Raw genomic sequence first — 55,367 nt, 5'->3', positions numbered from 1 at the left:
CCTGCCGATGCTCCGCTACTACCGCCAGCCGCCGTGGCTCGCCCCCCTGCTGCCGTTCACCGCGTTCCTCTACCTGCTGATGACCGTCGATTCGGCCGTGCAGCACTACCGGGGACGCGGTGCGGCCTGGAAGGGCCGCACCTACGCGCGCCCGGAGGCCGTGCCCGACGAGGGCTGACGGCCGTCGCGGGGGTCACTTCCTGCCGGGGGTCCAGTTCATGCCCCACCCGTAGGCGTAGTCGACGGTGCGCTGAGGGCTCACCCCGCGCTCGGGCACCAGGTACCGCGCCTCGCGCTGGACGACCAGGTCGTCACCCGTGTTGGTGATCAGCGCCAGGGCGCACACGAGGGAGGGGACCGTGCACTCGTCGAGGGAGAACTCGATCGGCGCCCCGTGCTGCGGCCGGAGGGTGACCGTCGCGTTGAGCTCGGCGAACGAGCGGGCGCCCTCGTAGATGGTGACGAAGACGAGGATGCGCCGGAAGACGCGCTTGTGGTCGAGGTTGACGGTGAGGTTCTCACCGGACGCCACGGCTCCGGTGCGGTCGTCGCCGTCGAGGTGGATGTACGGGGGCTGGTGCAGCGCCCCGAAGGCGTTGCCGAGTGCCTGTACGACGCCCTTGCTGCCGTCGGTGAGTTCGTACAGCGCGCACAGGTCGAGGTCGAGGTCGGAGTGCAGCGCGGTGGGGCGCCCGAACTTGCTGCTCCACCCCGAGAACTGCTTGCGGACCTCCCAGTTGAGGTTCACGTGCAGCGCGCCGGAGGTGCCGCCCTGCTTGGTCAGCGAGACGGAGGGGGCCGCCTTGGTGAGCGTCACCTTGGTGAGGCGGACGGGCGCCGCAGGGGGCGCGGCGGGCGCGGGCGGAGCCACCGGGGGCGTCACCGGCGGGCGGGTGTACGCCGCAGCGGCGGGAGGCGCCGGGGGCGCGGCGGGTGCCGGGGCCGCCTGCTGCGGTTCGTCGACCGTGATGCCGTAGTCCGTGGCCAGCCCTGTGAGGCCGCTGCTGTAGCCCTGCCCGACGGCGCGGAACTTCCAGGCGCCCTGGCGACGGTAGAACTCACCGAGCACGAAGGCGGTTTCGGTGGTGGCGCCGGGGTTCTCGAAGCGCGCGACCGGTGTGCCCCGGTCGTCCCGGACCTCGATGTACAGGTCCGGGACCTGCCCGAACGTGCCTCCGTCGGCGGAGGCGGCGAGGACGACCGTGTCGACGGCGGGCTCCACGCGCGCGAGATCGACCAGGAGCGTGTCGGTGATGCGGCCGCCGGCGTCGCGCTTGCCCTCGTGCCGGATCGCGCCGGAGGAGTGGGCGGGCTGGTTGTAGAAGACGAAGTCCGCGTCGGAGCGGACCTTTCCCGCGACGAGCAGCAAGGCGGAGGCGTCGGCGTCCGGCACGCCCGGTCCGCCGCGCCAGCCCACTTCCACGCGCAGTGCCGCCGCGGGCACCGCGGTGTTCGACCCTTTCAGCATGTGCATGTCCGCCCCCATCGCCTGGCACCGGGCCGGGACCGCCCCGGCCGTCCGTCCGGATCCGCCGCGTCACGTCGAGTCCGTCGGCACAACCTATTCCTCCCGGCCGCGAACGCCCATGCACCGGTCGCCGGAAGATCGATGGCCAACCGCCGGTAACCCGCCCGGAACTCGGCCTTTACACGATCAGGAACGGGTCCGGCGCCCCTTTTTGCCGAATTCGCTCGGATTGGGGATCCCAGGTCACTGCGGGAACGGAAAACAACCCTCTTATCGGTCTCCCCAACCAGCACATCGTGGGCTTAACTTATGTGCCATGACCTCCCCCCGCTCCACCTATGGCGGCGGCTACTACTCCGCCTCCTTCCCGGACACCCCGATCTACGACAAGCTCGTCGCCGAGCGGGGCACCCCGCAGATCGCCCCGATCCGGGTCCCCGCGCAGTACGACATGCCGGGCAGCCACCTGCCCGCCCTCCCGTCGGCGCTTCCCGCGCTGCCGGCGGCGCCCTCCCAGTCCACCTACGGCTATCCGCAGGCCCAGCAGCCGGCCCCGCTCCAGCAGGCGCCCGCGGCGTACATCCCACAGCAGGCCACCGCTCCGCGCGGCTACCCCGGCCCCCAGCCGCAGCAGCCCCGCCCGGCGGCACCCGCGGGTTACGAGGCGATGCGCCCCGCGGCTCCCCGGCCGGCCCCGGCTCCCTACCAGGACCCGTACAACAACCAGCAGTACCGCGGGTACTGAGCCGCACCCGCGGGCCGTCGGCGCCGGCTGGCACGATGGCCCCATGGGGAACGCACACCTGCACGCGATTCACGTCCATCCGGTCAAGGCGGTCCGGGGCCTCGCGCCCCGGGAGGCCGCCGTGGAGCCCTGGGGGCTGGCCGGAGACCGGCGCTGGCTGCTGGTCGACGACGCGGGAAAGGCCGTCACGCAGCGCCAGCAGCCGCGCCTCGCGCTGGCCGCCGCCGAACTCCTGCCGGACGGCGGCGTCCGGGTGTCCGCCCCCGGCAGGGAACCGCTGACGGTGCCCGTGCCCCGGCCGATCGGCACGGTGCCGGTGCAGATCTTCCGCGACAAGGTCGACGCGGTCCCGGCCGAGGACGAGGCGGCGCACGCCTGGTGGAGCGGCTACCTGGGCATCGGCGTGCGCCTGGCGTACCTCGACGCCCCGGCCACGCGCCGGCCGGTCGACCCGCGGTACGCCCGGCCCGGCGAGACGGTCTCCTTCGCCGACGGCTTCCCGCTGCTGCTCACCACGACGGCCTCGCTCGAAGCCCTCAACACCCTGATCGCGCAAGGGGACCACGCGGACGAGGGCCCGCTGCCGATGGACCGCTTCCGGCCCAACGTGGTCGTGGCGGGCACCGACGCCTGGGCCGAGGACCACTGGTCGCGCCTCGCCGTCGGAGAGGTGACCTTCCGCGTGGCCAAGCCGTGCGGCCGGTGCGTGGTGACCACCACCGACCAGGGCACGAGCGAGCGCGGCCGTGAGCCCCTGCACAGCCTGGGGCGGCACCGGCGACTGGAGGGGAAGCTGGTCTTCGGGCAGAACCTGGTCCCGCTGTCGCGGGGCACGATCCGGCTCGGGGACCCGGTCACGATCCTCGAATGACGCGGGCGCCGCCGTCGCGGGCCGGGTGGGAACCGGTCCGCCGGACCGGGCGTTTGCGTGAGGGGGGGACGTTCGCGCGAGGCCCCGGCGAGAGGTGATTTCGCTCTCTCTCCCCAGGTATCGCGCGTGGACGGCTCCGCCGGGGGGCTATCACAGAGCGGGAAGGGGGTGCGGGCGGTGCGAGCGATCAGCGGACTCTGGCGCTGGCGGCGCAACCCGCTGTGCCGCGCGACCGACCTGGCCGAGGCCTGGCTGGCGCTGGCCGCCCTGCTGCTCGTCCTGTCGGCCGCCCCGCTGGCCGGCGCCCTCGTCGGCGGCGCGGCGCAGGACGCCCTCCAGCGCTCCGTCCGCGAGCAGCACCAGGCGCGCCACCTGGTGACGGCCACCGTGGTCCGCAAGCTGGACCGCTCCCCGCTGGACGCCGACCCCGAGACGTCGACCGGCCGGGACCTGCGCGCGCGGGTCCTCGCCGACTGGACCGCCCCGGACGGCACCGCCCACCAGGGCCCGGTGCTGGCGGGCCTGAAGGACCCGCGGCAGGGCGACGAGTTCCGCATATGGACCGACCGGCACGGCCGGCTGGTGGCCCGCCCGCTGGACTCCGCCACGGCGTCGACGCACGCGGTCCTCGCCGGGTTCGGTGCGGCCCTGGTGACCGGCGGCCTCGTCGAGGGCGGCAGACGGCTGATCGTCTGGCGCATGGTCCGCCGCCGGTACGCCCGTTGGGACCAGGCATGGGACAAGGCGGGCCCGGACTGGGGCAGGACGGGCACCGGCAGCTGACGGCCTTCCGCCTCTGGTCAACCCAGCACCCGCGCGCACGCTACGGTGGTCCGGCCGAACCGTTCGGCACAACCCGCGTGCGAGCGAGCAGGAGGGGCGCGCCGGGTGTCGACGCCGCGCGCGACCGGCCCGCCGGGCCGGGCACCGCCGCGGTCCCGGCACCGCCCGGCCCGCCCCGAGGGCGAACGAGCCATCAGTACGACCGAGGTGGGGGCACAGCTACACCATGGCACAGGGCACGGTCCAGGTGACGCACACCGGCACGTCGCGGTGGCGGCGCCGCACGGGTGAGTACGCATCGCTCGCCGCCGCCCTGGAGGCCGCGGCCGACGGCGACGTCCTCACCGTCGCCCCCGGCACCTACCGGGAGAACCTCGTCGTGGAGCGGGCGGTGACCCTGCGCGGCCCGGAGAACGCGCCCGGCTCGGTGCGGATCGCCCCCGTGGACGGGGTGCCGCTGACCGTGCGCGCCTCGGCGGTGGTCCACGACCTGCACGTGGAGGGCCAGGACGCGGCCTCCCCGGCCGTGCTGGTGGAGGAGGGCACCCCGGAGCTGCGGGACGTGCGGGTGGTGACGCGGTCGGCGGCCGGGATCGAGGTGCGCGGCAGTAGTGCCCGGCCCACGGTCCGGCGCTGCGCGGTCGACAACCCGGCGGGCGTCGGCATCGCCGTACTGGACGGCGCGGGCGGGGTGTTCGAGGAGTGCGAGGTCGTCGCGGCCGGCCAGGCGGGCGTGGCGGTGCGCGGCGGCGCCCACCCCCGCCTGGAGCGCTGCAAGGTGCACCACGCGTCGGGTTCGGGCCTGTCGGCGACCGGGGAGAACTCGGCGCTGGAGGCGGTGGGCTGCGAGATCTACGAGGTGCGGGGCAGCGGCGTGCACATCACCGGCCGCGCCACCGCGCACCTCACCGACTGCGATGTGCACCGCACGACGGCCGACGGGGTCACGCTCGACACGGACGCGGTGCTCACGCTCGCCGACTGCCGTATCCACGACATCCCGGAGAACGCGATCGACCTGCGTTCCCGCTCGGTCCTCACGCTGACGCGCACGACGGTGCGGCAGTTCGGGCGCAACGGCCTGTCGGTGTGGGACCCGGGCACGCGCGTGGACGCCAACCAGTGCGAGATCTTCGACAGCACGGGCGACTACCCGGCGGTGTGGGTCAGCGACGGCGCCACCGCCGTCCTGGACTCCTGCCGGGTGCACGACGTGCCCGACGCCCTGTTCGTGCTCGACCGGGGCTCGCGGGCGGACGTCGTGGACAGTGATCTGTCGCAGGTGCGCAACACGGCCGTGTCGGTGAGCGACGGCGCCACCGCACAGCTCGACGACTGCCGGATCCGCGACGCGGCCACGGGCGCCTGGTTCCGCGACCACGGCAGCGGCGGCACGCTGAGCAACTGCACGCTGGACGGCACCCAGACGGGCGTGATCGTCACCAAGGGCGCCGACCCGACGGTGGAGCGCTGCACGGTCGACTCCCCGGCGGAGGCGGGCGTCTACGTCTCGGCCGGAGGCCGCGGCAGCTTCCTGAACTGCCGTGTGACGGGCAGCGGCGGCTACGGCTTCCACGTGATCGACGGCAGCCGCACGACGCTGCGCAAGTGCCGTACGGAGCGGTGCGCGCGCGGGGGCTACGAGTTCGCGGACGGCGGGGCGGACGCGGCGTCCGGGACGGGGCCCGTCGTCGAGGACTGCACCAGCGACGAGAGCGTGGGGCTGCGGGCGCCAGCGGCGGCGCCGGAGGCGGCCGTGCAGACGGTGAGCCACTCCGCCGGGCTGCTGGGCGCGATCCCGGGGCAGCGCACCGAGGCGGAGCCCTCCGCACCGGTCGCGGAGCCCGCGCCGCCGGCCCGAAGCTCCAAGGACGTCCTCGGCGAACTGGACGCGCTGGTGGGCCTGGAGAGCGTCAAGCGGGAGGTGCGCGCCCTCACCGACATGATCGAGGTGGGCCGGCGGCGGCAGCAGGCGGGCCTGAAGGCGGCGTCGGTCAAGCGGCACCTGGTCTTCACGGGCTCCCCCGGCACCGGCAAGACGACGGTCGCGCGGCTGTACGGCGAGATCCTCGCCTCCCTCGGGGTGCTGGAGAAGGGCCACCTGGTGGAGGTGTCCCGGGTCGACCTGGTGGGCGAGCACATCGGCTCGACCGCGATCCGCACGCAGGAGGCGTTCGAGAAGGCGCGCGGCGGTGTGCTGTTCATCGACGAGGCGTACGCGCTGTCCCCGGAGGACGCGGGCCGCGACTTCGGCAAGGAGGCCATCGACACGCTGGTGAAGCTGATGGAGGACCACCGGGACGCCGTCGTGGTGATCGTCGCCGGCTACACCGCGGAGATGGAGCGCTTCCTGTCGGTCAACCCCGGTGTGGCGTCCCGCTTCTCACGGACCATCACCTTCAGCGACTACGGCCCCGAGGACCTGCTGCGGATCGTGGAGCAGCAGGCCGAGGAGCACGAGTACCGGCTGGCGCCGGGCGCGGCGGAGGCGTTGCGGACGTACTTCACGCAGCTCCCGAAGGGCCCGGCGTTCGGCAACGGCCGCACCGCGCGGCAGACGTTCGAGGCGATGGTGGAGCGGCACGCGAGCCGGGTCGCCCAGCTCGCCGAGCCGAGCACGGACGACCTGACGCTGCTCTACGCCGAGGACCTCCCCGAGCTGCTCTGAGATCGGCTACGCGGCGGGCGGCTCGGGTGTGTCGCGGGGCGCGGGCACCCCGGGCCGCAGCCGGGCCAGCAGCAGGCGCCGTTCCTCGGCGAACACCGGGTCCGCCTGGTAGTCGGAGTGGCCGAGGATCGGCGCGGGCAGGGGGAGCAGGTCGGTGCGGCCGTAGGCGAGGGGGTCCCGCAGGGGCGGGTGGTCGACCTGGGGGCCGCGGTCGCCGGGCAGGCGCATCGGGCCGCCGATGGGGTCGGTGAGCCGGTACAGGTTGCGCCAGCAGTCGACCTCGCGGTGCAGGGCGCTGAGCGCGGCGGGTCCGAAGTGCGCCGGGAACCAGCGGCCGTAGAGGCGCTCCAGCGGGGAGCCGTAGGTGAGCAGGGCGACGCGCCTGCGGGCGGACGGCGCGAGCTGCCAGGCCGCGGCGGCGGCGAGGACGCTGCCCTGGGAGTGCCCGGAGATGACCAGCCGTCCGCCGGTGGCGCGGGTCCAGGTCGCCATCCGCCAGGTCAGGTCGGGCACGGCGCGCTCGGCGTAGCAGGGCGGGGCGAACGGGTGGGCGGCGCGGGGCCAGAAGGTGCCGACGTCCCACAGGATGCCGATGGTGCGGCGGGCGGCGGCGTCCTTGTAGGCGCGGCGGCCCCAGGTGACGAAGAGTATGAAGCCGAGGCCGATCAGCCAGGAGCCGAGGGCCTGGGCGGTCTCGGCGGCGCCGTGGACGAGGGGGGTGGCGCCCCGGGCGGCCTCCCCCGGTGTCCGGTCGGTGACGAGGGCGCCCACGAGGGCTCCGGCGCCGAGCAGCAGGGTGGCGCCGGAGGTGACGGCGACGACCCGGGGCCCCCGGTCGGTGAGGGAGGCCATGGCGCGGGTGGAGGCGATGCGGCGGGTGCGGGCCCGGTCCAGGGTCTCCTCCGGGTAGTCGCGGGCCACCGCGTCGCGCTCGGCGCGGGCGAGGGTCAAGGCCCGGTGGGCCAGCCAGCCGAAGAGCCCCAGCAGCACCACCAGCAGGGGCGGGATCACGGACGCCTGCCAGGTCAGCAGGACCGGAGGCCCGTCGAGCGACGCCCCCGTGCCGTCCAGCCAGTCGGAGACGCGCTGCGCGACGCCGCCGGACATCACCCCGCCGAGGGCGCAGGCCAGCATGGCGACGGCCGGTCCGCCCAGGCCCCGCAGCACCGCCCGCCGGTCGGGGTCGGTGCGGTGGAGGGTGTGGGCGACGACCGCCAGGACCACCACGAGCAGGCCCTGGACCAGGGTGATCCCCCCGAAGGCCGGGTCGCCCGGCAGCCGTCCGTCCGACTCCCAGCCGGGGCGGTCCCACCCCGCGTACAGCAGGGTGAGGGCGAGCAGGACGAGCGCGATGGCCGGCAGGCGCCGTACGTACCGCTCGTCGAGTTCCCGGTCGACGCGCTTCTCGCTGCGGCCCCTGCGGCACACCACCCATACGACGGCGACCGCGCAGGCCGCGAGGGCCGCCTCCAGGAGCAGACCGAGGGTGTCCAGGACGGCCGGGCCGCCGGGCATACGGTCCTGGCGGGCGGCGGCGCCGCCGACCGCCGCGGCGACGGTCAGCAGCCCGGCGGCGGTGTGCGCGGCACGCAGCCGGGCCACCAGCCGGCGCCCGTACCAGAACCCGGGGCGGCCGAGCGCGGTCGGCCCGGCGTCCTCGTCGGGTTCGGGGTCGCGGGCGATGGGCTGCTGTGACTCGTAGTCGCTCCAGGTGCGCCGGGAGAGGTACCACAGGAGGCCGGTCAGGGCGGTGGGGACGAGGGCGGCGAGGGCGAGCCTGCGGCCCGGGGCGCTCCACCAGCCGCCGTCCGAGACGGTGGGTGAGAGGAAACCGAGCCAGGAATGGCGGTCGGCGCACGCGTGCGTGCCCGCGCACTGCCAGGCGGTCAGGTCGAGGGCGACCTCGCACGCTGCGGCGACGAGCAGCACGGTCAGGGTGAGTCCGGTGAGCCGTACCAGCAGGCCGTACAGGCGCACGGTGCGGCGGCGGCCGTGGGCGCTGGGGCGCATCCAGTGGGCGAGGTTGACGACCATGAAGGGCAGCAGCAACAGCCACAGGGCCCGGGTGCCGTTGCCGGAGGTGAGGTTGCACCAGACGTAGGCCTCGGGCACCGGCCCGTCGCGGTGCGCGGCGCCGGGGCTGTGCTCCGCGTCGACGTCGTCGGCGCGTCGGAAGACGGCCGCGGTGTCGTCGCCGGTGATCCGTACCGTCCGCGGATCGCCCAGCATGTCCTGGGGCGTGGTGCCGCCCACGCCGTGGACCAGGAGTTCCAGGGCGGTCCCGGTCTCGCCCGCCCGTGCGGCGGGACCGTCGGATCCGCCGGTCGACACATGTTCCTGCGCACGTTCCACTGATTCGCACTTCCCCCGTGACACGCCGTCGGCTCCGCCCGTGCGGGCACAGGATCTCCACTTCCGGGGCGCCCCACACCTGCTGTCACGGAATCTCCCCGATCCGTGACGCGCCCGGGAGGAGCCATCGGTGGCATGTGCGCGACGAGCGGGCGGGTGGCCCCCTCCATGACGCGACATGCGAGGATGGGACGTCCGCGCACCGGTGCCCGGGGGAAATGTCCCGGTCGGGAAGGGTGCGCCGGGCGTGTCGGACGGCATTGAGGCGAAAGGACCGGAGCGTACGTGAGCGAGAATCAGAACCTCCTCGCGGAGCAGCGGCGATCCCTGATCCTCGACGAGGTCCGCCGCCGGGGCGGGGTCCGGGTCAACGAGCTGACGCGCAAGCTCGGCGTGTCGGACATGACGGTCCGCCGCGACCTCGACGCGCTCGCCCGCCAGGGCGTTCTGGAGAAGGTGCACGGCGGCGCGGTCCCGGTGGTCGAGGCGAGTACGCACGAGCCCGGCTTCGAGGCCAAGTCGGGGCTGGAGCTGACCGCCAAGGAGGACATCGCCCGGGCCGCGGCCAGACTGGTCGCACCGGGCGCGGCGATCGCCCTCTCCGGCGGCACGACGACCTACGCGCTGGCGCACCAGCTGCTGGACGTGCCCGACCTCACGGTGGTCACCAACTCGGTGCGGGTCGCCGACGTCTTCCACGCCGCCCAGCGCACCTCGGGCCCCCGGCAGGGCGCGGCCACGGTCGTGCTGACCGGGGGCGTGCGCACGCCGTCCGACTCGCTGGTGGGGCCGGTGGCCGACCAGGCGATCGCGGCGCTCCACTTCGATCTGCTGTTCCTCGGGGTGCACGGCATATCGGTGGAGGCCGGGCTGTCGACGCCGAACCTCGCGGAGGCCGAGACCAACCGGCGGCTGGTGCAGTCGGCGCGGCGGGTCGTGGTCGTCGCCGATCACACCAAGTGGGGCAAGGTGGGCCTGAGTTCGTTCGCCGCGCTGGAGCGGATCGACACGCTGGTGACCGACGCCGGTCTGCCGGACGAGGCGCGCGGGGTGGTCGCGGAGCATCTGCGGCGGCTGGTGGTGGCCGGGGAGCCGGAGCCCGACGAGGCCGCGGGCATCTGACAGGGCGCCAGCCGGGGTGGCGTCCTCATTCGCTCACCGCCGGTGCCGCGGGAGCCACCCCCGCGCGAGTTGCGGTCCCGCGGCGGCCGAAGCCCGCGGGCCGGGTCTCAGCAGGGCCAGGTGCCCGTCCGCAGGAACGTGTCGATCGCGGCCGTGTAGGGCGCGATGTCCAGGCCCTGACCGGCCAGCCAGGTGTCCGAGTAGTACTTGTCGAGATACCGGTCCCCTGGGTCGCACAGCAGGGTCACGACACTGCCCTGCCGCCCCTCGGACACCATCTCCGCGACGATCTTCAGCGCGCTCCACAGGCCCGTGCCCGTCGAGCCGCCCGCCTTGCGGCCGATGGCGCGCTCCAGGGCCCGGACGGCGGCGACGCTGGCCGCGTCGGGCACCTTCATCATGCGGTCGATCGCGCCGGGCACGAAGCTCGGTTCCATGCGGGGCCGCCCGATGCCCTCGATACGGGATCCGCAGTCGCACGTGACGTCCGGATCGCCGGTGGTCCAGCCGTCGAAGAAGCAGGAGTTCTCGGGGTCGGCCACGCAGACGCGGGTGTCGTACTGCATGTAGTGCACGTAGCGCGCGAGGGTCGCTGAGGTGCCGCCGGTGCCCGCCGTGGCGACGATCCAGGCCGGCTCGGGGAACCGCTCCATGCGCAGCTGGCGGAAGATGGACTCGGCGATGTTGTTGTTCCCGCGCCAGTCCGTGGCGCGTTCGGCGTAGGTGAACTGGTCCATGTAGTGGCCGCCGGTCTCGGCCGCGAGGCGGGCGGACTCCTCGTACATGGTGCGGGGATCGTCCACGAAGTGACAGCGGCCGGAGTGGAATTCGATGAGGCGGATCTTCTCGGCGCTCGTCGTGCGCGGCATGACGGCGATGAAGGGCACGCCGATCAGCTTCGCGAAGTACGCCTCGGAGACGGCCGTCGAGCCGCTGGAGGCCTCGATCACCGGTCTGTCCGGCCGGATCCAGCCATTGCACAGGCCGTACAGGAACAGGGAGCGGGCGAGCCGGTGCTTGAGGCTGCCGGTGGGGTGGGTCGACTCGTCCTTCAGATACAGGTCGATGCCCCAGCGCTCCGGCAGCGGGAACGGCAGCAGGTGCGTGTCGGCCGAGCGGTTGGCGTCGGCCTGGACCCTGCGGACGGCCTCTTTCAGCCACGCGCGGTAACCGGTGTCACTGTGGTCGACGTCGAGGGTCACGCCGGTCCGGGTCTGCTGGGGAGTGCTCACGAGGGGGCTCCTAACGCTGCGCGCCGACGACGGATCGCACGGCCGACACCCCGATCATAAGCACCCGGCGCACGCTTCTCACCTGCATAAACGCACCTTTGAGCCCCCCAAAGCGCCCCCTGGGGCAGAGCCGGTGCAAGGGGGCGCGCGTTGTCGGGGGCGCATCCGCGAGCGTGCTGCGGGCGCCCCCGGGCGAGGGGTCCGCATCCCCTGGTGCTCGACGCCGGGTGGGGGCAGACTGCACCGCGGGACCGAGGCCCGGTACGTGCCGGGCCGAGGCTCCCGGCAGGGCACGACGCAGCCGGTGCCGTCGTCGGAGGACAACAGCAGTCCTCGGACGGGGCACACTGGGTCAGGACACGAGCCCGTACCGGGCGCCGCGGGGAGCGCCGGTACACCGACACGCACAAGGGGGCGGGTGGCATGGCGGAGCCGGAGTTCAGGGCCACGGGCGTGCGGATCGGGAAGCGGCTGCGTTCACTCACCCGGGCCGGACAGGTCCGGATCAGCGGCGGCCGGCTCGAACTGCTGACCAGCTACGGCAGTGAGATCGACAGCGCCCCGGTGCAGGCCGTGCGGGCGTCCAGGCCCTGGTTCGGCACCGAGGACCGGGCGACGGCCGACCTGAACGGCAAGCGGTACCTGCTCACCCTGGGCGAGCGCGATCCAGCCCCGGGCGAGCCGGGGCCGCCGGCCGCGCGGCGCTTCATCGAGGCCGTGCGCCGGGCGGCGGGGCGTGACGACTGAGATGTCCGCGAGTTGCGCTCCCCCACCCCCTACGTCACTCTGGTCTCACGTCACTCTGGGTTTACCGGCGATAACGCTGCGAACCAGCCCGCCGGCCACGACAGCGGGCGGCAGCGTCACGAAGGCGCCCTGCTGGATCCGAACTCCGTGTTCTTCCGGACCTCACGTCGGGGAGTCGCAGCCGTGATCAGTTACCCAAGCAGGCACTGCACGGTGGAGCTCCAAGCCCTGCCGTCGCGGATCGGCCAGGTCCGCAGAATCGTATCTGCGCAATTGCGCTACTGGCATCTGGACGCCCTGATCGACCGGGCCTCGCTCGGCGTGACGGAGCTGTTGTCCAACGTCCACCGGCACGCCCAGCCCGACAAGACATGCACCGTGGAGATAGAGCTGCTGCTCGACCGGCTCACGGTCTCCGTGCGCGACGGCGATCCACGGATGCCCGTGGTCGACGACGCCGAGCCACTGGCGACCTGTGGTCGCGGGCTGGCGATGGTGGCCGCCATGAGCGAGAGCTGGGGCGTGCGGCCGGACGGCGAGTCGGGCAAGGTCGTGTGGTTCACCCTGCCGACGTCCGCTCCGGCGGTGGCGGCTGCGCCGACGCGCCGGCGGCGCGCGGCCCAGGAGAATCCCGCGCGCCGGTTCGCCGAGGTCGGGCACTCCGCCGAGGTGCTCCGGCCCGAACATGCTCCCGCCCGGTCCGCCGTTGCCGGTTGACCGGGCGGTGACCATCGTCCTCGCGGGGTCGCGCCACGCGGACCTTCACCCACCCACGCGCCGCCTGTGACGGCCCGTCGAGTCGTCGAGGTCGGCCGCGGGCGATGATCGCCGTGTCAGGCCCTGCCCCTGGTGTGGCCGAACTCCTCGTTCAGGACGGACAGGCGGCGCCAGTACTCCTCCTCGTCGATCTCGCCGGAGGCGAAGCGGTGGCCGAGCACCGCGATGGGTGAGTGCTCGGCCACCGCGAACCGGCGGCCGCGGCCCGCGGCGCGGCGCAGCAGTGTGACGCCGCCGCCGATCACCAGCGCCCAGATCACCGGGAAGAGCAGGATCCACGGGCCGGGCCCGCCGCCGCCGAAGTGCGCCAGGGTCTGCATGTCGTCCATCTCCTCGTTCGCGTGCCGGAATCCGTGTCGTCCCGAGCATCGCCCCGCCAGGGGCCCTCGGTCGTCGTACGGTCAGCGGCACTGCGCGTACCTCGCCCGGAGTACGTGCCCCCGTGCTGTAACTACTGGTATGTACACTGAGGGCATGAGCACCTCGGAACGGCTGATCGAGTCGACCCGCGAACTGCTGTGGGAGCGCGGCTACGTGGGCACGAGCCCCAAGGCGATCCTGGAGCGGTCGGGCGCCGGGCAGGGCAGCATGTACCACCACTTCAAGGGCAAGCCGGACCTCGCGCTCGCCGCGATCCGGCGGACCGCCGAGGAGATGCGCGCCACCGCCGCGAGCGTGCTCGACGGGCCGGGGACTCCGTACGAGCGCATCGAGGCGTATCTGCGGCGCGAGCGGGACGTACTGCGGGGCTGCCCGGTCGGCCGGCTGACCATGGACCCGGACGTGATCGCGAGCGCCGAGCTGCGCGCCCCGGTGGACGAGACGCTCGACTGGCTCCGCGGGCGGATCGCCGCGCTCGTCGAAGAGGGCCGGGGGCAGGGGCAGTTCGACCCCGCACTGGACGGCGGGGAGATCGCTGCCGCGATCGTCGCGACCGTCCAGGGCGGGTACGTGCTCGCCCGCGCCTCCGGCTCCCCCGCCGCGTTCGACGCGGGCGTGCGGGGGCTGCTCTCCCTGCTGGCGCCCCGCACCCCCTGAGGAGACCTCCGATGCACGCCCTGCAGTACGAGATCACCCTGCCCGCCGACTACGACATGGGCGTCATCCGCGACCGGGTGGCCCGCCGGGGGCATCTGCTCGACGACTGGGACGGGCTCGGCCTCAAGGCCTATCTCGTGCGCGAGCGCGGCCTGTGCGGCTCGCCGGTCAACGCCTACGCGCCGTTCTACCTGTGGAACACCGTGGAGGGCATGAACGCCTTCCTCTGGGGCGGCGGTTTCCAGGGTGTCGTCGACGACTTCGGGCGCCCGTCCGCACGGCAGTGGACGGGTCTGGCGTACGAGGAAGGAGCGGGCGGGCAGCCGAGGTTCGCAGTGAGGGGGAGGCAACAGCTCGCTTCCGAGGGGTTGTTGGCGGACGTCGCGCTGGACGCGTCCGGCCGGGCGCGGCGGTTGGCGACGGAGGACGGCGCACTGCTGGCCGCGGCCGCCGTCGACACGAGCCGCTGGGAGCTGGTGACGTTCTCCCTCTGGGAGCACGAGACGGCTGCTGCCGAGGGGGACCTCTTCGAGGTGCTGCACCTGTCGGCACCGGGCCGGGACCGGATACGCCGGGGGCGCCTGTGGTGAGCGCGGTCCGCACGGTGCCGGGGGCGTCCGCCCCCGGGGAGCTGGGCGTGCGCGACGCCCACGACCACCTGTTCTTCGGCAGTCCCCGGCTGCCCGGTCAGGAGCTGAACAGCGTGGCGGCCGGCCGGGCGGAGCTGACCGCGTTCCGCGGGCAGGGCGGCGGGGCCGTGGTGCAGTGGACGCCGTACGCGCTCGGGCGGCGGGCCGCGGATCTGCCGCCGCTGTCACGGGACCGGCGTGCAGGTGGTGGCGGCGACCGGGCCGCACCAGGCCGCGCACTACGACGAGGACACCCTCGCCCGGCTGCGCGGCCGGCTCGCCGGCCTCCTCGTCTCCGAACTCACCGACGGCATCGGCACGTCGGGGGTGCGGGCCGGGCTCGTGAAGGTCGCGGGCGGCTTCCACGTCCCTGGACGCGCCCGCCCGGTGGACGTCGGCGGCCGCAGCCGAGGCGCATCGCGCCACGGGGGCGCCGATCGCCGTGCACCTGGAGCTGGGCGCCGGTGCCCTCGACGTCCTGGACGTGCCGTGCGGGGAGTCGGGGGTGCCGTCGCACCGGGTGGTGCTCGGGCACCCGAACCGCTCCCCCGACCTCGTGACGCACCGGCAGGCCGCGGAGTCCGGCTGGCCTCTCGCGTTCGACGGCCCGTCCCTCGCGCGTCACGCCACGGACCGGCGGATGCCGGACGCCGTGCGGGCCCTGGCCGACGCCGGGTCCGGCGACCGGCTGCTGCTGGGCGCGGACACCGCCACGGCCGCCGCCCGCTCGGTGACGGCGGCCCCGGGATGCCCTGTCCGCCGCGCCGGGGTGCGGCCCCGCCTCGTCCGGGCCGTGGGCGAGGAGCCGGCGCGGCGGATCCTCACGGAGAACCCGGGCCGGGCCTTCGGGGCCGAGTGGCGGTGCTGAGCCGCCTCAGCCGGAGGCCTGGTCGTTGTCCTTCATCGCGCCCCAGCCGTGCCAGCGGTCGACCTCCACCCAGGCGCTGACCCGGGGCCGGGCCCGCTCCGGGTAGGGCTTGCCCGTGTAGTGGCGGGAGAGCAGGTCGATGTCGGTCAGGCCCTCGTCGTCGTACATCTCGGTGACGCGGCCGATGAGGGTGACGTGGGTGTACCAGTCGTCGCCGGCGAGGACGGTGAGGGTCACGCGCGGGTCGCGGCGCAGGTGCTTCAGGCGGACGCGGCCCGCGTCGAGGTTGATCAGCACCCGGCCGTCCTTCCACACGTACCAGGTGGCGGTCGAGACCGGGGCGCCGTCGGAGCGCAGGGTGGCCATGACGCACGGGTTGGGCCGGCTCAGCAGGGCCTCGGCCTCGGGCGGCAGCGGCGGCTTGGACATGGTGGAACCTCCTGGGTGTCGAGGGGTGTTCAGGCGGACGGGCCGTCGTCGAAGCTGGCGAAGTAGGCGGCGGCCATGTCCTCGTCTCCGTGGCCCCGGGCGGCGGCGCGCTCCATGCGGGCGGCGGCGGCCTCGGCCACGTCCAGGCGGACGCCGTGTTCGGCGCCGGCCCGGACGATCAGGTGGGCGTCCTTGGCGGCGGTGCTCACCGCGAACTGGGGCGGGGTGAGCCTGCCGGCGAGGACCAGGTCGGACTTGGCGCGCAGATAGCCCATGTCGAGCGGGCCGCCCGAGACGAGGTCGAAGAAGTCGCGCGGATCCACGTCGAGGGCCTTCGCCAGGGCGAGGGTCTCCCCCGCGGCGGCCGTGACGGCGAGGACCCAGCTGTTGGCGACCAGCTTCAGCCGGGTGGCGGCGCCCGTGGCGCCGTCCTCGCCGGTCCACACGGTGCGCACGCCGACGGCCTCGAAGACGGGCGTCACCCGGTCCCTGCCCTCGGCCGGCCCGGCGGCGAGCACGGTCAGCTTCCCGGCCTCGGCGGGCTGCCGGGTGCCCAGGACGGGGGCGTCGTAGAAGACCAGGTCGTGCTCGCGGGCGAAGGCGGCCAGCGCGGCGACGTCCTCGATGCCGGCGGTGCTGGACTGCACCCACGGGGTGCCGGGGCGCAGGGCGGGGGCGGCCTCGCGCACGGTGTCCAGGGCGGCGGGACCGTCGTGGAGCATGGTCAGGACGACGTCGGCGCCCCGGACCGCCTCGGCGGGCGTGCCGGCGATGTGGACGCCCTCGGCGGCCAGGGGTTCGGCCTTGGCGCGGGTGCGGTTCCAGGCCCGGACGGTGTGCCCGGCGCGGGCGAGGTTGCGGGCCATCGCGGCGCCCATGATGCCGGTGCCCAGAACGCTCACGGTGAGCTGGTCGGTCATTGCGTCCACTTCCTCGGTGGTGCGGTGCGGGCCTGCTGTCTGCCCACCAGCCTGCCCGCTCGGCGGCTCGCCTTCCCGGAAGCGACCGGGTCAAGCCTGATACCAGTGGGGTCAGGTTCCGGTTCGGCCGTGAGTGCCCGGCGGACGGGTGACTCCGGGTCAGTGGCGGTCCGTCAGGGCTCCCAGCGGATCGTCGAGGACCGGCTGCCAGGCCAGTTCGGCCGCGCCGACCAGGCTGTTGTGGTCGAGGGTGCACGCCAGGATGGGGACGCCGCCGCTCTGGCCCCACAGGCTGCGGTCGGCGACGACCGCGCGCAGGCGGCCCGGGTCCGCCTCCAGGAGCGTGCGGTGCAGGCCGCCGAGGATGATCCGGTCCGGGTTGAGGATGTTGACCAGGCCGGCCAGTCCGAGGCCGAGCCGGTCGATGAGGGCCTCGGTGGCGGTGCGCACGCCCGGGTCGTCGTAGTGGTGGCGCACGAGGTCGATGGACTGCTGGAGCAGGGACACCTCGGGGCCGGGCTCGCGTCCGGCCTCGGTGAGGAAGGCCAGCGGGTCGGTCTCCACGTCGAGGCAGCCGCGGCTGCCGCAGTGGCAGGGGCGGCCCTCGGGGTGCACGGTGAGGTGGCCGACTTCCAGGGCGAGGCCCGAACTGCCCCGGTGCAGGCGGCCGTCGAGGACGAGCGCGCCGCCGACACCCCGGTGGCCGGTGGCCACGCACAGCAGGTCGCGGGAACCGCGTCCGGCGCCGTGCCGGTGCTCGGCGAGCGCGGCGAGGTTGACGTCGTTGGCGGCGAAGGCGGGTCCCTCGATGCCGGCCGCGCGCACCTGCTCGGCGAAGATGTCCCGCACGGGTGCGCCCGCGGGCCAGGCCAGGTGCAGCGGGTTGAGGGCCAGGCCCTCGGGTTCGGCGACGGCGGACGGTACGGCCAGGCCCGCGCCGACGCATCTGCGCCCGGTCTCGCGCAGCAGCTCGGCACCGGCCGTGACGACGGAGGCGAGGACCTTCGCCGGGTCGGCGTCGACCGTCTCGCACCCGGGCGCGGTGGCGACGATCCGGCCGCCCAGCCCGACCAGCGCCGCCCGGAACCCGTCGGTGTGGACCTGCGCGGCGAGGGCGACGGGCCCGTCCTCGGCGACGGCGAGCCGGTGCGAGGGCCGGCCCTGCGAGCCGGCCGCCGCGCCGGGCCGGGCGTCGACCCGGATCAGCCCCAGCGCCTCCAGCTCGGCGGCGACCGCGCCGGCCGTCGCCCGGGTCACACCCAGCTCGGCGGTGAGCACGGCCCGGGTCGGGGCGCGTCCGGTGTGCACGAGCTCCAGCGCGGGTCCGAGGGCCGTGCGCCCCCGGTCCAGCCGTGTCCTCGACGTGCTCCCGTCCCCCGGCCGGGGGTCCGCCTTCCCGCTCATGAGGGCGAGTCTGTCATGATCCGCCGGAGCGGCGTCCTACCGGCCGCTGACCCGGAGCGTGATGTTGAGCCGTCCGGTCAGGCCGAGCCCGGGCGGTGCCGTGCCCGCGTGCACCCGGGGCACCCCGTGGTGGGCGAGCCGGGAGGGGCCGCCGAAGACGAACAGGTCGCCGCTGCGCAGCTCGACGTCGGTCCAGGGCCGGGTGCGGGTCTCGGTGTTGCCGAAGCGGAAGACGCAGGTGTCGCCGAGGCTCAGTGACACCACCGGCGCGTCCGACTGCTCGTCGCTGTCGCGGTGCATGCCCATGCGGGCGTCGGCGCCGTAGAAGTTGATCAGCGCGATGTCGTAGGCGGGCGCCGGGCCCCCGAGGGTGTCACGGACGGCCCGGCGGCCCAGGTCGCCCAGCCAGTGCGGGAAGGGCTTGACCGGGGCGCCGTCCCCGTCGGTGACCGTGCGGGCGTAGCCGTAGGGGTACCAGTGCCAGCCCAGGCACACCTGCCGGGCGGTCATGGTGCCGCCGCCGGGGGTGCGGACCGTGCGCAGTCCGGCGGGCGGCCGGGCCCACTCGCGACACGCGCCGAGCAGGGCCCGCTGCTCCTCGGCGCCCAGCCAGTCCGGCACGTGCACCGCGCCGGGCGCGACCTCGGCACGGGCCCTGGGGAACAGCTCGCCGTCCATGCCCTCCATCCTGCCCGACCGGGACTGAGCTGCGGCTCGGCTAGCCTGGACGCACGATGAACGACCGTATGACGACCCCGTGGGGCGCGCTCGCGCTGACCCGTTTCCCCGAGGACCCGCGCGAGACGCTGCGCGCCTGGGACGCCTCCGACGAGTACCTGCTGCGGCATCTGGCCGCGGAGGACGTCCCGCTGTCGGGCACGGTCGTGGTGGTCGGGGACCGCTGGGGCGCGCTGGTCACGGCGCTCGCGGAGCACCGGCCGGTGCAGATCACCGACTCGTACCTGACGCAGGAGGCGACGCGCGCGAACCTGGCGCGGGCCGGGGCCGAACCGGGCGGGGTACGGCTGCTCACCACCCAGGACCCGCCCCCGGAGCGGATCGACGTGCTGCTGGTGCGGGTGCCGAAGAGCCTGGCGCTGCTGGAGGACCAGTTGCTGCGGCTGGCGCCCGCGGTGCACGCCGGGACGGTGGTCGTGGGCACGGGGATGGTGAAGGAGATCCACACCTCGACGCTCCGGTTGTTCGAGCGGATCCTCGGCCCGACCCGCACCTCCCTGGCCGAGAAGAAGGCCCGGCTGATCCTCTGCACGCCGGATCCGGCACGGGAGCGGCCGGCCCGTCCGTGGCCGTACGTCTACACGCTGCCGGACGGGATCGGCAGCGTCTCCGGGCGCACGGTGGTCAATCACGCGGGGGTCTTCTGCGCGGACCGGCTCGACATCGGCACCCGGTTCTTCCTGCGGCACCTGCCACAGGGCCGGGGCGGCCGGGTGGTGGACCTCGGGTGCGGCAACGGGGTCGTGGGGACGGCGGTGGCGCTGGCCGACCCGGACGCCGACGTGCTGTTCGTCGACGAGTCGTTCCAGGCCGTGGCGTCGGCAGAGGCCACGTACCGGGTGAACGGCCTGTCCGGGCATGCCGAGTTCCGGGTGGGCGACGGGCTGGACGGGGTGCCGCCGGACAGTGTCGACCTGGTCCTCAACAACCCGCCCTTCCACTCCCACCAGGCGACGACGGACGCCACGGCCTGGCGGATGTTCAGCGGGGCGCGGCGCGCGCTGCGGCCCGGCGGGGAGCTGTGGGTGATCGGCAACCGGCACCTGGGCTACCACGTCAAGCTGCGGAAGCTGTTCGGCAACAGCCGGGTCGTAGCGAGCGACCCGAAGTTCGTGGTGCTGAAGGCCGTCAAGCGGTAGGCGCGCCGAGTGTCCCGAGGGTCCGGGCCACGGTCCGGGTCATCGCCTCCCGGGCGGCCGTGAGGTAGCCGCGCGGGTCGACCGCTTCCGGGCGGTCGGTGAGGAACTCCCGGACCGCGCCGGTCAGCGCGATGTTCAGGGCCGTGCCGATGTTGACCTTGGTGATGCCGCCCGCGACCGCGGCGGTGAGTTCGCCGTCCGGGACGCCGGAGGAGCCGTGCAGGACCAGCGGGACGTCCAGGGCGGCCGACAGGCGCTTGAGGAGTGCGTGGTCGAGGGCCGCCGTGCGGGTGGTCATGGCGTGGGCGCTGCCGACGGCGACGGCCAGGGCGTCCACGCCCGAGTCGGCGACGAAGGCGCGGGCCTCCTCGGGGTCGGTGCGGGCGCCCGGGGCGTGGGCGTCCAGCGGGGGTCTGCCGTTCTTGCCGCCGATCTGGCCCAACTCGGCCTCGATCCAGAGGCCTTGGGAGTGGGCCCAGTCGACCGCCGCCCGGGTCGCGGCGAGGTTCTCCTCGTAGGGCAGCCGGGCCGCGTCGTACATCACGGAGCTGAAGCCGGCGTCCACGGCCTGGTGCAGCAGGGCGTCGCTCTGCACGTGGTCGAGGTGGAGGGCGACGGGTACGGCGGCCTGTTCGGCGGCCGCGGCGGCGGCGCGGGCGAGCGGCAGCAACTGTCCGCCGCGGAACCGGACCGCGTTCTCGCTGACCTGGAGGACGACGGGGGCCCGCGCGGACTCGGCGCCCGCGACGACGGCCTCGACGTGCTCGAGGGTGATGATGTTGAACGAGGCGACGGCGCGGCGGGCGGCGGCGGCGCGGCCGACGAGTTCGCCGGTGGTGGCAAGGGGCACGGGGTCTCCAGGGTCAGGGCGCGAGGATCACCGAGCGGGTGAGGTGGCGCGGGCGGTCGGGGTCCAGTCCGCGGGACGCGGCGACGGCGACCGCGAGGCGCTGGGCCCGGACCAGTTCGGCGAGCGGGTCCAGGTCGCCTGCGATCCACAGCGCCCCGGTGGCGCCCACCTGTTCGGCGAGCCCGTCCGGCGCGTCGCCGAGCATCCAGGTGACGGTGCCGGTGGTGCTGACGCTGATCGGGCCGTGCCGGTACTCCATCGCCGGGTACGCCTCCGCCCAGGCCAGGGCGGCCTCGCGCATCTTCAGCGCGGCCTCGTTCGCCAGGCCGACGGTCCAGCCGCGTCCGAGGAAGGTGAACTGCCCGCGGCCCACCGTCCCTTCGGGCAGGGGCTCGGCCAGGGCGGTTCGCGCGTCGGTGACCGCGGCGTGGGGGTGGAGGCCGAGGTGGGCGCGCAGGAGGGTGAGGGCGGTGGTGGCGAACCGGGTCTGGACGACGGACCGTTCGTCCGCGTAGGCGAGGACGGCGAGGTCGTCGGCGGCCGTCCGGACGGGGGTGTCCGGGTCGGCGGTGATCGCGGTGGTGCGGATGCGGCCCTTCAGCCGGCCGAGCAGGTCGAGGACCTCGGTCGTGGTGCCCGAGCGGGTGAGGGCGACGACCCGGTCGTAGGGACGGCCGTCCGGGAACTCGGAGGCGGCGAACGCGTCGGTCTCGCCCTGGCCCGCGCCCTCGCGCAGGGCGGCGGCCGCCTGCGCCATGAAGTACGAGGTGCCGCAGCCGACGAGCGCCACCCGCTCGCCCGGGGCCGGCAGCGCCCCCGCGTGATCCGCCGCCTCCGAGGCGGCCCGGGTCCAGCACTCGGGCTGACTGGTCAGTTCGTCCTCGACATGCGTCATGCCGCACCCTCCGCGGTGATCTCAACCCGGTGCTGATCGTTGTTGCAAGATATCGCCAGCTTTCGAGCATCATCAAGCATGCGGGCGCATCGGCTGAGTTAAGGTCGCCCGGAGATCGAGAGGTGGAGGTGCGGATGTCGCGTGACGCCCGCTGGAAGGCGCTGCTGGAACTGCTCGTGGAGCGCGGCCGGCTGGACGTCGAGGACGCGGCCCGGGAGCTGGGGGTGTCGGCGGCGACGATCCGCCGTGACTTCGACGGGCTGGCCGAGCAGCAGATGCTGGTGCGCACGCGGGGCGGCGCGGTCGTGCACGGCGTGTCCTACGAGCTGCCGCTGCGCTACAAGACGGCCCGGCGCGCCTGCGAGAAGCAGCGGATCGCCAAGGCCGTCGCGGATCTGGTCGCGCCCGGGGAGGCGGTCGGGCTGACCGGCGGCACGACCACCACGGAGGTGGCCCGGGCCCTGGCCGTGCGCGGGGACCTGGCGTCCGGCTCGCCGGCGCTGACCGTGGTGACGAACGCGCTGAACATCGCCTGCGAGCTGGCCGTGCGTCCCCAGTTCAAGATCGTGCTGACCGGCGGTGTCGCGCGGGCGCAGTCGTACGAGCTGGTGGGGCCGCTCGCGGACGGGGTGCTCGGGCAGGTCACGGTCGACGTGGCGGTGCTCGGCGTCGTCGCCTTCGACGTCACGCACGGTGCCGCGGCGCACGACGAGGCGGAGGCCGCGATCAACCGGTTGCTGTGCGAACGGGCCGAGCGGGTGGTCGTGGCGGCCGACTCCAGCAAGCTGGGGCAGCGGGCGTTCGCCCGGATCTGCGCGGCGGAGGCGGTGGACACGCTGGTCACGGACACGGCGGCCGCCCCGGAGACGGTACGGGGATTCGAGGAGGCCGGGCTGCGGGTGCTCACGGTGTGACCGCGGGTCGCGGCGGGTCGTTCGCCGTGCTCACGGAGTGAGCGGGCCCGGCGGGTCGTTCGCCGTGCTGACGGTGCGACCGCGGGGCCCGGCGGGCCGTCGGCGGGTGCCCACACTGCGACCGCGGGGCCCGGCGGGCCATCCGCCGGCCCCACGGGATGTCCGCGTCCCCCAGCAGGCCGACACCGGTCCCCACCGAGTGACCACGACCCCGGGGGCCGTCCCCCGGTCCCCACGGCGCGACGGCGGTGCCGGGCCGGCCGTCCTACGCTGGGGCTGAGGCGCGTACCGGGGCAGGGAGGCTGTCATGGGCGGAACGGCACAGGACCGGGGCGGGCCGGGCGGGCGGCGGTACGTGCCGATCGCGGAGCACGGGCTGATCGGCGATCTGCGCAGCGTGGCCCTGGTGGGGACCGACGGCACGATCGACTGGTACTGCTGCCCCTCCTTCGACGCTCCGAGCGTCTTCGCCGCGATCCTGGACGCCGAGCGCGGCGGCTGCTTCGAGCTGGCGGCGGCCGTGCCGGCCCGGACCAAGCAGTTCTACTTCCCCGACACGAACGTGCTGATCACCCGGTTCTTCACCGAGGACGGCGTCGGCGAGGTGCAGGACTTCATGCCGGTCGGCGGCGGGCGGGCCGAGGCCGAGCGGCACCGGCTGATCCGACGGGTGGTGTGCGTGCGCGGCTCGATCCCGTTCCGTACGCGTGTGGCGCCGCGGTTCGACTACGGCACCCGGCCGCACACCGTACGGCTGACCGGCGAGGCGGCCGTCTTCCAGGCCGGGCGGCTGTCGCTCGCGCTGACCGCGACCGTGCCGCTGGAGGCCGACGGGCCGGACGTGCGCGGGGACTTCAAGCTCTCCGAGGGCGAGTCGGCGGTGTTCGCGCTGGACAAGGTCGGCGGCGACGTGACGCCCCGCCGGTGCGCGCACACGGAGGCCGAGGAGCAGTTCACTGCGACCGTGGCCTACTGGCGGCGCTGGCTGTCGGCGTCCCGGTACAAGGGCCGCTGGCGGGAGATGGTGCACCGCTCGGCGCTGACCCTGAAGCTGCTCACCTACGCGCCGACCGGGGCGATCGTCGCCGCGCCCACGACGAGTCTGCCGGAGCGGCTCGGCGGCGAACGCAACTGGGACTACCGCTACGTGTGGGTGCGGGACGCGGCCTTCTGTGTCTACGCCCTGCTCAGGCTGGGCTTCACCGGGGAGGCCGAGGCGTTCATGCGGTTCGTGTCCCGGCACATCAGCCCCGGGGACGGCACGCACTCCGGTCCGCTGCAGATCATGTACGGCATCGACGGGCGCACGGAACTGCCCGAGCGGGAGCTGGACCACCTGGAGGGCCACCACGGTTCGGCGCCGGTCCGGGTCGGCAACGCGGCGGCCGACCAGCTGCAGCTCGACATCTACGGCGCGCTGATCGACTCGATCTACCTCTACGACAAGTGGGCCCAGCCCGTCTCCAGCGACCAGTGGGACGACGTGTGCGCCCTGGTGGACTGGGTGTGCACGCACTGGGACCAGCCCGACGAGGGCATCTGGGAGACCCGGGGTGGCCGCAGGAACTTCCTGTACTCACGGCTGATGTGCTGGGTGGCGATCGAGCGGGCCATCCGGATGGCCAACCGGCGCGGGCTGCCCGCCGACCTGCCCCGCTGGCGGGAGTGCCGCGACACGATCTACCGGCGGATCATGAGCCGGGGGTGGTCCGAGCGGCGCCGGGCCTTCGTGCAGCACGAGGACGGTGACGTGCTGGACGCGGCCGTGCTGATGATGCCGCTGACGAAGTTCATCGCCCCGACCGACCCGAAGTGGCTGTCGACGCTGGACGCCCTGACCGAGGAGCTGGTGTCCGACTCGCTCGTCTACCGCTACGACCCGCGCTCCAGCCCCGACGGACTGCGCGGCGACGAGGGGACGTTCTCCATCTGCTCGTTCTGGTACGTCGAGGCGTTGGTGCACGCCGGCCGGATCGACGAGGCGCGTCTCGCCTTCGAGAAGATGCTGACCTACGCCAACCATCTCGGCCTGTACGCCGAGGAGATCAGCCACACCGGGGAGCAGCAGGGCAACTTCCCGCAGGCCTTCACGCACCTCGCGCTCATCAGCGCGGCCTTCAACCTGGACCGGGCCCTCGGGTGAGGCTCAGTGTCCGTGGCCGTCGTCCGTGTGCCCCTCGGGGGTAGCGGGGCCCCCGGCTGGGGCTCCCCCGGCCCGGACGGTGAACGCCGCCGTGTGGACCTCGCCGTCGTGCCGGAAGTCGAGGAACAGGCGGTAGGAGCCGGCGCTGGGGGCCGTGGCCGTGAACGAGATGTCCGGGCCGGGCCGGGTCTTGCCGTCGCCGGGTTCGCCGTTCGGATGGACGTGCAGGTACGCGAGGTCTCCGGAGCGCAGGGCGACCAGGTGGCCGTAGGCACCGAGGTAGGGCTGGAGGTCGGTGACGGGCTTGCCGTCGCGGGAGACCTTCAGTCTCAGGTCGCTCGCCCTGCCGGGGCGCAGGGCGCCGGCCAGTTCGACCTCGTAGCCGTTGGTCCCGGCGGTGGTGCTCGGTGCGGGCAGTTCCTGCGGCCGGTACGGGCCGGAGGCGGCGAGGTCCGCGCCGAGGGTGAGGTTCTTCGCGTCCTTCTTCGCCGGGGTGAAGTCGGCGAAGACGCGGTAGCCACCCGCTCGGGGCAGGTCGACGGGGGTGCTCCAGGTGCCGTCGGCGGCACGGGTGGGGTGCAGGTGACGGTAGGTGGTCAGGTCGCGTGAGGCGACGATGAGGTGGAGTTCCTTGTCGTGTTCGCGCTGGTAGGCGGTGACCGCGCGGCCACCGCTGTCCCGGACGGTGAAGCGCAGGTCGGCTCGCTGCCCGGCGGTGACACTCGGGGTCTTCAGGTCGAGGGTGTAGCCGTCCTCGGAGATCTGCAGCCCGCCGGCCGGGGGCGCGCCGTGCCCCGCGTGCCCGTCGCCTTCCGCGGACGGGGACGAGGGCCGGGCGTGCGCGTCCTCGTGCTTCGGCGGGTCGTCGGCGACTACGGGGCCGACGCCCTGGCCGACGCCGTAGGCCGTGCCGAACGTGGCGGCCAGGGCGGCGGCGAAGGTGGTGATCTTCAGTCCGGTGTTCATGGCCTTCGGCTCCTTCGGGTACCGGGCCTCCCGCTCGGACGCGGGGCCTTCACGCAGTTCACAATACCCCCGGGGGGTACCAAGTCAAGTCGTTCTCCCGCTTGCATCCTATACCCCTAGGGGGTATATCTGAAGTCGGTGCGGGAATACCCCCGCCCCGTATTCACCGATCCCCCGGGAGGCTCCCATGCCCGCCACCACCTACGCCGTGTCCGGAATGTCCTGCGGCCACTGCGAGGCCACGCTCACCAAGGTCATCGGCGAGCTGGACGGCGTCAGCGGCGTCGAGGTCGATCTCGGCACCGGCCGCGTGACCGTCACCAGCGCCGCCGAGCCCGACGACGCCGCGATCGCGGAGGTCGTCGACGAGGCCGGCTACGAGCTCACCGGGAGGGCCTGAGCCATGAGTACGGGCACGACGACCGGCACCGAGGTGGAACTCGCCATCGGCGGCATGACCTGCGCCTCCTGCGCGGCGCGCATCGAGAGGAAGCTCAACCGCATGGAGGGGGTGAGCGCCACCGTCAACTACGCCACCGAGAAGGCGAAGGTCAGCTACTCCGGTGAGGTGTCCGTCGGCGATCTGATCGCCACGGTCGAGGCGACCGGGTACACCGCGCAGCAACCCGCGCCCGAGGAGCCGCCCGGCGAACCGGCCGCCGGGACCGACGAACTCCGGCCGCTGCGCGAGCGGTTGGTCACGGCCGTGGTCCTGGCGGTGCCCGTCGTGGCCATGGCCATGATTCCGGCCCTGCAGTTCGAGTACTGGCAGTGGCTGTCGCTCACACTGGCCGCGCCCGTCGTGACGTACGCGGCGTGGCCCTTCCACAAGGCGGCCTTCGTCAACGCCCGGCACGGCGCGGCCACCATGGACACCCTGATCTCGGTCGGCACGTCGGCCGCTTTCCTGTGGTCGCTGTGGGCCCTGTTCTTCGGCACCGCGGGCGCACCGGGCATGACGCACCCCTTCGAGCTGACCGTCGAGCGCACGGACGGCGCCGGGAACATCTATCTGGAGGCCGCCGCGGGCGTGACCGCCTTCCTCCTGGCCGGGCGGTACTTCGAGGCCCGCGCGAAGCGCAAGGCGGGCGCGGCGCTGCGGGCGCTGCTGGAGCTGGGCGCGAAGGACGTCACCGTCCTGCGGGACGACGGCCGTGAACAGACCGTCGCGGTGGGCGAGTTGCGGGTCGGCGACCGGTTCCTGGTCCGGCCCGGGGAGAAGATCGCCACCGACGGGACGGTGGTCGAGGGGTCCTCGGCCGTGGACGCGTCCATGCTCACCGGCGAGTCCGTGCCGGTGGAGGTGGGCACCGGGGACCCGGTCACGGGTGCCACGATCAACGTCGGCGGCCGGCTCGTCGTGCGCGCGACGCGCGTCGGGGCCGACACCCAACTGGCCCGGATGGCCCGGCTGGTGGAGGACGCACAGAACGGCAAGGCCGCCGCGCAGCGCCTCGCGGACCGGATCTCGGCCGTGTTCGTGCCGGTCGTGATCGCCCTGGCGCTGGGCACGCTGGGCTTCTGGCTCGGCAACGGCGCCGGGCTCACGGCCGCCTTCACCGCCGCGGTCGCCGTCCTCGTCATCGCCTGCCCGTGCGCCCTGGGCCTGGCCACCCCGACCGCGCTGATGGTCGGCACCGGGCGGGGCGCCCAGCTCGGCATCCTGATCAAGGGCCCGGAGGTGCTGGAGTCCACCCGCCGCGTCGACACCGTCGTCCTCGACAAGACCGGCACCGTCACCACCGGCCGGATGACCCTGCTGGCCGTGCACACCGCCGACGGCACCGACGCGGCCGAGGTGCTGCGGCTGGCCGGGGCGCTGGAGCACTCCTCCGAGCACCCGATCGCCCGGGCCGTCGCCGACGGGGCGCTGCAGAAGCTGGGCACCCTGCCCGTGCCCGAGGACTTCGCGAACCTCCCCGGACTGGGCGTCCAGGGCGTCGTCGACGGCCACGCGGTGCTGGTCGGGCGGGAGCGGCTGCTGGCCGAATGGGCGATGGAGCTGCCCGGAGGACTGGCGCGGGCCCGGGCGGCGGCCGAGGACGCCGGGCGCACCGCCGTCGCGGTCGCCTGGGACGGCGAGGCGCGGGCGGTGCTGGAGGTCGCCGACGCGGTGAAGGAGACGAGTGCGGAGGCGGTGCGGCGGCTGCGTGCGCTGGGGCTCACGCCCCTGCTGCTGACCGGCGACAACAGGGCCGTCGCCGAGTCGGTCGCCCGCGAGGTGGGCATCGGTGAGGTCATCGCCGAGGTGCTGCCGCAGGACAAGGTCGAGGTCGTCAGGCGGCTGCAGGCCGAGGGCCGTTCGGTCGCCATGGTCGGTGACGGGGTCAACGACGCGGCGGCCCTCGCCCAGGCCGACCTCGGGCTCGCCCTGGGCACCGGCACGGACGCCGCGATCGAGGCCGGCGACCTGACCCTCGTCCGGGGCGACCTGCGGGCCGCCGCTGACGCCATCCGGCTCGCCCGCCGCACCCTCGGCACCATCCGCTCGAACCTGTTCTGGGCCTTCGCCTACAACGTGGCCGCCCTGCCCCTGGCCGCGGCCGGCCTGCTCACCCCGATGATCGCCGGGGCGGCGATGGCCTTCTCCTCGGTCTTCGTGGTCGGCAATTCCCTGCGGCTGCGCACCTTCCGCGCCGCGAGCTGACGCGGAGGCCGGTCAACGGGCGGTGCCACACCAGCGTGTAGCGCCAGAACAGACGGCGGCGCAGGCGCGCGCCGGGCAGGACGGCGCGCGCCTCGCGGGCGATCTCGGGGAAGGTCATGTCCGCCGGCCGGGTGGGAGCGGACAGCGCGACGGGGCGCGGTGCCCGGCGGCCCCGGTTCCGCAGCAGCGCCATGACGACGTTGAGCGGCACCGACGCGAAACCCAGCAGGTGGTCGACCGGGGTCCGCGCCCTGTGCAGACCGACGACCACCAGGGTGCCGCCGGGGGCCAGGCGGTCCCGGAAGGCTTCCAGGGCTTCGGTGAACGGCAGATGGTGGAGCGCGGCGACGCAGGTGATGACGTCGAAGGACCGGTCGGGAAGCCCGGCCGGCGCGTCCGCCACCGTGTACGTCACCGGGGCCGCCGCGCACGTCAGTTGGCGTGCCCGGGCCGTGATCGCCGGGTCGGCGTCGATCCCGTGTACGCGCCCGGCCCGGGCGGCCAGCAGCCGGACGAGGTCGCCGCTGCCGCACCCCACGTCCAGGGCGCTGTCCACCCGCGCGGGGAGGTGCCGCAGGATCCAGGAATGGAAGCGGGCGTTGTGGTCCCAGGGGCGGGCTGCGTGGAATCGGTCGAGGGCGCGCAGGACCCGGTGAGGCGGGAAGGTCATGCCCCCGGTTCGGCACAGGGGCGCGATCGGCCGCCGTGCCGGTCCAGCAGGGAGCGGTGGATCTCCCCCGCGCGGATCGCCGTCGTCGACAGCAGGGTCGAGGTCAGGCCGTGGGTGTGTTCCGTGCCGCCCTGGAGGTAGATGCCGGCCGTCACGTCCGGGGCGGTCTCGGCGCGGTGGTCGCGTCGGACGCGGATGGCGTCCTCGTCGTCGCGCAGGCAGACCTTCGCCGCCTCACCGAGCAGCGTGGTGAGGTCCCGGGGGCGGTAGCCGGTCGCGTGCACGAGCACGTCGGCCTCCAGCACCCGCTGCTCCCCGGTCGGCAGGAACTCCACCACGACGTCCAGGGAGCCGTCGTCACGCGTGCGGACGTCCCGGATGCGGGAGACGTTGAGGAACCGCAGCCGCTCCCGGCCGGTGACCTTCTCCTGGTAGGAGGTCGCGTACAGGGCCTCGATGAGGTCCATGTCGACGACGGAGTAGTTGGTGGAGCGGTGGTAGTCGAAGAGGGACTGTTTGACCTCGGAGGGTGCGCCGAAGTACACGTCCACCGCCTGCGGGTCGAAGATGCGGTTGGCGAACGGGCTGTCGTCGGCCGGGGTGTAGCCGTACTTGGCGAAGACCGAGCAGACCTCGGCCTCGGGGAAGGAGCGGTGCAGGTAGTCGACCGTCTCGGCGGCGCTCTGGCCCGCGCCCAGGACGACGGCGCGGCGCACCGGCGTGCGGCGGCCCCGCAGTTCGGCAACCCGGGGCATCAACTGGCTGTTGTGCCAGACCCGTTCGGACAGCTCGACCCCGGGCGGCACGTGCGGCTCCAGGCCGACGGCGACGCTGAGGTCGCCGGCGCGGTACCTCACGCCGGAGTGGCCGCAGACCACGTCGAAGCCGGTCACGGTGCCCGACGCGTCGCGCACCGGGTCGACGGCGGTCACCTCGCGGTCGTAGGCCACCAGATGCCGCACGCGGGCGGCGGCCCACTCGAAGTACTCGTGGAACTCCACCCGCAGTGGGAAGAGCGTCTTCTGGTTCAGGAAGTCGATGAGCCGGCCGCGTTCGCGCAGGAAGCACAGGAAGCTGTAGTCGCTGGCCGGATCGCGCAGGGTGACGAGGTCCTTGAGGAACGACACCTGCATCGTGGCGTCGTCGATGAGCATGCCCCGGTGCCAGCCGAAGCCCGGCTGGCGTTCCAGGAAGAGGGCGTTGAGCCGGCGCTCCGGCGGGACTCCCGCGTTGTGTTCCTCGATCGCTATGGCCAGGGCGAGATTTGACGGCCCGAAGCCTACTCCGAGGACGTCGTAGGTGGTGTCCGTGGTGTCCGATCCCGTGAGCGGTGAGTTCACCGTGGCATCGCCTCCCTCAGGCAGCCACATGTTAGATAAGGTTAGCCTTACCTTGCAATGGAGCCGCCGGAGAGGGAGAACCGCATGCGCGTCGCCATGTTCGGCTATCAGACCTGGGGTCACCGCACGCTCCAGGCCCTGCTGGACTCCGACCACGAGGTCACCCTCGTCGTCACCCACCCCAAGAGCGACCACGCCTACGAGAAGATCTGGGACGACTCCGTCGCCGAACTCGCCGCGAAGCACGACGTCCCCGTCCTCCTGCGCAACCGGCCGGACGACCCCGAACTCCTCGACGCGCTGCGGGCGGCCCGCCCGGACCTCATCGTGGCCAACAACTGGCGCACCTGGCTGCCCCCGGAGGTCTTCGACCTCCCTCCGCACGGCACCCTGAACATCCACGACTCGCTGCTGCCGTCCTACGCCGGCTTCTCGCCGATCATCTGGGCACTCCTCAACGGCGAGGAGCGCGTGGGCGTGACCGCGCACCGCATGAACGGCGAACTCGACGCCGGAGACATCCTGGTGCAGCGCGCGGTGCCCGTCGGGCCGCAGGACACCGCGACCGACCTGTTCCACCGCACCGTCGACCTCATCGCCCCGATCGTGCGCGAGTCCCTCGGCCTGATCGCCTCCGGGCGGGACGCCGGGCGGTGGCTGCCCCAGGACCGCGCCCGGGCCAGCTTCTTCCACAAGCGCTCCGAGGAGGACAGCCGCATCGACTGGACCTGGCCCGCCGAACGGCTGGAACGGCTGGTGCGCGCCCAGTCGGACCCCTATCCGAACGCCTACACCTTCCACCGCGGGCAGCGCCTGCGGATCACCTCGGCCGCCGTGTCCGAGGGCCGCTACGGCGGCACACCCGGGCGGATCTTCATCCGTGAGGGCGACGGCGTGGTCATCGTGGCCGGCCCCGAGGCGCACACCGGCCGCTGCCCGGGGCTCGTCGTCCGGCGGCTGCGCACGCAGGACGGCACGGAGTGCGCGGCGAACGACTACTTCCGCGCGATGGGGGGGTATCTGACGGCGCGTCCGTAACTGACGCTCCCTCATACAGGGGCGGACGAACGGAGATTGTCCGGAAAGCGTTGCTGAGGTAAGGCTTACCTTGCTTTACTGGCGGCCGTATGACTCCTGCCTGTACCCGGCGACAAGGGACGCACATGCCGAGAAAGTTCCTCACCACCCTTCTCACCGTCACCCTGGCCGCCGGGTTGGCAGCCTGCGGTTCCGTCGAGGACGACTCCGCCCCGTCCTCCGGCGACGCGAAGGCGGACGCCTCGTCCGCCTTCCCCGTCACCGTCAAGCACAAGTTCGGCAGCACGAAGATCACCAAGGAGCCCGAGCGGATCGTGGTGATCGGCGACGGCGGCACCGACGACGTCGACGCCCTGTACGCGCTGGGGGTCACGCCGATCGCCGTCTCCAAGGACGCCTTCGCCGCCGACGGGGTCCACCCCTGGCTGAAGGACCGGGTCGACACCGAGAAGACCAGGCTGCTGAACACCATGAACGGGGTGGACTTCGAGGAGGTCGCGGCGCTCCGCCCCGATCTGATCCTCGCCACCTCCGACTTCACCCTGGACAAGAACTACGAGAAGCTCTCCGCGGTGGCGCCGACCATCGGCTACGAGACGGCGTGGGGCAAGCAGACCTGGCAGGAGCACGTCCGGGTGGTGGCGAAGGCCGTCGGCAGACAGGAGCAGGCGGACAAGGCCGTCAGGGAGACCGAGGACAGCATCGCCGAGGTCAAGGCGGAGCACCCCGGGCTGGCGGGCAGGACCTACAGCCTGTCCATCGGCAACACCCCGGCCAGGATCTACACCATCGCCTCGGAGGACGACTTCGCGGCGAAGCTGATGAGCGAGGTCGGGCTGAGCCTCACCCCGTCGGTGAAGAACATCAAGACGGTCAGCGGCAGCCCCACCGGTGAGCTGTCCTTCGAGCAGCTCGACAAGCTCGACGCGGACCTGGTCGTCATCGCCTTCACCACACCGGAGCTGAGGAAGGCCTTCGAGTCCAGCGCACTGGTGAAGAACATGTCCGCGGTGAAGAAGGACCGCTACGTCGTGACCGACGTGGCGACCATCAGCCAGCTGCGCAGCCCGTCCGTGCTGGGCATCCCGTGGGCGCTGGACAACCTGGAGACCGGCTTCGCCAAGCTGGACGAGTAGTCCGGGCGGTGTCCCGCGGGGGGATCGGAGCGGCAGGGTGCCTCACGCGCCCCGCCGCTCCGGCCTCCGTCAGGTGTCGCGCAGCGCCGAGTCGACCTCCTCCGCCGACATGCCCTCGATCTCCAGGTGGAACGCGGCGACCTGTTCCAGGCGCCCCGGGACGTGCTCCTCGGCGGCCAGCCGCTTGGCCATGCCGCCCGGCGTGAGGGTCGCGAACAGGGCGCGCACCGACACCTCGGAGGTGTCCAGGGCCTCCCGCAGCCGGCTCACGATCACGGTGGCGAGCACCGAGTCCCCGCCGAGGGCGAAGAACCCGTCGTCGAGGCCCACGTGTGCGGCGCCGAGGACGTCGGCCCACACCCGGGCGACGACCGTCTCCAGGGCGCTGCCGGGTGCCCGGTGCCCCTCCTCCCCCGGCCCGCGCGTCTCCCACAGCGCCCGGACGGCCCGGCGGTCCAGTTTGCCGTTGGCGGTGAGCGGCAGCTCCGCGGCGACGGCGATCCGGGCCGGGACCATGTGCGGCGGCAGCACCGCGCGCGCCCACCGCCGCAGCTCCTCCTCCGTCGTGCCCGGACCGGCGGCCACCGCGGCCGCCAGCTGGACTCCGGGGCCGTCCGTCAGGCCCGCGACGGCGCGCCGCACCGCCGGGTGCCCGGCGAGTCCCGTCTCCACCTCGCCGAGTTCGATGCGGAAGCCGCGCAGTTTCACCTGGTGGTCGCGGCGGCCGAGGAACTCCAGCGTGCCGTCCGGCCAGTAGCGGGCGAGGTCGCCGGTGCGGTACCAGCGCACGCCGTCGGCCTCGGTGAACTTCGCGGCCGTGCGCTCCGGGTCGCCCCGGTAGCCGAGCGCCAGGCCGTCCCCGCCGATCCACAGCTCGCCCGGCACCCAGTCGGGGCAGTCCCGGCCGCGCGGGTCGACGACCCGGCAGCGCACGTTGCGCAGCGGGGTGCCGTACGGCACGGCCCGCCAGCGCGCGGGCACCCGGGCGTCCGCGACCTCGCAGACGGTGGAGTGGATGGCGGTCTCGGTGGTGCCGCCGAGGCCGGCGAACCGGCAGCCGGGTGCCCGCTCGGCGAGCCGCCCGGGCAGGTCGGTGCCCACCCGGTCCCCGCCCAGCAGCACCGCGCGCAGTCCGGCGAGTTCACCGGGGCCGGTGGCCAGGAGCAGCATGTCCAGCAGCGGCGGGACGCAGTTGAGGAGCGTCACCCGGTGCCGGCGCACCAGCTCGGCCCACGGCCGGGCCTCACGGCGGTCGGCCTCGTCGACCAGCACCACCGCGCCGCCCGCGCTCAGCAGCCCGAACACGTCGTAGACGGAGAGGTCGAAGTCGAGCGCGGACAGGGCGAGGCAGCGGTCGGCGGGGCCCACGGCGAAGCGCGCGTCGAGGTCGTCGATGGTGTTCATGGCCGCCCGGTGCGGCACCTCGACGCCCTTGGGCTCGCCCGTGGAGCCGGAGGTGAACAGGACGTAGGCGACCTGTTCCTCGTCCACCGGGACGGGTGCGGGCAGCGGGTCGTGACGGAGCGCGTCCGGGACGGCCAGGCGGTCCCCGGCCGCGGGGTCGCCCGGGGGCCGGTCGGTGGACCTGTCGGTGAGGGTGAGGCGGTGGCCGGCGGTGGCGCGGATGCGGTCGCGGCGGGCGGGGGGCTGCTCGACGCCGACCGGTACGTACGCGGCCCCGGCGGCCAGCACGCCGAGGACGGCGGTGATCTGGCCGGGTCCCTTGGGGAGGCTGACCGCGACGGTGTCGCCCGGCCGAACTCCCCGCGCCGCGAGGGCGGCGGCGCAGCGCAGGGCCCGGTCCGCCAGCTGACCGTAGGTCAGGGCGCCTTCCGTTCCCCACAGCAGGGCCGGCGCGTCGGGCCGCTCGGCCGCGCGGGCGAAGAAGCCCTCGTGCAGGAGGCGGTGGCTGCGGGGGGCGTCGGTGGCGTTCACCGCCCTGCGCACCGCCGACTGCTGCACGGGCAGCAGGGCGGGGACCGGCCGGTCCCAGACGTCGTCCTCGGTGCCGAGCCGGGTGACGAGTCCGTGGAACGCGGCGAACATCGCGTCGACCAGCCCCGCGGGGAAGGCGTCCTCGCGTACGTCCCAGTTGACGAGCAGTCCGCCGTCGACCTCGGTGACCTGGGCGTCGAGCAGCACCTGCGGGCCCTGCGAGACGATCCACACCGGGGTGCCGAAGGAGTCGCGCACATCCGCGTCGAACAGCTCTCCCAGGTTGAGGGCGCTGGTGAACACCACGGGCGCGAGGACCTGTTCACCGCGCTGCCGGGTCAGGTCGCGCAGCACCTCCACCCCGGAGTAGTCGGCGTGCGCGGCATCGGTGTGCATCCGGTCCTGGAGCCGGCGGGCGTGCTCGGTGAACGAGGCCGGCTCGGCCAGGTCCACGTCGAGCAGGACCGAACTGGTGAAGTCGCCGACGAGCAGGTCGGTGTCGGGGTGGGCGCCGCGACGGTCGAACATCGGGACGTTCAGCAGGAAGCGCGGCTGACCGCTGTGGGCGGCCAGCACCTCCGAGAAGGCGGTCGCGACGGCCATGGCGGGGGTCAGCCCGTGCTGGTGGGCGCGGGCGGCCAGGCGCCGCTTCTCCTCCGGCGGCAGCCAGTGGTGCCGGCGCGTCACCCGGGTCGGGTCGGCCCGTTCCGCCTCGGGCACCAGCGGCAGGTCCGGCGCGCTGGGCAGCTCGGGCACCCGCCTGCGCCACCACTGCTGCGCCTGCTCCCGGCTCAGCCGCCGCAGCTCGGCCCGCTCCGCCAGGTAGGCGGGGTAGCTGGTGCGGATCGGTGGCAGGGCGGCGCCGGGGTCGCGGTAGAGCTGCGCGAGGTCGGAGAGCAGGACGCGGTAGCTGAGGGCGTCCGCGGCGAGCATGTCGACGTCCACGTGCAGCCGGCTGCGGCCCTCGGGGAGCAGGGAGAGTCGCACGGAGAACACCTCGCCGGCGGCGACGTCGAGGCGAGCGTGCGAGGAGGAGTGCCGGACGTCCTCCAGTTCGGCCGCAGCGGTCTCGTCGTCCAGGTCCCGCAGGTCGTTGACGGCCGTGGCCGGGCGGGTGAGTTCGGGCAGGATCTGCTGGCGGCCGTCGTCGGTGAACCGGGCCCGGAGCATGCCGTGCCGCCGGGCCAGGGCCCGTACGGCGGTGTCGAGCCGTTCCGGGTCGACACCCAAGCCGTCGAACTCGACGTACAGATGGGCGGCGACGGAGCCGAGGGTGGTGTCGTCGCCGCGGCCGATCCAGTAGGCGTGCTGCATCACGGCGAGCGGGAAGGGCTCGCCCGGTTCGGGGGCCGGGGCCTCGGGCGGGACTTCGGCCCGGGCCTCGGTGGCCGGCTCGGCCGAGGCGGGGGCCCGGGACGCGAGCAGGGATCGCCAGGCGCGCAGGGTGGGTTCGCGCGCGAGTTCGGCGAAGCCGACCTTGACGCCCCGCCTGCGCCAGGAGCCGGCGATCCTCATCAGCGTGATGGAGTCCAGGCCCCAGGCGATGAGGCTGTCGTCGTCGCCCGGCGGGGTGCCCGGGCCCAATGTGTCGGTGACCGTACGGAGCAGCTCGTCCGCGGTCGGGGGGTGCTGCGTCACCGGTTCCTCCGCTGTCCCTCAGAAGCCGTCGTTGTCGTCGAAGTCGTCGAAGTCGTCGCTGTTCCGCTCGAAGGCGTGCTCGAAGTCCTCGATGTCCTCCTGGGTCAGGGCCACCAAGGGCAGGTCCGACGGGGTGAGTCCGCCCGCCGGAGCCTCGTCGGCGTGCCGCACGAGGCCGCGCAGCGCCCGCTCCCACAGCGTCAGCAGGGCGCGGGTCGCGGAGGGGGCGAGGAAGGCCCGCGGAGCGCAGGCCGAGACGTGCAGCCGGACCCCGTCGGCCCGCTCGACGGCGACGGCGTTGATCTCCAGCCCGAACGCGGCGGGCCGGCCGGGGTCCGGCGGCACGCCGAGCACCGGCGCCTCGGGGGCGAGTTCCCAGGGCTCGGCGCCTGAGGCGGCGGTGAACCGGCCGAGGTAGTTGAAGAGAACCTGGGGATGCGGGCGTTCGGCCAGCCCGGGAGCGGTGGCGGGGTTGAGATGGCGCAGCAGGCCGTAGCCGATGCCGTGGTCCGGTACGGCGCGCAGCTGCTCCTTGATCCGCTTCAGGGCCGTGCCCGCGGCCGGGCCGCCGGACAGGGCCTCGTCGAGGTCGAGGGGGCCCGGGTCGAGGGCGACGGGGTGGAGGGTGGTGAACCAGCCCACCGTGGTCGACAGGTCGACGCCCTCGGCGAGTTCCTCCTCACGCCCGTGGCCTTCGAGTCCGACGAGGAGCGAGCGGCCGGCGAGGTCGCCGCGCTCCTCGCGCCAGGCGGCCGCCGCCACCGCGAAGGCACTCAGCAGCACGTCCGGAACGGCGGCCCGGTAGGCGGCGGGCACCGTCGTCAGCAGCGGGACGGTCAGGTCCGCGGGGAGCACCAGCCCCTCCTCCCGCACGGTCGCCGCGGTGTCCCGGGCGGGGTCGAGGGCCTGGTCCAGCAGGGGCCGTCCGCGTTCCAGCGTGTCGGTCCACCAGGGCAGTTCGCGCGTCCGCCGCGGCGTGCGGGCCTGCTCGGCCAGGACGCCGCTCCAGCGGCGGAACGAGGTGCCCCTTTGCCGCCGGGGCGTGGCTGTCCCGGACCGCAGGGCCTGCCAGGCGTCGGCCAGTTCGGCGGTGATGATCCGCCAGGACACACCGTCCACGACGAGATGGTGCGCGACCAGGAGCAGGCGGTCCGTGCCGAGCAGCACCGCCTGGAGCATCCGTCCGGCACGGGGGTCCAGCCGGGCCGCCGCCCTCTCCGACTGCTCCTGCGGGTCGGTGTCCGGTACGCGGGTCAGCAGGTCGCTCGCGCGCACGGTGCCCTCGGCGGGGACCGTGAGGTGGCTGCCGTCGTGCGCCAGCCGGGCGCGGAGCATGTCGTGCCGGTCCAGGAGGGTCTGCAGGACTGCGGTGGCGTCGTCGTCGGTCAGGCCGCCGGGCGTCACCAGGAGGACGGCCTGGGCGAGGCCGCCGTAGGAGCCGTCGGGGCCGGCCGCCCACCGCATGACCGGGGTGAGCCCGACGTCGCCCAGCGGGTCGTCGGCGGGTGCCCCCGCCGTGGCCGGGTGCCCGGTGTCCCCGGCGGCCGCGGCCAGTCCGGCCGGGGTGGGCGACTGGAAGACCTGCCGGGGGCTGAGGGCCAGGCCGGCCTTGCGGGCGAGGGTCACCAGCCGGATGGAGACGATGCTGTCGCCGCCCAGCTGGAAGAAGTCGTCGTCGACGCCGACCTGTTCGAGGCCGAGGACGGTGGCGAACAGGGCGCTGAGCCGCCGTTCGCGTGCGTTCGCGGGTTCCCGGGAGGTGCCGGTGGCGGCGGACTCGGGGGCGGGCAGACCGGCCCGGTTCACCTTGCCGGAGGGCAGCAGCGGGAAGGCGTCCAGGACGGTGAGGGTGCGCGGCACCATGTGCTCGGGCAGCCGCTCGCGGAGCCAGTCGCGCAGTGCGGGCAGGACGCCGGGGGCGGCCAGGCAGTATCCGGCGAGCTGTGTGACGCCGGGGGCGTCCTCGCGGACGACCACCACGCCGCGCCGGACCCCCGGGTGCTGCTCGAGGACCGCCTCGATCTCCTCCAGCTCCACACGCATGCCGCGGATCTTCACCTGGTGGTCGGCGCGGCCGAGGAACTCCAGGGTGCCGTCGCGCTGCCGGCGGACCAGGTCGCCGGTGCGGTAGAGGCGTTCGCCGGGCGGGCCGAACGGGTCGGCGACGAAGTGGCCGGCGGTGCGGCGCGGGTCGTTGACGTAGCCCCGGCCGAGGTAGACGCCGCCCGCGTACAACTCGCCCGGCACGCCCACCGGGACGGGCCGCAGCCGTTCGTCCAGGACGTACAGGCGGGTGTTGGAGTTGGGCCGGCCGATGGAGACGGCGCTGCGGACGGCGCCGGTGCGGTACACGACGTGGCTGACGCCGATGGTGGCCTCGGCCGGGCCGTAACCGTGGTACATCACCGCCGAACTGGCCTCGCGGAAGCGGGCGAACAGTTCGGGGGTGAGCACCTCGCCGCCGCACCACACGTGTCTCAGCGAGGCGGCGCGGCGGGCGAAGCCGTCCAGTTCGAGGAGCAGGTCGAGCATCGAGGAGACCAGGTAGGTGAAGGTCACCCGGTGCCGCTCGACGGTGTCGAGGAGGTAGTCGGTGTCCCGTTCGCCGCCGGGTTCGGCGATCACCACGCGCCCGCCGTTGACGAGCGGGAGGAAGATCTCGTTGATGGAGATGTCGAAGCCGAGCGGCGCCTTGAACAGGGCCGCGTCGCCGGTGCCGAACCCCAGCAGCCCGCGCTGCCACAGCAGCCGGTGCGCGATGGCCCGGTGCCGGATCATGGCGCCCTTGGGGACACCGGTCGAGCCGGAGGTGTAGATGACGTAGGCGAGGCCCTCGGGGTCGACGGGGACGCCGGGGTGGTGGGCCGTGGGTCCGTCGAGGGTGACCTCGACGACGGGCGGCGCGGCCGGCCCGAGCGTGTCCCGCCCGAGGACGCCGTCGTCGCCGGGCCGGCCCAGGACGGCGGTCAGGGCCGCGCCCCGGCACACCTCGGCGATGCGGCGGGCCGGCCAGGACGGCTCCAGCGGCACGAAGGCACCGCCCGCCTTCAGCACGGCGAGCAGCCCGACGGCCATCTCCACGGAACGTTCCAGGTGGACGCCGACGCGGCACTCGGGTCCCACGCCCAGGGCGACGAGCCGCCGCGCCAGGCCGCCCGCCAGGGCGTCGAGTTCGGCGTAGGTGAGGGCGGGGCCGCCGGGGACGCCGTACTCGACGGCCACCAGGTGCGGGGTCCGGGCGACCTGCTCCTCCACCAGTGCGGTGAGGGTGGTGGCCGGCATGGGGCGGGCGGTGTCGTTCCACTCCCTCAGCAGCAGGTGCCTCTCGCGCGGGGTGAGGACGTCGGCCGCGCCCACCGGGCGGTCCGGGTGCCGGGCCAGTTCGCCGGCCAGGCGGACGAACCGCTCGGTCATCACCCGCGCGGTGTCCGGGTCGTACAGGTCCTCGCTGTAGACCAGGGAGCCGTCGATGCCGCCGGCGTCGGCCCGCTCGGACACGTGGAAGGCCAGGTCGGTCTTGGCGGTGTGGAAGGGGACGCGCCGCTCGGTCAGGGTGAGTCCGGCGAAGTCCCGGACGGCGGGCGGGGCCTGCTGGTGGGCGAGCATGACCTGGAACAGCGGGTGGCGGCCCGTGGAGCGGGTGGGTCCGAGCGCGTCCACCAGCCGTTCGAAGGGCAGGTCCTGGTGGGCGTAGGCGTCCACGTCGGCCTCGCGCACCCGGGTGAGCAGGGCGCGGAACGCCGGGTCGCCGGAGACGTCGGTGCGCAGCACGAGGGTGTTGACGAACAGGCCGACCAGGTCGTCCAGGGCGGGGTCGGCGCGGCCGGCGACCGGGGTGCCGAGCGGGATGTCGTCCCCGGCGCCCAGCCGGGCGAGCAGGACGGCCAGGGCGGCCTGGAGGGCCATGAAGACGGTGCCGCCGGCCTCGGCGGACAGGTCGCGCAGCGCCCGGTGGGTCGCGGCGTCGAGGGTGAAGTCGACGGCGCCGGCCCGGTGTCCGGGCACGGCCGGGCGCGGCCGGTCGACGGGCAGCTGGAGTTCCTCGGGGAGCCCTTCCAGGCGCTGCGACCAGGAGTGGACCTCACGGGCGGTGTACGCCTCGTCGAGCAGGTCGCGCTGCCACAGGGTGTGGTCGGCGTACTGCACGGCGAGCGGCGGCCAGGCGGGGTGCGCGCCGTCGCGGCGTGCGGCGTAGGCGGTCTCCAGGTCGCGCAGCAGCGGCTCGGCCGACCAGCCGTCGGTGGCGATGTGGTGGACGAGCAGGAGCAGCACGTGGTCGTCGGGGGCGAGGGCCACCAGGGTGGCGCGGACGGGGATCTCGCGGTCGAGGGCGAAGGAGTGGGCGGCGGCCCGGGCGAGCAGCGCGTCGACGTCGGCGGCGGGGGCGGTCACCACGTCGATGGGCACGGCCGCGTCCGTGCGGATCTCCTGCCGGGGCACGCCGTCGTCGTCGGGGAAGACGGTGCGCAGGGCCTCGTGGCGGTCCACGACGTCCTGGAGCGCCGCCCGCAGGGCCGCCGGGTCGAGCGGGCCGCGGAGCCGGACGGCGGTGGGGATGTTGTAGGTGGGGGTCGGCCCTTCCAGCCGGTACAGGAACCACAGCCGGGACTGGGCGAAGGACAGCGGCAGCGGGTCGGGGCGCCGGGCGGCGGGGCGCAGGGCGGGCCGCCGCTGGGCGGGCGCGTCCAGCAGGTGCGCCAGGCCGGCCGGGGTGGGGGTGTCGAAGACGGCCCGCAGCGGCAGGTCGACGCCGTGCTCGGCGCGGACGCGGGCGACGAGGCGGGTGGCGAGCAGGGAGTGGCCGCCGAGGGCGAAGAACGCGTCGTGGACACCGACCGAGGGCAGCCCGAGCAGCTCGGCGAAGAGGCGGCACAGGGTCGCCTCGGCCTGGGTGCGGGGCGCGGTGGCGGTGGTGAGCGCCGACAGGTCGGGGCCGGGCAGGGCGGCGCGGTCGAGTTTGCCGTTGGGTGTCAGCGGCAGGGCGTCCAGCAGGACGACCGCGGAGGGCACCTGGTGGTCCGGCAGGGTGCGGGCGAGGTCCCGCCGGACCCCCAGCGGTTCCGGGCGGGAGCCGGGCCCGGGGACGGCGTAGGCGACCAGGCGGGGTTCGCCGTGGGCGTCCCGGCGTACGGTGACCGCGGCCTGGGACACCCCGGGCAGGGAGGCCAGGGCGGCCTCCGTCTCGCCGGGCTCGACCCGGAAGCCGCGGATCTTCACCTGGTCGTCGGCCCGGCCGAGGAACTCCAGGGCGCCGTGGGCGGTCCAGCGGACCACGTCGCCGGTGCGGTAGAGGCGGCTGCCGGGCGGGCCGTAGGGGTCGGCGACGAAGCGCGCGGCGGTCAGGGCGGGGCGGGCGAGGTAGCCCCGGGCGAGCTGGGTCCCGGCGAGGTACAGCTCGCCCGCCACGCCGGGCGGCACCGGGCGCAGGGCGGCGTCCAGGACGAGGGTGCGGGTGTTCCACACCGGGCGCCCGATGGGCACGGAGCCGGAGGCGGAGCGTGTGCCGTCGGCGCAGGACCAGGCGGTGACGTCGACCGCCGCCTCGGTCGGGCCGTAGAGGTTGTGCAGGTCGGTGCCGGGCAGCAGGCGGGCGCAGCGCTCGGCGAGGTCCGCCGGCAGGGCCTCGCCGCTGCACACGATCCGGCGCAGCACGCCGCGGGCGTGCGCGGCGGCGGGGTCGTCGAGGAAGACCCGCAGCATCGACGGGACGAAGTGGGCGGTGGTGACCCGCTGTTCGCGGATCAGGGTGGCGAGGTGGGCGGGGTCGCGGTGGCCGTCGGGGCGGGCGAGGACCAGCGCCGCCCCGGTGACCAGCGGCCAGAAGAACTCCCAGACGGAGACGTCGAAGCCCGCCGGGGTCTTCTGCAGCACCCGGTCCTCGGGGCCGAGACGGTAGGTGTCCTGCATCCACAGCAGCCGGTTGACGATCGCGGCGTGCGGGACGACGACGCCCTTGGGGCGGCCGGTGGATCCGGAGGTGAAGATGACGTACGCGGGGTGGCCGGGCCGCAGCGGCGCGAGCCGTTCCGCGTCGGTGACGGGGGCCGGGGCGTGCGTGGCCAGGCGCTCGCGCACGCTCGGCTCGTCGAGCAGGAGCGTGGGTACCGCGCAGGCCGGGACCCGGTCGGCGGTGCCGCTCGACGTCAGCACGAGGGCCGGGGCGGCGTCCTCGATCATCACGGTGAGGCGTTCGGCGGGGTACCCGGTGTCCAGCGGGACGTAGGCGGCGCCCGCCTGGAGGACGGCGAGGAGCGCCACGACCAGGTCGGGTCCCCGGTCGAGGGCCACGGCGACGCGGTGTTCCGGGCCGGCGCCATGGGCGATCAGCAGACGGGCCAGGCGGTTGGCGCGGGCGTGGAGGGCGGCGTGGCCGAGGGTGCCGTCCTCGTGGGTGAGCGCCGGCGCGTCGGGGGTGCGTGCGGCCTGCTCGGTGAGCAGGGCGGCCAGGGTGGTGCCGGGGACGGGCCGGGCGGTGGCGTTCCACTCCCCCAGCACCTGCTGTTCCTCCGTGGCGGGCATCAACGGCAACCGGGAGACGGGCAGTTCGGGGTCGGCCAGGCCGGCGGCGAGGAGCGTCTCCAGCCGGTGCAGCAGCCGGTCGACGGTCTCCGGGGTGAACAGGGCGCTGCGGTAGGTGGCCTCGATGCGCAGCTGTCCGCCGGTGAGGAAGGCCTCCAGGGACAGATCGAACTGGGTGGTGCCGTTGTGGACGGTCTCCCACTCGGCGCTCACCCCGGGCAGCCGCGGACCCTGGAGGCCCTGGGTGAGGAAGAGCAGCATGACGTCGAACCAGACGGCCCGGCCCGGGTGCCGCTCCGGGCGCAGCCGCTCCACCAGCAGGTCGAACGGCATGTCCTGGTGGGCGTACGCCTCGGTGCACAACGCGCGGACCCGTTCGACGAGTTCGCCGGTTCCGGGGTCGCCGTCGAGGTCGGCGCGCAGGGCCAGGGTGTTGCCGAAGTTGCCGATGAGCTGGTCGAGTCCGGGCAGGTCGCGGTTCATCACGGCCGAGCCGACGGGGATGTCGGTGGCTCCGGTGAGGCGGTGGAGCAGGGCGGCGAGGCCCGCGAGCAGCACCATGAACGGGGTGGCGCCGGCCGTTCGGGCGAAGGCGGTGAGCCGTTCGGTGACCTCGGGCGCGAAGGTGTGGAAGCGGCGGTCGCCGTGCGCGGTGGGCCGGGGCGTGCGGGGCGCGTCGGTGGGCAGGTCCAGGGGGCGGGGCGGCGGGAGCAGGGTGGTGCGCCAGTGTTCGAGGTGGCCGGAGAGCCGTTCGTCGGTGAAGGCGGTGCGCTGCCAGAGGGCGAAGTCGGCGTACTGGGCCGGGAGTTCGGCCAGCCCGTCGTCCTCGCCCCGCAGTGCGGCCCGGTAGAGGGCGCTCAGGTCGCGGGACAGGGCGTTGAAGGTGCCGCCGTCCCAGGCGATGTGGTGCACCGTCAGCACGAGGGTGTGGTCGTGGTCGTCCCGCCGGACGAGCACGGCCCGCAGGGGGTGGTCGGCGGTGAGGTCGAAGGGGGTCGCGGAGGCGGCGCGGGCGAGGTCGGCCGCCTGCCGGTCCCGCTCCTCGGCGGGCAGCCCGTGCAGGTCCGCCGTGCCGAAGCGCAACTCTGCCGTGGTGTCGACGACTTGGTGGGGTGTTCCGTCGTCGGCCGCGGGATACCGGGTGCGCAGCACCTCGTGCCGGGCGAGCAGGCCGGCCAGGGCGGTGCGCAGTGCGTGGGCGTCGAGCGGGCCGCGCAGCCGGATGGCCAGGCAGACGTTGTAGGCGGGGCAGGCCGGGTCGAGCTGCTGGAGCAGCCACATCCGCGACTGTGCGTACGACAGGGGCAGCGGGCTCGTGTCCCGGGGCCGGGGCGGGATCCGCTCGGCCTGGACGGGGGTGCCGGCCAGGCCGGCGTTCTCGAGTCTGCGGCGCAGCAGTTCCCGCTTGCGGGCCGCGAGGTCTCCGGGCGGGGCCGCCTGGGTGTCGGTCACTGGTCTCCGCCTTTCAGCAGCCGTTCGAGGGAAGCGGTCCACAGCGCGCCGAGCCGCTCGGTCTGCGCCCGGTTGAGGAGGCGTTCCGGCCAGTGCCAGCAGGCCGTGAGGACCGGGCCGCCGGCGTCCGTGCCGTCGCTGATCAGCGCGTCGAGGACCAGCGGGTGGCGGACCGGTGTGGCGGGGTCGGCCCGTCCGCCCACGGCGCCCGTCTCGGGGGCGCCGGTGAACGCGGTGTCCCCGGTCTGCTCGCCGAGGGTCATCCGGCCCAGGTAGTTGACCTGGATGCGGGGTTCCGGGAGCCCGGCGAGGAGCGGGGCGGTGTCCGGGTTGAGGTGGCGCAGCAGGCCGTGGCCGATGCCCTGGTCGGGCGCGGCGGCCACCTGCTCGCGCACGCGCCGGAGCTGGTCGGCGGGGGGCGCGTCACCGGGGTCGAGGCGGACGGGGAAGACGGTGGTGAACCGGCCGAGAGTGCCCGACAGGTCGGCGCCCGGCAGCAGGTGCTCCTCGCGGCCGTGTCCCTCCAGGGCGACGAGGACGGACTCGTCCGGGGCGGGGCGGCCGAGTTCGCGCCGCCAGACCGGGACGGCCAGGGCCAGTGCCGTCAGCAGGACGTCCCGCACGGGGTGGGCGAGGAGGCGTGCGGTGAGGTCCGGGCCGAGGGTCGTCTCGTGGCGGCGCACGGTGGCCAGGGTGTCCCGGGCGGGGTCGAGCGCGGCGGCGCCCAGCTCCGGTTCGGGCCTGCCCGACACACCTGTCCAGTGGGCGAGTTCGGCCGTGCGGCGTGGCGAGACCGCCTCGGCGCGCAGGGCCCGGGCCCATTCCCGGAAGGACGTGCCGGGCGCCGGCAGGGGGGTGCCGTGCCAGGCCGCGGCGAGGTCGGCGGTGAGGACGCCCCAGGAGGCGGCGTCGGCCGCCAGGTGGTGCAGGACGGCCAGCAGGCGTCCTTCGCGGTCCGGTCCGGTGTCGAACCACAGGAACCGGGCCACCGCCCCGGCGGCGGGGTCGAGTTCGGCGGCGAGTTCCTCGACGGCGCCGGGCACGCGGGCGCCGATCGTGGCGTGGTCCAGCCGGGCGGCGTCGGTGCGCCGTACGCAGTCCGGGGCGCGGACGGTGCCCGGCGGGGCGGTGCGCAGGCGCCAGGTGCCTCGCTCGTCGGGCGCGAGGGTGGCGCGCAGCAGGTCGTGCCGGTCCAGGACGGTCTGGACGGTGCGATGCAGGCGGTCGAGGTCCATGCCGGGCGGGGTGCGCAGGAAGCGGGCCTGGGCGAGGGCGTCCAAGGGGGCGTTCTGTGCGACGAGCGAGACGAGTGCCGGGGTCAGCGGGACGTCGCCGACGCCGGCGTCCGGGTCCGCTGCCGGGCGCCGGGCGGTGCCGGCGGTCGCCGCGAGTCCCGCGACGGTCGGGTGTTCGAACACGTCGCGCGGGGAGAGCGCGAGACCGGCGGCGCGGGCCCGGCCGACCAGCCGCATGGAGACGATGCTGTCGCCGCCGAGTGTGAAGAAGTTGTCGTGCACGCCCACCGAGTCCGCTCCGAGGACCTGCGCGAAGAGTTCGGCGAGCTGTTTCTCGGCCGCGGTGCGCGGCGGTTGCGCGGTGGGCCCGGCGGTGCGGGACGGGGCCGGGAGCGCGGCGGTGTCGAGCTTGCCGTTGAGGGTGAGGGGGAACGCGTCGACCGGGACGAACGCCGACGGCACCATGTAGTCGGGCAGGACGGCGGCGGCCGCGAGGCGCAGCAGCTCAGCCGTCTCCCCGGCGGGCGGGGCGGCCGGGGTCGTGACGACGTAGGCGACGAGGCGGCGTACGCCCGGGGTGTCCTCGCGGACCACGACCGCGGCGCGTGCGACGAGCGGGTGGTCGAGCAGGACCGCCTCGATCTCGCCGGGTTCGACGCGGTAGCCCCTGATCTTGACCTGGTCGTCGACGCGGCCGAGGCACTCCACCAGGCCGTCCCGGGTCCACCGGGCGATGTCCCCGGTGCGGTACATGCGGGCGCCGGGCCGGAGGGCGAACGGGTCGGCGACGAACCGGCTCGCGGTGGTCCCGGGGCGGCCCAGGTAGCCGCGGGCCAGTCCCTCGCCGGCGATGTACAGCTCGCCGTCGACGCCGGCCGGAACGGGGTTGAGGTGCCCGTCGAGGATGTACAGGGTGGCCCCGGCCACGGGCCGGCCGATGGCGGGCCGGTCGCTGAGCGCGAGGTCGCAGTCGGCGGAGTCGACGGTGCACTCGGTGGGCCCGTACAGGTTGTGCGCGGCCAGTTGGCCGGTCTCCCTGAGGGTGCGCCACAGGTCGGGCGGTACGGCCTCGCCGCCGACGCCCAGCACCTTCAGCTCGCCACGCCAGTCGCCGCCGCGCGCGACCACCTCCGCCAGCAGGGACGGGGACAGTTCGATGAACTCGATGCGGTTCCCGGCGAGGAAGGCGCGCAGCGCGTCGGGGTCGCGGCGGACGTCCTCGGGCACCAGGTGCAGTTCGTGCCCGGCGAACATCCACAGCAGGGGCTGCCAGGAGGCGTCGAAGGCCGTCGGCCAGGCGTGGCCGACGCGCAGCGGCCGACCGCCCACCGCCGCCGAGGCCGGTGCGTGCAGGGCGGCGTGGTGTGCGGCGTAGAGGTTGACGATCGCCCGCTGCGGCACGACGACGGCCTTGGGGCGGCCGGTGGAGCCGGAGGTGTGGATGACGTACGCGGGGTGCTCGGGCAGCAGCGGTCCGGCGCGGTCGGTGTCCGTGAGGTCGGTGCCGTCCGCCTCCGCGAGGCGCCGCCGGGTGCCCGGGTCGTCGAGGAGGAGGACGGGCACCTCGCCGAGGGCGGCGGGGCCGGGGGCGGTGCCGGTGGTGGCGACCAGGGCGACGGGCCGGGCGTCGGCGAGCATGCCGGCGATCCGCTCCTCGGGCCAGGCGGGGTCGAGGGGCAGATAGGCGGCGCCCGCCTTCTGGACGGCGAGCAGCGCGGTGATGGTGTCGGGCGTGGGCGGCAGGGCCAGGGCGACGATCCGCTCCGGTCCGGCGCCGGAGCCGGCCAGCACCCGGGCCAGCCGGTTGGCCTCGGTGTTGACCTCGGCGAAGGTGAGCCGCCGCCCGCCGCCTGCGACGGCCACCGCGTCCGGGGTCCGGGCGGCTTGTTCCTGGAAGACCTCCGGCAGGGTGGCGTGCGGGGCGGGCGGCCGTTCCGTCCTGCCGCGGGCGAGCAGCGCGGTGCGTTCCTCGGGGGCGAGGACGTCCAGTGCCGCCAGGGGAGTGTCGGGTGCCGCGACGACCGCGCGGACGAGCTGTTCGAAGCGTCCGGCGAGCCGCTGGACGGCCGGGCGGTCGTAGCAGTCGGGCCGGAACTCGAAGACCGCACCGAGGCGTTCCTCGGCGAGGACCGCGAGGGTCAGGGGGTAGTGGGTGGCGCCGGAGCCCTTGACGTCGCGGATCCGCAGCCCGGCCTCCGCCTCCGCGCGGGCCACCGCCGCCTGGTCGATCGGGTAGTTCTCGAAGACCAGCAGGGTGTCGAAGAGGTCGCCCGCCCCGGCGAGGCGCTGGATCTCGGTGAGCCCGAGGTACTGGTGGTCCATCAGCCGGGACTGCTCGTCCTGCAGCCGGCGCAGGTAGGCGCAGGCCTGTTCCCCCGGCGGCACGGACACCCGCACGGGCACGGTGTTGATGAACAGGCCGATCATCGACTCGGCGCCGGCGAGTTCGGCGGGCCGCCCCGCCACGGTCGCGCCGAAGACCACGTCGTCCCGGCCGGTCAGGCGTGCCAGCAGCAGGGCCCACAGGCCCTGGACGACGGTGTTGACGGTGACGCCCCGGGAGCGGGCGGTCCGCCGCAGGCCCGCGGTGAGGTCCTCGGACAGGCGCAGGGTGTGCAGTTCGGGCGGGACGGGGACGGGGCCGGCCGCCGCGGGGGCCAGCAGGGTCGGTGCCGCCCCGGCGAGCGCCCGGCGCCAGGCGTGGCCGGACGCCTCCCGGTCCCGGCTCGCCAGCCAGGCGAGGAAGTCCCGGTACGGCCGTACGGCGGGCAGCGGCGCACAGCGGCCGGGGGCGATCCGGTGGGCGTACAGCTGGAGGAGTTCGCGCAGGAGCAGCGGGATCGACCAGCCGTCCAGGAGCAGGTGGTGGTTGGTGAGGACGAGCAGACGGCGGTCCTCGCCCCGGTCGATCAGGGTCAGGCGCAGCAGCGGGGGGTCGGTCGGGTCGAAGCGGGCGGCGGCGTCGTCGGCGACGAGGCGCTCCACCTCCGTCTCGTCGGCGGCGGTGGCCTCCCGCCAGTCGACGGGGACCTCCTTGAGGACGACCTGCACCGGCTCGTCCATGTCGTCCTCGTGCAGGAAGGCGCTGCGCAGCACGGCGTGCCGGGCGACGAGCTCCTCGGCTGCGGCGCGCAGCGGCCCGGGGCGCAGCGGGCCCTCGATCTCCACGAGGGACTGCATGGTGTAGACGTCCTGGGCGGCCTCGTCGAACAGGGCGTGGAACAGCAGGCCCTGTTGCAGCGGGGACAGCGGCAGGACGTCCTCCACCGGGGACCCGTCGTCGGCCCCGGGCCCGTCCTCCGCCGCCCCGGCGGGCTCTGTGCTCATCGGCTCCTCCACCTCGCCTTGACGTTGTCGAGCTGCGACGGGCTGAGCGACACCAGCGGCGCAGCGGTCGCGGTGAACTGCTCCTGCGGTGCGGCGCCGTCCGGCCGTGCGCGGGCGAGACCTGCCGGGGTGCGGTGGGTGAAAACGTCCCGGGGGGACAGGGCGAGTCCCGCCCTGCGGGCGCGGTCGGCCAGCCGGACCGAGACGACGCTGTCGCCGCCGAGGGTGAAGAAGTCGTCGTGGACGCCCACCCGTTCGATGCCGAGGATCTCGGCGAACAGTGCGCACAGCACCTTCTCCGGCTCGGTGCGCGGCGGGTCGAAGGTGCTCGCCCGGGTGAAGTCGGGGGCGGGCAGCGCGCGGCGGTCGAGCTTGCCGCTCGGGGTGTGCGGCAGCGCCGGCAGGACCACCACGGCGGCCGGGACGCAGGGCGCGGGGAGACGCTCGGCGAGCGCGTGCCGCAGAGCGGCCGGGTCCGGTACGTCGTCGCCGTCCGGCTCGGGCTCGACGTACGCCACGAGCCGCCGCGGCGCCGTGCCGTCCTGGCGGGCCACGACCGCGGCCCGGCGCACGCCCGGCAGGGCACGGGCCACGGCCTCGACCTCTCCGGGCTCGACGCGGAAGCCGCGGATCTTGACCTGCTGGTCGGCCCGGCCCAGGAACTCGACCGTGCCGTCGGGCCGGAGCCGGGCGAGGTCGCCGGTGCGGTAGAGGCGGCTGCCGGGCGGACCGAAGGGGTCGGCGACGAACCGTTCGGCGGTACGCCCGGGCTGACCGAGGTACCCACGGGCGAGCCCGTCCCCGGCGAGGTACAACTCCCCGGCCGCGCCGACGGGCGCCGGGCGCAGGAACGGGTCCAGCACGTACACCCGGGTACCGGCGATGGGCCGCCCGAGCGGGACGGAACCGGTGGCCGGCCGGCCAGGTGACGCGACGTGGGTGACGGGCCCACCCGGCGAGACGGCGCCGACGGCCGGCCCGCCCGGCAGGGCGGTGCCGACGGCCGGCCCGCCCGGCAGGGCGGCGTCAGCACCCGGCCCGACCGGCGAAACACCCCCTCGGCCCGGGTCACCCGGCGAGACGGCGTCGGAGCGAGGCCCGCTCAGCGCCGTGGCGTCCTGGCGAGGTCCGCTCAGTGAGGCGGTGCGGGGGTCCTGGCGCGGCGGTGTCCGTGCTTCCCCGGTCGGCTGGGGTGTCGTGCCGTCCTCGGGGGTGTACACGTGGGCCAGGCTGTCGCCCGCCGCTTCCGAGCAGCCGTAGAGGTTGACGAGGCGGGAGCCGGGCCAGCGGGCGGTGAGCCGGCGGGCCAGGTCGGTGGTGAGGGGTTCGCCGCTGGAGATCCAGGTGCGCACCGAGGCGAAGCCGCCCGGCGGGGTGGACTCCACCAGGGTGCCGTGGAGGCTGGGCACCGCGGTGAGCACGGTGGCCCCGTGCCGGTCGGCCAGCGCGGCCAGCGCGGTCGGGTCGCCGGACGACGCGTCGTCGGCGAGGGCCACGGCCTCGCCCGCGACCAGCGCGCCGAGCAGTTCGGTCAGTCCGTCGATGAAGCTGATCGGGCTCTTGGCGACGCGCGCCCCGCCCGGACCGTCCGTCAGTTCCCTTCCCCAGGCGAGCCGGTTGGCCAGGGCGCGCTGGGTGCCGAGCACGCCCTTGGGGCGGCCGGTGGAGCCGGAGGTGAAGACGACGTAGGCAGGGTGGTCGGGTGACAGCGGCGGGCGCGGTGTCGCGGTGGCCCGCTCGCCGCTCTCCCCGGGATGGCAGACCGACTCGGGGTCGAGGGCGAGGCGCCGGGCCGTGTCCGGGTCGCTCACCACGAGCGGGGGCCGGGCGTCTTCGAGCATGAGGGCGATGCGCCCGGGCGGGTAGGCCGGGTCGAGGGGCATGCAGGCCGCCCCGGCCTTGAGGACGGCGAGCAGGGCGATGACGAGGTCCGCTCCGCGTGGCAGGGCGACGGCCACGATCGTCTCGGGTCCGGCGCCGCGGACGAGCAGGGAGGCGGCCAGCACGTCGGCGGCATCGTCGAGTTCGGCGAAGGTGAGGGTGGTGTCACCGTGGTGGACGGCGCAGGCGTGGGGCGTGCGGGCGGCCTGGTCCTCGAAGAGGTCGCGGACGGTGGTGTGCCGCGCGTACCGGCCGTGCGCCTCGTGTGCGGCGAAGCTCCCCTCCTGGTCGGGGCGTTCCCCCGCGGCGGCGCGCAGCGCGTCGGCCGGGGCGGTGTCGAGCCGCCCCACCAACTGGTCGGGCTCCTTTGTGAACGTCCGGACGAGCCGGTGCAGGCCGGCCGCGATGCCGGTCACCGTCGCCTCGTCGAGCGCCGTGGGGCGGTGGCTGAAGGTGAGGGTGAGCCGGTCGCCGGGCAGTGCGGTGAGGGTCAGTGGATAGTGCGTGGCGTCGTGGGCCGACACCTCGGTCATGCGGGGGCCGTCGGGGCCGAGGGCGTCGGCGATGCCGTCGTCGTCGATGGGGTAGCTCTCGAACACCAGCAGCGTGTCGAAGAGCAGGTCGTGCCCGGCGGCCCGCTGGATGCCGGCCAGGCCGAGGTGCTCGTGGCCGAGCAGGGCCGACCGCTCGGCCTGGATCCGCCGGAGCAGGCCGCTGAGCGGTTCGGCGGGGCGTAACCGCACGCGGACCGGCAGGGTGGTGATGAACAGGCCGACCATCGACTCGATGCCGGGCACGTCGGCGTCGCGGCCGGACACCGTGGCGCCGAGGACCACGTCGAGCCGGCCGGTGTGCCGGGCGAGCAGCACCGCCCACAGGCCCTGCAGCACCGTGCTGACGGTCACGCCGTGCGCGCGGGCGGTGGCGGTGAGGGCCTCGGTCTCCCGCTCGGGCAGTTCCACGACGTGCCGCCCGGGCTGTTCGGCGGGCAGGTCGCGGGCCGCGGGGGCGAGGAGGCACGGCTCGTCGAGGTCCTGGAGGGCGTCCCGCCAGGCCTGTTCGGCGGCCGCGCGGTCCTGGCGGGCCAGCCACGCGAGGTAGTCGCGGTAGGGCCGTACCGGGGGCAGGACGGCCGGGTCACCACCCGAGGTGTAGAGGCGGAACAGCTCGCGGACCAGCACGGGCGCGGACCAGCCGTCCCAGAGCAGGTGGTGGGAGGAGATCAGCAGCCGGTGGTCCTGGTCCCCGAAGGCCACCAGCCGGACGCGCAGCAGCGGCGGGCGGGCCAGGTCGAAGCGGGCCTCCCGGTCCCGGGCGAGCAGGTCCTCGAACGCCTCCTGCCGCTCGGCGGGCGGCAGGCCGGACAGGTCCGTGTGGCGCCACGGGGTGCGCACGCCGCGGGCGATCACCTGGACCGGCCGGCCGGACCGCTGGGTGCGGAAGGCGGCCCGGAGGTTGGCGTGCCGGGCCAGCAGGGCGTCCGCGGCCGCGCGCAACCGGCCCGAATCCAGGGGCCCTTCGAGCCGGATGACGAGCCGGCCGGTGTAGACGTCCGGGGCGTGCTCGTCGTACAGGGCGTGGAAGACCATGCCCTCCTGGGTCGGGGACAGGGGGAGGACGTCCTCCACGGCCGGGCGGGGCGCCATCAGTCGCCGGCTCCGCGCATGGCCTCGGCCAGGCTGCGCGGGCGCATGTCCGTCCAGTGCCGCTCGATGTGCTCCAGGCAGGCGGCCCGGGTGTCCGGGCCGTGCACGCTCTCCCAGCCGGCCGGTACGGGCGCGAAGTCGGGCCACAGCGAGTACTGGCCCTCGTCGTTGACCAGTACGCGGAAGGTGCCGCTGTCGTCGTCGAACGGGTTGGCCATGGCTCAGTTCCCCTTCTGCTGGGTGACGGCTCCCGAGTACTGCTCCGGCGCCCCGGGCACCGGCTCGGCCGGGTCCGCGCCGAGCGCGAGGATCCGGTTGGCCCTGTCGACGTGGACGACGCGGGGCCGGTGGAGGGCCCGTTCGGCCTCGTCGAGCGCGGCGAACGACATGATGATCACGAGGTGGCCGGGGTGGACGAGGTGGGCGGCGGCCCCGTTGACGCCGATGACGCCGGTGCCGCGTGCGCCGGTGATGGCGTAGGTGGTGAGCCGGGCGCCGTTGTCGATGTCGACCACGTGGACCTGCTCGCCCTCGGTGATGTCGGCGGCGTCCATCAGGTCCTGATCGATCGTCAGGGACCCTACGTAGTGCAGATCGGCCTGGGTGACGGTGGCTCGGTGGATCTTGCCGTTGAGCAAGGTGCGCTGCACCATGACCCCCTGAGGAGTAGCACTTAGGTGAGGCTAACCTAAATCAACATCGCCGTGTCCGGAAGAACGGCTACGCGGAAGAGTTCCGGAAGAACTCCAGCAGCACGCGGTTCACTTCGTCCGGGCGCTCCAGGTAGCCGTAGTGGCCGCAGCCCTTGATCTCCTGGTAGAGGGCGCCGGGAACGGCCTCGGCGACCTCGCGCCCCAGGCGCGGCGGCAGCACGACGTCGTCCGCGAAGCCGATCACCAGGCAGGGCACGTCGATCTGCCGGTAGGCCCGCAGCCGCCCCTCGGGGACCTCCAGGCCGAGCTGGGCGCGCACGCCCGGCCCGGCGGGCTCGGGGGACATCTCGAAGAGGTCCAGCCAGTCGCGCACCCGCTGTTCGTCGTCGAGGGTGGCGGGCGAGAGGTTCGCCAGCGCCCGCACCCACGCCGCGTAGGCCGGCGGCAGGGTGACCGCGCCGTCGTACAGGGCGCGTTCGGCCGCGGCCATGGCGGAGCGCAGGGCGTCGGTCCGGCCCCGGGTGGCCATCAGCACGCCCTGCCGCACCAGCCGGGGCCGGCGCAGCATCAGCTCCTGGACGACGTAGGCGCCCAGGGAGACGCCGACCAGGCGGCAGGGAGCGAGCCCCAGGTGTTCGACGAGGCCCGCGGTGTCGTCGACGAGGTCGTCCACGGTGAAGCCGCCGGGGCACTCCTCGCTCGGCGGGACGCCCCGGTTGTCGAAGGTGACCACGCGGTACCCGGCGTCGACCAGCGCCGGCACCTGGTGGAGGTGCCAGGCGCGGCCGCGGGCGCCCCGGCCCATGACCAGGACCACGGGTTCGCCCCGGCCGGTCACGTCATAGTGGATCCGGACCTTGTTGACGATCGCGCTGGGCATGGCTCTCCTCGCGGGCGCTCGGTCAGTCGGCGGCCGGTGACGGCTCGGCGGGCGCCGTCCGTCCTTCGTCGGCGGGCGGCCCCTGCAGGGTCGCCTTGCGCAGCCCCGGCAGGGCGACGGCGACCGCCGCGACACCGGCCAGGCAGACCAGTCCGCCGACGGCGGCGGCACCGGCCGCGGAGCCGAGCCCGCGCGCGACCAGACCGGCCTCCACGTTCCCGACGGAGGGTCCGGCCGTGGCCTGGGCCAGCCACAGGCTGCCGACCCGGCCCTGGAGGCGGTCGGGCGTGTAGTGCTGAAGCAGCGCCCGGCGCAGGATCTCGGAGACGGTGTCGCCGAGGCCGGCCAGCGCCAGGAAGGCCAGCGCGGTCCACAGGCCGGGGCTGAGGCCGAAGCAGGTGATCGCCACGCCCCACAGCGCGACCGCGCCGATCAGGGCCCGGCCGGTGTGGTGGATGCGGCCCGTCCAGCCGCTGGTCAGGGCCCCGAGGAAGGAGCCGACGGCGGGGGCGGTGTACAGCAGGCCCACGGTGGACGGGCCGCCGCCGAAGTGCTCGGTGCCGAGCTCCGGGAAGAGCGCGTACGGCATGGCGAAGACCACGGCGCACACGTCGATGAGCAGCAGTCCGGCCACGACCTGGTTGCCGCGCAGGAACCGCAGTCCCTCCCCCATGGCCCGCAGCGGGTGCTGCGGCTCCCCGCCCCCTTCGGGCGCGAGGCGGGGCAGCGGGGCGAGCAGGGCGAGACCGACGACGTAGATGACGGCGTCGATCGCGAAGCACAGCGCGATCCCGGGCCCGGCCGCGATCACGCCCGCGAGGGAGGGCCCGGCCATGGCGCCGAGCTGGGCGGTGAGGGTCATCAGCGCCCCGGCGGCGGCCAGTTGGCCCGGCGCCACCAGGGCCGGTGTCGCGGCCATCAGGGCCGGTCCACCCAGCCCGGCGGTGCCGCCCGCGAGGACGGCGGCCACGAACACGAACCACACCCGCGGGTCCGGCAGGGCCGCGTTCACCGCGAGACCGGTGATGACCACCGCGGTCGCGGCCCGGGTCACGAGCACGATCCGGCGCCGGTCCACGCGGTCGGCGAGCACCCCGCCGGCGACCAGCCCGACCAGCAGCGACAGCCCCAACGACAGGCTCATCAGACCCACTTGGACCGAGGAACCGGTCAGCGCGTAGACCTGGAGGCCGGCCGCGACCGAGGTGAGGTGCGTGCCCAGCATGGAGATGGCCTGGGTGGCGAACAGCAGCCGGAAGTCCCTCCCGGACCGCAGGGGTGTGACGTCGACGACGACCTCTCCCAGTCGCACCTTCGCACCTAACCCCTCAGCGACGGCGCGGCGAGCGGCGCCGGTTGCGCGGGGACGACGTAGGGGGCGACACTGCGCAGCTTCTCACAGGTCTCCTCCAGTTCCCGGGCGGGAGTCGACCCGGCGAGGATACCGGCGCCGGCCCGCAGCCAGGTCCGGCCGTCCTCCTCGAAGAGGCTGCGCAGGACGAGAGCGGCGTCGAGCGAGCCGTCGCTGCCCGCCATCAGGGCCGCACCGCTGTAGATGCCGCGTGGTTCCTTCTCCAGCCGGGCGATGCAGTCGTACGCCGGCTCCTTGGGGATCCCGGAGGCGGTCACGGCCGGGAAGACGGCGCGCAGCACGTCCCAGGCGGTGGTGTTC

The 55,367-nt window shown here is 74.6% G+C and carries 38 protein-coding genes and 2 pseudogenes; 18 read left to right on the top strand and 22 right to left on the bottom strand.

From position 1 onward, the window contains the following. Positions 1–178: pseudogene (locus tag RIN80_RS06970) on the top strand (glycosyl transferase family 2); the annotation flags it as partial. Positions 179–193: 15 nt separating this feature from the next. Here the strand turns inward: RIN80_RS06970 and RIN80_RS06965 are convergent. Next, positions 194–1,468: a TerD family protein gene (locus tag RIN80_RS06965; protein ID WP_309094616.1), complete on the bottom strand. Its 1,275-nt coding sequence runs from the start codon at positions 1,466–1,468 to the stop codon at positions 194–196. 316 nt (positions 1,469–1,784) lie between these two features. Here RIN80_RS06965 and RIN80_RS06960 point away from each other — a divergent pair, with 316 nt between their 5' ends. The 4 genes from RIN80_RS06960 (at position 1,785) to RIN80_RS06945 (ending at position 6,535) form a co-directional block, all read left to right on the top strand. Next, the gene (locus RIN80_RS06960) at positions 1,785–2,213 is read left to right on the top strand and encodes a DUF6643 family protein (RefSeq protein WP_309094614.1); all 429 of its coding nucleotides are present in this window, start codon (positions 1,785–1,787) and stop codon (positions 2,211–2,213) included. 43 nt (positions 2,214–2,256) lie between these two features. Further along, positions 2,257–3,084, top strand: coding sequence for an MOSC N-terminal beta barrel domain-containing protein (locus tag RIN80_RS06955; protein WP_309094613.1), 828 nt, complete (start codon positions 2,257–2,259; stop codon positions 3,082–3,084). A 177-nt stretch (positions 3,085–3,261) separates the two neighbouring features. Continuing rightward, the gene (locus tag RIN80_RS06950; RefSeq protein ID WP_309094612.1) at positions 3,262–3,867 is read left to right on the top strand and encodes a hypothetical protein; all 606 of its coding nucleotides are present in this window, start codon (positions 3,262–3,264) and stop codon (positions 3,865–3,867) included. A gap of 226 nt (positions 3,868–4,093) precedes the next feature. Then, positions 4,094–6,535: a right-handed parallel beta-helix repeat-containing protein gene (locus tag RIN80_RS06945; RefSeq protein ID WP_309094611.1), complete on the top strand. Its 2,442-nt coding sequence runs from the start codon at positions 4,094–4,096 to the stop codon at positions 6,533–6,535. Between the two features lie 6 nt (positions 6,536–6,541). On the opposite strand, the gene RIN80_RS06940 is transcribed toward RIN80_RS06945, so the two are convergent. Further along, complete coding sequence (locus tag RIN80_RS06940; protein ID WP_309094610.1) at positions 6,542–8,887, bottom strand: hypothetical protein; 2,346 nt, start codon at positions 8,885–8,887, stop codon at positions 6,542–6,544. A gap of 285 nt (positions 8,888–9,172) precedes the next feature. Between RIN80_RS06940 and RIN80_RS06935 the strand changes: the two genes are divergently transcribed. Then, on the top strand, positions 9,173–10,009 hold the full coding sequence (locus RIN80_RS06935; protein ID WP_309094609.1) for a DeoR/GlpR family DNA-binding transcription regulator: 837 nt from the start codon (positions 9,173–9,175) through the stop codon (positions 10,007–10,009). Between the two features lie 107 nt (positions 10,010–10,116). Here the strand turns inward: RIN80_RS06935 and RIN80_RS06930 are convergent, their stop codons facing one another. Next, a complete protein-coding gene (locus tag RIN80_RS06930) occupies positions 10,117–11,241 on the bottom strand; it encodes a PLP-dependent cysteine synthase family protein (protein WP_309094608.1) in 1,125 nt (374 codons plus the stop codon). Positions 11,242–11,664: 423 nt separating this feature from the next. Between RIN80_RS06930 and RIN80_RS06925 the strand changes: the two genes are divergently transcribed. Together RIN80_RS06925 and RIN80_RS06920 are read left to right on the top strand one after the other, a co-directional pair. Further along, positions 11,665–11,988, top strand: coding sequence for a hypothetical protein (locus RIN80_RS06925; RefSeq protein WP_309094607.1), 324 nt, complete (start codon positions 11,665–11,667; stop codon positions 11,986–11,988). Between the two features lie 183 nt (positions 11,989–12,171). Continuing rightward, positions 12,172–12,705: an ATP-binding protein gene (locus RIN80_RS06920; protein ID WP_309094606.1), complete on the top strand. Its 534-nt coding sequence runs from the start codon at positions 12,172–12,174 to the stop codon at positions 12,703–12,705. Between the two features lie 116 nt (positions 12,706–12,821). Here RIN80_RS06920 and RIN80_RS06915 read toward each other — a convergent pair whose 3' ends face one another. Further along, positions 12,822–13,085, bottom strand: coding sequence for an SHOCT domain-containing protein (locus tag RIN80_RS06915; protein WP_309094605.1), 264 nt, complete (start codon positions 13,083–13,085; stop codon positions 12,822–12,824). 154 nt (positions 13,086–13,239) lie between these two features. On the opposite strand from RIN80_RS06915, the gene RIN80_RS06910 reads away from it, so the two are divergent. From RIN80_RS06910 to RIN80_RS06900, 3 genes and pseudogenes are all read left to right on the top strand, one after another. Then, entirely contained in the window at positions 13,240–13,803 is a 564-nt protein-coding gene (locus RIN80_RS06910; protein ID WP_309094604.1) for a TetR/AcrR family transcriptional regulator, read from the top strand. An 11-nt stretch (positions 13,804–13,814) separates the two neighbouring features. After that, entirely contained in the window at positions 13,815–14,393 is a 579-nt protein-coding gene (locus tag RIN80_RS06905) for a DUF4865 family protein (protein WP_309094603.1), read from the top strand. Further along, positions 14,390–15,300, top strand: a pseudogene (locus RIN80_RS06900) (phosphotriesterase). The gene RIN80_RS06905 and the pseudogene RIN80_RS06900 overlap by 4 nt, the downstream one beginning before the upstream one ends. A 6-nt stretch (positions 15,301–15,306) precedes the next feature. Here the strand turns inward: RIN80_RS06900 and RIN80_RS06895 are convergent. From RIN80_RS06895 to RIN80_RS06880, 4 genes are all read right to left on the bottom strand, one after another. Beyond that, positions 15,307–15,729 carry a PPOX class F420-dependent oxidoreductase gene (locus RIN80_RS06895; protein WP_309094602.1) on the bottom strand — a complete coding sequence of 141 codons (423 nt, stop codon included), beginning with the start codon at positions 15,727–15,729 and terminating at the stop codon, positions 15,307–15,309. Between the two features lie 29 nt (positions 15,730–15,758). After that, positions 15,759–16,649, bottom strand: a complete 891-nt coding sequence (locus RIN80_RS06890; RefSeq protein WP_309094601.1) for an NAD(P)-dependent oxidoreductase — start codon at positions 16,647–16,649, stop codon at positions 15,759–15,761. A 159-nt stretch (positions 16,650–16,808) separates the two neighbouring features. Then, positions 16,809–18,053 carry an ROK family protein gene (locus RIN80_RS06885; protein ID WP_309094600.1) on the bottom strand — a complete coding sequence of 415 codons (1,245 nt, stop codon included), beginning with the start codon at positions 18,051–18,053 and terminating at the stop codon, positions 16,809–16,811. Between the two features lie 36 nt (positions 18,054–18,089). Then, entirely contained in the window at positions 18,090–18,731 is a 642-nt protein-coding gene (locus tag RIN80_RS06880) for an alpha-ketoglutarate-dependent dioxygenase AlkB (protein ID WP_309094599.1), read from the bottom strand. Between the two features lie 68 nt (positions 18,732–18,799). On the opposite strand from RIN80_RS06880, the gene RIN80_RS06875 reads away from it, so the two are divergent. After that, positions 18,800–19,930 (top strand): methyltransferase, encoded by a 1,131-nt coding sequence (locus RIN80_RS06875; protein ID WP_309094598.1) that lies wholly within the window; start codon positions 18,800–18,802, stop codon positions 19,928–19,930. On the opposite strand, the gene RIN80_RS06870 is transcribed toward RIN80_RS06875, so the two are convergent. After that, positions 19,920–20,780: a class II fructose-bisphosphate aldolase gene (locus RIN80_RS06870; RefSeq protein WP_309094597.1), complete on the bottom strand. Its 861-nt coding sequence runs from the start codon at positions 20,778–20,780 to the stop codon at positions 19,920–19,922. The two genes, RIN80_RS06875 and RIN80_RS06870, sit on opposite strands and share 11 nt — an antisense overlap. A 13-nt stretch (positions 20,781–20,793) precedes the next feature. Beyond that, positions 20,794–21,675 (bottom strand): SIS domain-containing protein, encoded by an 882-nt coding sequence (locus RIN80_RS06865; RefSeq protein ID WP_309094596.1) that lies wholly within the window; start codon positions 21,673–21,675, stop codon positions 20,794–20,796. 134 nt (positions 21,676–21,809) lie between these two features. Between RIN80_RS06865 and RIN80_RS06860 the strand changes: the two genes are divergently transcribed. Then, complete coding sequence (locus RIN80_RS06860; protein WP_309094595.1) at positions 21,810–22,589, top strand: DeoR/GlpR family DNA-binding transcription regulator; 780 nt, start codon at positions 21,810–21,812, stop codon at positions 22,587–22,589. Between the two features lie 307 nt (positions 22,590–22,896). Continuing rightward, positions 22,897–24,732: a glycoside hydrolase family 15 protein gene (locus RIN80_RS06855; RefSeq protein ID WP_309094594.1), complete on the top strand. Its 1,836-nt coding sequence runs from the start codon at positions 22,897–22,899 to the stop codon at positions 24,730–24,732. 3 nt (positions 24,733–24,735) lie between these two features. Here the strand turns inward: RIN80_RS06855 and RIN80_RS06850 are convergent, their stop codons facing one another. Continuing rightward, a complete protein-coding gene (locus tag RIN80_RS06850; RefSeq protein ID WP_309094593.1) occupies positions 24,736–25,698 on the bottom strand; it encodes a hypothetical protein in 963 nt (320 codons plus the stop codon). 187 nt (positions 25,699–25,885) lie between these two features. Between RIN80_RS06850 and RIN80_RS06845 the strand changes: the two genes are divergently transcribed. Together RIN80_RS06845 and RIN80_RS06840 are read left to right on the top strand one after the other, a co-directional pair. Beyond that, positions 25,886–26,098, top strand: a complete 213-nt coding sequence (locus RIN80_RS06845) for a cation transporter (protein WP_309094592.1) — start codon at positions 25,886–25,888, stop codon at positions 26,096–26,098. 3 nt (positions 26,099–26,101) lie between these two features. Then, positions 26,102–28,345, top strand: a complete 2,244-nt coding sequence (locus tag RIN80_RS06840; protein ID WP_309094591.1) for a heavy metal translocating P-type ATPase — start codon at positions 26,102–26,104, stop codon at positions 28,343–28,345. On the opposite strand, the gene RIN80_RS06835 is transcribed toward RIN80_RS06840, so the two are convergent. Both RIN80_RS06835 and RIN80_RS06830 read right to left on the bottom strand, forming a co-directional pair. Continuing rightward, on the bottom strand, positions 28,251–29,015 hold the full coding sequence (locus RIN80_RS06835; protein WP_309094590.1) for a class I SAM-dependent methyltransferase: 765 nt from the start codon (positions 29,013–29,015) through the stop codon (positions 28,251–28,253). The two genes, RIN80_RS06840 and RIN80_RS06835, sit on opposite strands and share 95 nt — an antisense overlap. Continuing rightward, positions 29,012–30,355 (bottom strand): SidA/IucD/PvdA family monooxygenase, encoded by a 1,344-nt coding sequence (locus tag RIN80_RS06830; RefSeq protein ID WP_309094589.1) that lies wholly within the window; start codon positions 30,353–30,355, stop codon positions 29,012–29,014. Before RIN80_RS06830 ends, RIN80_RS06835 begins: the two co-directional genes overlap by 4 nt. Positions 30,356–30,439: 84 nt before the next feature. Between RIN80_RS06830 and RIN80_RS06825 the strand changes: the two genes are divergently transcribed. Both RIN80_RS06825 and RIN80_RS06820 read left to right on the top strand, forming a co-directional pair. Next, positions 30,440–31,393: a methionyl-tRNA formyltransferase gene (locus RIN80_RS06825; protein ID WP_309094588.1), complete on the top strand. Its 954-nt coding sequence runs from the start codon at positions 30,440–30,442 to the stop codon at positions 31,391–31,393. A 125-nt stretch (positions 31,394–31,518) separates the two neighbouring features. After that, positions 31,519–32,529, top strand: coding sequence for an iron-siderophore ABC transporter substrate-binding protein (locus RIN80_RS06820; RefSeq protein ID WP_309094587.1), 1,011 nt, complete (start codon positions 31,519–31,521; stop codon positions 32,527–32,529). 69 nt (positions 32,530–32,598) lie between these two features. Here RIN80_RS06820 and RIN80_RS06815 read toward each other — a convergent pair whose 3' ends face one another. The 9 genes from RIN80_RS06815 to RIN80_RS06775 form a co-directional block, all read right to left on the bottom strand. Next, positions 32,599–36,102, bottom strand: coding sequence for an amino acid adenylation domain-containing protein (locus RIN80_RS06815; RefSeq protein ID WP_309094586.1), 3,504 nt, complete (start codon positions 36,100–36,102; stop codon positions 32,599–32,601). An 18-nt stretch (positions 36,103–36,120) separates the two neighbouring features. Then, complete coding sequence (locus tag RIN80_RS06810) at positions 36,121–44,073, bottom strand: non-ribosomal peptide synthetase (protein ID WP_309094585.1); 7,953 nt, start codon at positions 44,071–44,073, stop codon at positions 36,121–36,123. Then, positions 44,070–48,635 carry a non-ribosomal peptide synthetase gene (locus tag RIN80_RS06805; RefSeq protein ID WP_309094584.1) on the bottom strand — a complete coding sequence of 1,522 codons (4,566 nt, stop codon included), beginning with the start codon at positions 48,633–48,635 and terminating at the stop codon, positions 44,070–44,072. The genes RIN80_RS06810 and RIN80_RS06805 overlap by 4 nt, the downstream gene beginning before the upstream one ends. Beyond that, positions 48,632–52,162, bottom strand: coding sequence for a condensation domain-containing protein (locus RIN80_RS06800; protein WP_309094583.1), 3,531 nt, complete (start codon positions 52,160–52,162; stop codon positions 48,632–48,634). Before RIN80_RS06800 ends, RIN80_RS06805 begins: the two co-directional genes overlap by 4 nt. Beyond that, the gene (locus RIN80_RS06795; RefSeq protein WP_309094582.1) at positions 52,162–52,380 is read right to left on the bottom strand and encodes an MbtH family protein; all 219 of its coding nucleotides are present in this window, start codon (positions 52,378–52,380) and stop codon (positions 52,162–52,164) included. The genes RIN80_RS06800 and RIN80_RS06795 overlap by 1 nt, the downstream gene beginning before the upstream one ends. Before the next feature lie 3 nt (positions 52,381–52,383). Next, a complete protein-coding gene (gene panD / locus RIN80_RS06790; protein WP_309094615.1) occupies positions 52,384–52,812 on the bottom strand; it encodes an aspartate 1-decarboxylase in 429 nt (142 codons plus the stop codon). Between the two features lie 70 nt (positions 52,813–52,882). Continuing rightward, entirely contained in the window at positions 52,883–53,695 is an 813-nt protein-coding gene (locus RIN80_RS06785) for an alpha/beta hydrolase (protein ID WP_309094581.1), read from the bottom strand. Between the two features lie 22 nt (positions 53,696–53,717). Next, complete coding sequence (gene entS / locus RIN80_RS06780; RefSeq protein WP_309094580.1) at positions 53,718–55,007, bottom strand: enterobactin transporter EntS; 1,290 nt, start codon at positions 55,005–55,007, stop codon at positions 53,718–53,720. Positions 55,008–55,015: 8 nt separating this feature from the next. Then, a partial coding sequence (locus RIN80_RS06775; RefSeq protein WP_309094579.1) for a chorismate-binding protein occupies positions 55,016–55,367 on the bottom strand: 352 nt, incomplete at its 5' end.

The sequence above is a fragment of the Streptomyces sp. genome, from assembly GCF_031181705.1.
Taxonomy (GTDB): Bacteria; Actinomycetota; Actinomycetes; order Streptomycetales; family Streptomycetaceae; genus Streptomyces.
Note: the sequence above shows the minus strand (reverse complement) of the source record. Positions and strands in the feature narration are given on the sequence as shown.

What these genes read in the sequence shown, in the direction of transcription:
- RIN80_RS06965 (WP_309094616.1), bottom strand. Translation starts at nt 1,468, where the DNA reads ATGCTGAAAGGGTCGAACACCGCGGTGCCCGCGGCGGCACTGCGCGTG.
- RIN80_RS06960 (WP_309094614.1), top strand. Translation starts at nt 1,785, where the DNA reads ATGACCTCCCCCCGCTCCACCTATGGCGGCGGCTACTACTCCGCCTCC.
- RIN80_RS06955 (WP_309094613.1), top strand. Translation starts at nt 2,257, where the DNA reads ATGGGGAACGCACACCTGCACGCGATTCACGTCCATCCGGTCAAGGCG.
- RIN80_RS06945 (WP_309094611.1), top strand. Translation starts at nt 4,094, where the DNA reads ATGGCACAGGGCACGGTCCAGGTGACGCACACCGGCACGTCGCGGTGG.
- RIN80_RS06925 (WP_309094607.1), top strand. Translation starts at nt 11,665, where the DNA reads ATGGCGGAGCCGGAGTTCAGGGCCACGGGCGTGCGGATCGGGAAGCGG.
- RIN80_RS06915 (WP_309094605.1), bottom strand. Translation starts at nt 13,085, where the DNA reads ATGCAGACCCTGGCGCACTTCGGCGGCGGCGGGCCCGGCCCGTGGATC.
- RIN80_RS06910 (WP_309094604.1), top strand. Translation starts at nt 13,240, where the DNA reads ATGAGCACCTCGGAACGGCTGATCGAGTCGACCCGCGAACTGCTGTGG.
- RIN80_RS06905 (WP_309094603.1), top strand. Translation starts at nt 13,815, where the DNA reads ATGCACGCCCTGCAGTACGAGATCACCCTGCCCGCCGACTACGACATG.
- RIN80_RS06895 (WP_309094602.1), bottom strand. Translation starts at nt 15,729, where the DNA reads ATGTCCAAGCCGCCGCTGCCGCCCGAGGCCGAGGCCCTGCTGAGCCGG.
- RIN80_RS06890 (WP_309094601.1), bottom strand. Translation starts at nt 16,649, where the DNA reads ATGACCGACCAGCTCACCGTGAGCGTTCTGGGCACCGGCATCATGGGC.
- RIN80_RS06885 (WP_309094600.1), bottom strand. Translation starts at nt 18,053, where the DNA reads ATGAGCGGGAAGGCGGACCCCCGGCCGGGGGACGGGAGCACGTCGAGG.
- RIN80_RS06880 (WP_309094599.1), bottom strand. Translation starts at nt 18,731, where the DNA reads ATGGACGGCGAGCTGTTCCCCAGGGCCCGTGCCGAGGTCGCGCCCGGC.
- RIN80_RS06875 (WP_309094598.1), top strand. Translation starts at nt 18,800, where the DNA reads ATGACGACCCCGTGGGGCGCGCTCGCGCTGACCCGTTTCCCCGAGGAC.
- RIN80_RS06865 (WP_309094596.1), bottom strand. Translation starts at nt 21,675, where the DNA reads ATGACGCATGTCGAGGACGAACTGACCAGTCAGCCCGAGTGCTGGACC.
- RIN80_RS06860 (WP_309094595.1), top strand. Translation starts at nt 21,810, where the DNA reads ATGTCGCGTGACGCCCGCTGGAAGGCGCTGCTGGAACTGCTCGTGGAG.
- RIN80_RS06855 (WP_309094594.1), top strand. Translation starts at nt 22,897, where the DNA reads ATGGGCGGAACGGCACAGGACCGGGGCGGGCCGGGCGGGCGGCGGTAC.
- RIN80_RS06850 (WP_309094593.1), bottom strand. Translation starts at nt 25,698, where the DNA reads ATGAACACCGGACTGAAGATCACCACCTTCGCCGCCGCCCTGGCCGCC.
- RIN80_RS06845 (WP_309094592.1), top strand. Translation starts at nt 25,886, where the DNA reads ATGCCCGCCACCACCTACGCCGTGTCCGGAATGTCCTGCGGCCACTGC.
- RIN80_RS06840 (WP_309094591.1), top strand. Translation starts at nt 26,102, where the DNA reads ATGAGTACGGGCACGACGACCGGCACCGAGGTGGAACTCGCCATCGGC.
- RIN80_RS06835 (WP_309094590.1), bottom strand. Translation starts at nt 29,015, where the DNA reads ATGACCTTCCCGCCTCACCGGGTCCTGCGCGCCCTCGACCGATTCCAC.
- RIN80_RS06825 (WP_309094588.1), top strand. Translation starts at nt 30,440, where the DNA reads ATGCGCGTCGCCATGTTCGGCTATCAGACCTGGGGTCACCGCACGCTC.
- RIN80_RS06820 (WP_309094587.1), top strand. Translation starts at nt 31,519, where the DNA reads ATGCCGAGAAAGTTCCTCACCACCCTTCTCACCGTCACCCTGGCCGCC.
- RIN80_RS06805 (WP_309094584.1), bottom strand. Translation starts at nt 48,635, where the DNA reads ATGAGCACAGAGCCCGCCGGGGCGGCGGAGGACGGGCCCGGGGCCGAC.
- RIN80_RS06800 (WP_309094583.1), bottom strand. Translation starts at nt 52,162, where the DNA reads ATGGCGCCCCGCCCGGCCGTGGAGGACGTCCTCCCCCTGTCCCCGACC.
- RIN80_RS06795 (WP_309094582.1), bottom strand. Translation starts at nt 52,380, where the DNA reads ATGGCCAACCCGTTCGACGACGACAGCGGCACCTTCCGCGTACTGGTC.
- RIN80_RS06785 (WP_309094581.1), bottom strand. Translation starts at nt 53,695, where the DNA reads ATGCCCAGCGCGATCGTCAACAAGGTCCGGATCCACTATGACGTGACC.